At 64.4% G+C, this 57,049-nt stretch carries 49 protein-coding genes and 1 pseudogene; 33 read left to right on the top strand and 17 right to left on the bottom strand.

From position 1 onward, the window contains the following. Positions 1-17: 17 nt before the first annotated feature. From infB to typA, 4 genes are all read left to right on the top strand, one after another. A complete protein-coding gene (gene infB / locus AVAK2825_RS20090) occupies positions 18-2,867 on the top strand; it encodes a translation initiation factor IF-2 (protein ID WP_284402220.1) in 2,850 nt (949 codons plus the stop codon). Positions 2,868-2,882: 15 nt separating this feature from the next. After that, entirely contained in the window at positions 2,883-3,254 is a 372-nt protein-coding gene (gene rbfA, locus AVAK2825_RS20085) for a 30S ribosome-binding factor RbfA (RefSeq protein WP_272568711.1), read from the top strand. A gap of 89 nt (positions 3,255-3,343) precedes the next feature. Beyond that, the gene (gene truB / locus AVAK2825_RS20080) at positions 3,344-4,333 is read left to right on the top strand and encodes a tRNA pseudouridine(55) synthase TruB (RefSeq protein WP_284402219.1); all 990 of its coding nucleotides are present in this window, start codon (positions 3,344-3,346) and stop codon (positions 4,331-4,333) included. Further along, the gene (gene typA, locus AVAK2825_RS20075; protein ID WP_272568713.1) at positions 4,330-6,150 is read left to right on the top strand and encodes a translational GTPase TypA; all 1,821 of its coding nucleotides are present in this window, start codon (positions 4,330-4,332) and stop codon (positions 6,148-6,150) included. The genes truB and typA overlap by 4 nt, the downstream gene beginning before the upstream one ends. Before the next feature lie 104 nt (positions 6,151-6,254). Here the strand turns inward: typA and AVAK2825_RS20070 are convergent, their stop codons facing one another. After that, positions 6,255-7,979, bottom strand: a complete 1,725-nt coding sequence (locus tag AVAK2825_RS20070) for an ABC transporter ATP-binding protein/permease (protein ID WP_284402216.1) — start codon at positions 7,977-7,979, stop codon at positions 6,255-6,257. 239 nt (positions 7,980-8,218) lie between these two features. On the opposite strand from AVAK2825_RS20070, the gene AVAK2825_RS20065 reads away from it, so the two are divergent. Beyond that, entirely contained in the window at positions 8,219-9,322 is a 1,104-nt protein-coding gene (locus AVAK2825_RS20065; protein WP_284402209.1) for an enoyl-CoA hydratase/isomerase family protein, read from the top strand. A gap of 9 nt (positions 9,323-9,331) precedes the next feature. Here AVAK2825_RS20065 and AVAK2825_RS20060 read toward each other — a convergent pair whose 3' ends face one another. From AVAK2825_RS20060 to smpB, 4 genes are all read right to left on the bottom strand, one after another. After that, positions 9,332-10,156 carry an anti-sigma factor family protein gene (locus AVAK2825_RS20060; protein WP_284402207.1) on the bottom strand — a complete coding sequence of 275 codons (825 nt, stop codon included), beginning with the start codon at positions 10,154-10,156 and terminating at the stop codon, positions 9,332-9,334. Positions 10,157-10,163: 7 nt separating this feature from the next. Beyond that, entirely contained in the window at positions 10,164-10,679 is a 516-nt protein-coding gene (locus tag AVAK2825_RS20055; RefSeq protein ID WP_272569669.1) for a sigma-70 family RNA polymerase sigma factor, read from the bottom strand. Positions 10,680-10,706: 27 nt separating this feature from the next. Next, a complete protein-coding gene (locus AVAK2825_RS20050; RefSeq protein ID WP_272568718.1) occupies positions 10,707-11,090 on the bottom strand; it encodes a COG4315 family predicted lipoprotein in 384 nt (127 codons plus the stop codon). A gap of 100 nt (positions 11,091-11,190) precedes the next feature. After that, entirely contained in the window at positions 11,191-11,664 is a 474-nt protein-coding gene (smpB, locus tag AVAK2825_RS20045) for an SsrA-binding protein SmpB (RefSeq protein WP_272568719.1), read from the bottom strand. Between the two features lie 140 nt (positions 11,665-11,804). On the opposite strand from smpB, the gene AVAK2825_RS20040 reads away from it, so the two are divergent. Together AVAK2825_RS20040 and AVAK2825_RS20035 are read left to right on the top strand one after the other, a co-directional pair. After that, positions 11,805-12,245 (top strand): type II toxin-antitoxin system RatA family toxin, encoded by a 441-nt coding sequence (locus AVAK2825_RS20040; RefSeq protein ID WP_284402203.1) that lies wholly within the window; start codon positions 11,805-11,807, stop codon positions 12,243-12,245. After that, positions 12,238-12,594, top strand: coding sequence for an RnfH family protein (locus AVAK2825_RS20035; protein ID WP_284402201.1), 357 nt, complete (start codon positions 12,238-12,240; stop codon positions 12,592-12,594). Before AVAK2825_RS20040 ends, AVAK2825_RS20035 begins: the two co-directional genes overlap by 8 nt. Before the next feature lie 72 nt (positions 12,595-12,666). Here the strand turns inward: AVAK2825_RS20035 and AVAK2825_RS20030 are convergent, their stop codons facing one another. Then, entirely contained in the window at positions 12,667-13,182 is a 516-nt protein-coding gene (locus AVAK2825_RS20030; protein ID WP_284402198.1) for a DUF4124 domain-containing protein, read from the bottom strand. A 105-nt stretch (positions 13,183-13,287) separates the two neighbouring features. On the opposite strand from AVAK2825_RS20030, the gene guaB reads away from it, so the two are divergent. Together guaB and guaA are read left to right on the top strand one after the other, a co-directional pair. Beyond that, positions 13,288-14,763: an IMP dehydrogenase gene (gene guaB, locus AVAK2825_RS20025; protein WP_272552260.1), complete on the top strand. Its 1,476-nt coding sequence runs from the start codon at positions 13,288-13,290 to the stop codon at positions 14,761-14,763. Positions 14,764-14,838: 75 nt separating this feature from the next. Next, the gene (gene guaA, locus AVAK2825_RS20020) at positions 14,839-16,458 is read left to right on the top strand and encodes a glutamine-hydrolyzing GMP synthase (RefSeq protein WP_284402196.1); all 1,620 of its coding nucleotides are present in this window, start codon (positions 14,839-14,841) and stop codon (positions 16,456-16,458) included. A gap of 239 nt (positions 16,459-16,697) precedes the next feature. Here guaA and AVAK2825_RS20015 read toward each other — a convergent pair whose 3' ends face one another. Beyond that, positions 16,698-17,180, bottom strand: a complete 483-nt coding sequence (locus tag AVAK2825_RS20015; RefSeq protein WP_272563871.1) for an Hcp family type VI secretion system effector — start codon at positions 17,178-17,180, stop codon at positions 16,698-16,700. Positions 17,181-17,811: 631 nt separating this feature from the next. On the opposite strand from AVAK2825_RS20015, the gene AVAK2825_RS20010 reads away from it, so the two are divergent. From AVAK2825_RS20010 to AVAK2825_RS19920, 19 genes are all read left to right on the top strand, one after another. Beyond that, positions 17,812-19,779: a serine/threonine protein kinase gene (locus AVAK2825_RS20010; RefSeq protein WP_284402191.1), complete on the top strand. Its 1,968-nt coding sequence runs from the start codon at positions 17,812-17,814 to the stop codon at positions 19,777-19,779. After that, entirely contained in the window at positions 19,776-20,594 is an 819-nt protein-coding gene (locus AVAK2825_RS20005; RefSeq protein WP_284402189.1) for a PEGA domain-containing protein, read from the top strand. Before AVAK2825_RS20010 ends, AVAK2825_RS20005 begins: the two co-directional genes overlap by 4 nt. 1 nt (position 20,595) lies before the next feature. Continuing rightward, positions 20,596-21,078 (top strand): TssQ family T6SS-associated lipoprotein, encoded by a 483-nt coding sequence (locus AVAK2825_RS20000; RefSeq protein WP_284402187.1) that lies wholly within the window; start codon positions 20,596-20,598, stop codon positions 21,076-21,078. Between the two features lie 27 nt (positions 21,079-21,105). Continuing rightward, a complete protein-coding gene (gene tagH, locus AVAK2825_RS19995; protein ID WP_284402185.1) occupies positions 21,106-23,367 on the top strand; it encodes a type VI secretion system-associated FHA domain protein TagH in 2,262 nt (753 codons plus the stop codon). Then, positions 23,364-24,152, top strand: coding sequence for a PP2C family protein-serine/threonine phosphatase (locus AVAK2825_RS19990; protein WP_272563866.1), 789 nt, complete (start codon positions 23,364-23,366; stop codon positions 24,150-24,152). Before tagH ends, AVAK2825_RS19990 begins: the two co-directional genes overlap by 4 nt. A gap of 29 nt (positions 24,153-24,181) precedes the next feature. Beyond that, positions 24,182-24,751 carry a type VI secretion system lipoprotein TssJ gene (gene tssJ / locus AVAK2825_RS19985; RefSeq protein ID WP_284402179.1) on the top strand — a complete coding sequence of 190 codons (570 nt, stop codon included), beginning with the start codon at positions 24,182-24,184 and terminating at the stop codon, positions 24,749-24,751. Between the two features lie 5 nt (positions 24,752-24,756). Then, positions 24,757-26,091 (top strand): type VI secretion system baseplate subunit TssK, encoded by a 1,335-nt coding sequence (gene tssK, locus AVAK2825_RS19980; protein WP_284402176.1) that lies wholly within the window; start codon positions 24,757-24,759, stop codon positions 26,089-26,091. Between the two features lie 8 nt (positions 26,092-26,099). Further along, positions 26,100-27,440: a DotU family type VI secretion system protein gene (locus tag AVAK2825_RS19975; protein ID WP_284402174.1), complete on the top strand. Its 1,341-nt coding sequence runs from the start codon at positions 26,100-26,102 to the stop codon at positions 27,438-27,440. A 2-nt stretch (positions 27,441-27,442) separates the two neighbouring features. Further along, entirely contained in the window at positions 27,443-31,069 is a 3,627-nt protein-coding gene (gene tssM / locus AVAK2825_RS19970; protein ID WP_284402172.1) for a type VI secretion system membrane subunit TssM, read from the top strand. Then, on the top strand, positions 31,051-31,770 hold the full coding sequence (tagF, locus tag AVAK2825_RS19965; RefSeq protein WP_284402170.1) for a type VI secretion system-associated protein TagF: 720 nt from the start codon (positions 31,051-31,053) through the stop codon (positions 31,768-31,770). Before tssM ends, tagF begins: the two co-directional genes overlap by 19 nt. A 74-nt stretch (positions 31,771-31,844) precedes the next feature. Further along, the gene (gene tssA, locus AVAK2825_RS19960; RefSeq protein ID WP_284402167.1) at positions 31,845-32,852 is read left to right on the top strand and encodes a type VI secretion system protein TssA; all 1,008 of its coding nucleotides are present in this window, start codon (positions 31,845-31,847) and stop codon (positions 32,850-32,852) included. Between the two features lie 313 nt (positions 32,853-33,165). Beyond that, positions 33,166-33,705, top strand: coding sequence for a type VI secretion system contractile sheath small subunit (gene tssB / locus AVAK2825_RS19955; RefSeq protein WP_272563859.1), 540 nt, complete (start codon positions 33,166-33,168; stop codon positions 33,703-33,705). A gap of 18 nt (positions 33,706-33,723) precedes the next feature. Further along, positions 33,724-35,220: a type VI secretion system contractile sheath large subunit gene (gene tssC / locus AVAK2825_RS19950; RefSeq protein WP_272563858.1), complete on the top strand. Its 1,497-nt coding sequence runs from the start codon at positions 33,724-33,726 to the stop codon at positions 35,218-35,220. Between the two features lie 195 nt (positions 35,221-35,415). Beyond that, positions 35,416-36,210 (top strand): type VI secretion system accessory protein TagJ, encoded by a 795-nt coding sequence (locus AVAK2825_RS19945; protein ID WP_284402165.1) that lies wholly within the window; start codon positions 35,416-35,418, stop codon positions 36,208-36,210. Positions 36,211-36,218: 8 nt separating this feature from the next. Then, positions 36,219-36,743: a type VI secretion system baseplate subunit TssE gene (gene tssE, locus AVAK2825_RS19940; protein WP_272552281.1), complete on the top strand. Its 525-nt coding sequence runs from the start codon at positions 36,219-36,221 to the stop codon at positions 36,741-36,743. A gap of 66 nt (positions 36,744-36,809) precedes the next feature. Then, entirely contained in the window at positions 36,810-38,684 is a 1,875-nt protein-coding gene (gene tssF / locus AVAK2825_RS19935) for a type VI secretion system baseplate subunit TssF (protein ID WP_284402163.1), read from the top strand. After that, on the top strand, positions 38,681-39,811 hold the full coding sequence (tssG, locus tag AVAK2825_RS19930; RefSeq protein ID WP_284402161.1) for a type VI secretion system baseplate subunit TssG: 1,131 nt from the start codon (positions 38,681-38,683) through the stop codon (positions 39,809-39,811). Before tssF ends, tssG begins: the two co-directional genes overlap by 4 nt. A 37-nt stretch (positions 39,812-39,848) precedes the next feature. Next, positions 39,849-42,614 (top strand): type VI secretion system ATPase TssH, encoded by a 2,766-nt coding sequence (tssH, locus tag AVAK2825_RS19925; protein WP_284402157.1) that lies wholly within the window; start codon positions 39,849-39,851, stop codon positions 42,612-42,614. 490 nt (positions 42,615-43,104) lie between these two features. After that, entirely contained in the window at positions 43,105-43,827 is a 723-nt protein-coding gene (locus AVAK2825_RS19920; RefSeq protein ID WP_284402155.1) for a DUF2325 domain-containing protein, read from the top strand. Positions 43,828-43,966: 139 nt separating this feature from the next. Here the strand turns inward: AVAK2825_RS19920 and putA are convergent, their stop codons facing one another. After that, on the bottom strand, positions 43,967-47,728 hold the full coding sequence (gene putA, locus AVAK2825_RS19915; RefSeq protein ID WP_284402152.1) for a trifunctional transcriptional regulator/proline dehydrogenase/L-glutamate gamma-semialdehyde dehydrogenase: 3,762 nt from the start codon (positions 47,726-47,728) through the stop codon (positions 43,967-43,969). 104 nt (positions 47,729-47,832) lie between these two features. Here putA and AVAK2825_RS19910 point away from each other — a divergent pair, with 104 nt between their 5' ends. The 3 genes from AVAK2825_RS19910 (at position 47,833) to rlmD (ending at position 50,220) form a co-directional block, all read left to right on the top strand. Further along, on the top strand, positions 47,833-48,309 hold the full coding sequence (locus AVAK2825_RS19910) for an Lrp/AsnC ligand binding domain-containing protein (protein WP_284402150.1): 477 nt from the start codon (positions 47,833-47,835) through the stop codon (positions 48,307-48,309). A gap of 112 nt (positions 48,310-48,421) precedes the next feature. Next, positions 48,422-48,736, top strand: coding sequence for a hypothetical protein (locus AVAK2825_RS19905; protein WP_284402148.1), 315 nt, complete (start codon positions 48,422-48,424; stop codon positions 48,734-48,736). A gap of 44 nt (positions 48,737-48,780) precedes the next feature. Then, entirely contained in the window at positions 48,781-50,220 is a 1,440-nt protein-coding gene (gene rlmD, locus AVAK2825_RS19900; RefSeq protein WP_284402146.1) for a 23S rRNA (uracil(1939)-C(5))-methyltransferase RlmD, read from the top strand. A gap of 34 nt (positions 50,221-50,254) precedes the next feature. Here rlmD and AVAK2825_RS19895 read toward each other — a convergent pair whose 3' ends face one another. Together AVAK2825_RS19895 and AVAK2825_RS19890 are read right to left on the bottom strand one after the other, a co-directional pair. Beyond that, positions 50,255-50,635: a hypothetical protein gene (locus tag AVAK2825_RS19895; RefSeq protein ID WP_284402143.1), complete on the bottom strand. Its 381-nt coding sequence runs from the start codon at positions 50,633-50,635 to the stop codon at positions 50,255-50,257. A 156-nt stretch (positions 50,636-50,791) separates the two neighbouring features. Continuing rightward, a complete protein-coding gene (locus AVAK2825_RS19890; protein WP_272563846.1) occupies positions 50,792-51,484 on the bottom strand; it encodes a Bax inhibitor-1/YccA family protein in 693 nt (230 codons plus the stop codon). A gap of 222 nt (positions 51,485-51,706) precedes the next feature. On the opposite strand from AVAK2825_RS19890, the gene AVAK2825_RS19885 reads away from it, so the two are divergent. Then, positions 51,707-52,114: a GlcG/HbpS family heme-binding protein gene (locus tag AVAK2825_RS19885; RefSeq protein ID WP_272552295.1), complete on the top strand. Its 408-nt coding sequence runs from the start codon at positions 51,707-51,709 to the stop codon at positions 52,112-52,114. Between the two features lie 210 nt (positions 52,115-52,324). On the opposite strand, the gene hemP is transcribed toward AVAK2825_RS19885, so the two are convergent. From hemP to yedA, 7 genes are all read right to left on the bottom strand, one after another. Next, a complete protein-coding gene (gene hemP / locus AVAK2825_RS19880) occupies positions 52,325-52,543 on the bottom strand; it encodes a hemin uptake protein HemP (RefSeq protein ID WP_284402139.1) in 219 nt (72 codons plus the stop codon). A gap of 90 nt (positions 52,544-52,633) precedes the next feature. Then, positions 52,634-53,041 (bottom strand): ExbD/TolR family protein, encoded by a 408-nt coding sequence (locus AVAK2825_RS19875; protein WP_272563844.1) that lies wholly within the window; start codon positions 53,039-53,041, stop codon positions 52,634-52,636. Between the two features lie 5 nt (positions 53,042-53,046). Next, a complete protein-coding gene (locus tag AVAK2825_RS19870) occupies positions 53,047-53,763 on the bottom strand; it encodes a MotA/TolQ/ExbB proton channel family protein (protein ID WP_092745016.1) in 717 nt (238 codons plus the stop codon). Between the two features lie 15 nt (positions 53,764-53,778). Continuing rightward, the gene (locus AVAK2825_RS19865; RefSeq protein WP_284402134.1) at positions 53,779-54,480 is read right to left on the bottom strand and encodes an energy transducer TonB; all 702 of its coding nucleotides are present in this window, start codon (positions 54,478-54,480) and stop codon (positions 53,779-53,781) included. Between the two features lie 97 nt (positions 54,481-54,577). Continuing rightward, positions 54,578-54,850 (bottom strand): (2Fe-2S)-binding protein, encoded by a 273-nt coding sequence (locus AVAK2825_RS19860; protein ID WP_272552300.1) that lies wholly within the window; start codon positions 54,848-54,850, stop codon positions 54,578-54,580. 213 nt (positions 54,851-55,063) lie between these two features. Further along, a complete protein-coding gene (locus AVAK2825_RS19855) occupies positions 55,064-55,372 on the bottom strand; it encodes an SWIB/MDM2 domain-containing protein (RefSeq protein ID WP_272552302.1) in 309 nt (102 codons plus the stop codon). A 222-nt stretch (positions 55,373-55,594) separates the two neighbouring features. Next, positions 55,595-56,518: a drug/metabolite exporter YedA gene (gene yedA / locus AVAK2825_RS19850; RefSeq protein ID WP_284402130.1), complete on the bottom strand. Its 924-nt coding sequence runs from the start codon at positions 56,516-56,518 to the stop codon at positions 55,595-55,597. 93 nt (positions 56,519-56,611) lie between these two features. Here yedA and AVAK2825_RS19845 point away from each other — a divergent pair. Continuing rightward, a pseudogene (locus AVAK2825_RS19845) lies at positions 56,612-56,926 on the top strand (Lrp/AsnC family transcriptional regulator); the annotation flags it as partial. Positions 56,927-57,049 lie beyond the last annotated feature (123 nt).

The following is a 57,049-nucleotide window of genomic DNA, read 5'->3' as shown; positions in this document are numbered from 1 at the left end:
GGAGGTACGAACCAAATATGTCCAGTAACACAGTCGCCGAGTTCGCCACTGAACTCAAGAAATCGCCAGAAACCCTGCTCGACCAGCTCAAGTCTGCCGGGGTGGCCAAGGCCGCCCCGACCGATGCCTTGACCGAAACGGACAAGCAAAAGCTGCTGGCCTTCCTGCAGGCCAGCCACGGCACTGCCTCGGCCGATCGCAAGAAGATCACCTTGACGAAAAAATCCACCAGCGAGATCAAGCAGGCCGATGCCACTGGCAAGGCGCGCACGATCCAGGTGGAAGTGCGCAAGAAGCGCACTTTCATCAAGCGCGACGAAGGGGGCGAGGGCGCCTCCGACGCCGGCTCCGACGAGGCTGCCGAAGCCGCGGAAACCGTGATGTCTCCGGAATCGCAGGACCTCGTGCGCCGCGAAGAAGAAGCGCGCCGCCAGGCCGAGCTGATCGGCCACCAGGAAGCCGAGCTGAACGAAAAGCGCCGCGAGCGGGAAGCCCGCGAACAGCGCGAGCGCGAAGCCGAAGAGCGTGCCGCTGCCTACGCCGCGCAGGAGCAAAGCCGCAAGGCCCAGATGCAGGCGGAAAAGCAGGAGGCCTCACGCGAGCAGGCTGCGGAAGCCAGTGCACGCCAGGCCGCCCAGGCTGAAGCCCGCGCCAAGGCCGAAGAGGAATCCAAGGCCCGTGCGGCCGAGGAAACCGCGCGCGCCGTCGATCTGGACGAACGCCGCCGCAAGGCCCTGGCCGAAGCCGAGGCGATCCGCGCCATGATGGCTGCGCCCAAGAAGGTGCTAGTGGCCAAGAAGCCCGAGGAGCCCAAGCCGGCTCCCGCGGCCGCCAAGCCCGCCGGTGCCGATGCCAAGAAGGGCACGCTGCACAAGCCGGCCGCTGCGCCGGGTGCCCGTGCACCGGCCACGCCCGCCGGCGGCAACAAGGAGGTCAAGTCCGCCAAGCTGTCGTCCAGCTGGGCCGGCGATCCTGCCAAGAAGAAGGAAATCAAGACGCGCGGCGACAGCAGCGGCGGCGTGGGTCGCAACAACTGGCGCGGGGGTCCCCGTGGCCGCCGCAACGAGCGCGACGACCACCATCACCAGCAATCCGCTCCGGTGGAAGCCCGCATCATCGAAGTGCACGTGCCCGAAACCATCACGGTGTCCGAGCTCGCGCACAAGATGTCGATCAAGGCGTCCGAAGTCATCAAGGCGCTGATGAAGATGGGCCAGATGGTCACCATCAACCAGCCGCTGGACCAGGACACCGCCATGATCGTGGTGGAAGAAATGGGCCACAAGGCCGTGGTGGCGGCGCTGGACGATCCGGAAGCCTTCACCAACGACGACGTGGCGGGTGCCCAGGCCGAATCGGTCTGGCGCGCTCCGGTGGTTACCGTCATGGGCCACGTGGACCACGGCAAGACCTCGCTGCTGGATTACATCCGCCGTGCCAAGGTGGCCGCGGGCGAAGCCGGCGGCATCACGCAGCACATCGGTGCCTACCACGTGGAAACGCCGCGCGGCATGATCTCGTTCCTGGACACCCCGGGCCACGAGGCATTCACCGCCATGCGGGCCCGCGGTGCGCAGGCCACCGACATCGTCATCCTGGTGGTGGCGGCCGACGACGGCGTCATGCCACAGACCAAGGAAGCCATCAAGCACGCGAAGGCGGCCGGTGTGCCCATGGTGGTCGCGATCACCAAGTCCGACAAGCCCGATGCCAACCCCGACCGCGTCAAGCAGGAACTGGTGGCCGAGCAGGTCGTGCCCGAAGAGTACGGCGGCGATTCGCCTTTCGTGCCCGTGTCCTCCAAGACCGGTATGGGCATCGACGACCTGCTGGAGCAGGTGCTGCTGCAGGCCGAAGTGCTGGAACTGCGTGCCCCGGTCGATGCGATGGCCAAGGGCCTCGTGATCGAAGCCGAGCTGGACAAGGGTCGCGGCCCCGTGGCCACGGTGCTGGTGCAGTCCGGTACGCTGAAGGTCGGCGACGTGGTGCTGGCAGGCCAGACCTACGGCCGCGTGCGCGCCATGCTGGACGAAAACGGCAAGGTCGCCAAATCGGCCGGCCCGTCGATCCCGGTGGAAATCCAGGGCCTGACGGAAGTGCCGCAGGCCGGCGACGAATTCATGGTGCTGGGCGACGAACGCCGGGCCCGCGAAATCGCCACCTACCGCGCCGGCAAGTTCCGCAACACCAAGCTGGCCAAGCAGCAAGCCGCCAAGCTGGAGAACATGTTCGCCGACATGACGGCGGGCGAGGTCAAGTACCTGCCCATCATCGTCAAGGCCGACGTGCAGGGTTCGCAGGAAGCGCTGTCGCAGTCGCTGCTCAAGCTGTCCACGGACGAGATCAAGGTCCAGCTCGTGTATGCGGGCGTGGGCGGTATCAGCGAGTCCGACATCAACCTGGCGATCGCCTCCAAGGCCATCGTGATCGGCTTCAACGTGCGTGCCGATGCCGGCGCGCGCAAGACGGCCGAGAGCAACGGCGTCGACCTGCACTACTACAGCATCATCTATGACGCCGTGGACGAGCTGAAGGTCGCCATGTCCGGCATGCTGGCCCCCGAGCAGCGCGAGGAAGTCATCGGCACGGCCGAAATCCGCACGGTGTTCGTGGCCACGAAGATCGGCACGATTGCCGGTTCGTACATCACCTCGGGCATGGTCCATCGCAACGCACGCTTCCGCCTGCTGCGCGACAACGTGGTGGTCTACACGGGCGAAGTCGACTCGGTCAAGCGCCTCAAGGACGATGTCAAGGAAGTCAAGGAAGGCTTCGAGTGCGGTATCAAGCTCAAGAACTACAACGACATCAAAGAAGGTGATCAGCTGGAGTTCTTCGACATCAAGGAAATCGCGCGGACGCTGTAAGGCCCGGGGCTCGACATGGCTGCGAAGAAATCCTCCACCCCCAACCGCGGCTTCAAGGTCGCCGATCAGATCCAGCGCGATCTGACGGAACTGATCGCGCGCGAATTGAAAGATCCGCGCGTGGGCATGGTGACGCTGCAGGCCGTGGAGGTGACTCCCGACTACGCGCATGCCAAGGTCTTCTTCAGCGTGCTGATCGGTGACCCCGAAGCCACGCAGGTGGCGCTGAACCAGGCCGCGGGCTTCCTGCGCAACGGCCTGTTCAAGCGCCTGCACATCCACACCGTGCCCACGCTGCACTTCGTGTTCGACCGCACCACCGAGCGTGCGGCCGACATGAACGCCTTGATCGCCAAGGCGGTTTCTTCGCGCGCCCAAGAAGACTGAGCATGCATACCGACGGGCCGCCCCAGGGAGCGAGTGCCCCCTTGGGGGGCAGCGATTTGCACGCAGCGAACGGGCCGCGTGGCGGTGCTGTGCGCGCGCCGCGCACCCGCATTCAGCGGCGTCCGGTGCACGGTGTGTTGCTGCTCGATAAACCGCTGGGCCTGTCGAGCAACGATGCCCTGCAGAAGGCCAAGTGGCTGCTGCGGGCGGAGAAGGCGGGCCACACCGGCACGCTCGATCCCCTCGCCACGGGCGTGCTGCCGCTGTGCTTCGGCGCGGCGACCAAGTTCAGCCAGCTGCAGCTGGACGCCCCCAAGACCTACGAGGCCATCGCCCTGTTGGGGACGACGACCACCACCGGCGACGCCGAGGGCCAGGTGCTGGCGCAGCGCGCGGTCGATCCGGCGCAACTCACGCCTGAGCGCCTGGCCGAGGTGCAACGCCAGTTCACGGGACCGATCCGCCAGGTGCCGCCCATGCACAGCGCGCTCAAGAAAGACGGCAAGGCGCTGTACGAGTACGCACGCGCCGGCATTGCCGTGGAGCGCGAGGCGCGCGACGTGGTCATCCATGCATTGAAACTGGCTCCAGTGCAAGAAGTACTAGGGCGTTCTGCTATCAAAATAATAGTGACCTGCAGCAAGGGCACCTACATCCGCACGCTGGGCGAGGACATCGGTGCCGCGCTCGGTTGCGGCGCGCACCTCACGTTCCTGCGGCGCATCGACACCGGCGGGCTGGGCGTGGAGCGCTGCGTCACGCTCGCCGCGCTGGAGGCGATGGACGAGGGGGAGCGCATGGCCTGCGTGCACCCCGCCGAGATCCTGCTGGCACAGCATGTGCGTGTCACGCTGGACAGCGAGAATGCCGGGCGGTTCCTGTCCGGCGTGCGCCGCCGCGGCCCCTGGCCCGATGCGCCCGCGGTCGCGGTCTTCGGAGACGATCCCCATGCCCTGCTGGGCGTGGGCCACACCACTGCGGGTGAACTGGTGCCCGACCGGCTCCTGAGCCCCTTGGAAATTCAACAGATTCTAGAAAGCACGCCGCAGGTAGAGCGCGGCATATTGGAAGCACTATGAGCAAACAAATCCGCAATATCGCCATCATCGCGCACGTTGACCACGGCAAAACCACCATGGTCGACCAACTGCTGCGCCAGTCCGGCACCTTCGCCGACCACGAAAAGGTCGTCGATACCGTGATGGACAACAACGCCATCGAAAAAGAGCGGGGCATCACCATCCTGGCCAAGAACTGCGCCGTGAGCTGGGAAGGCACGCACATCAACATCGTCGACACCCCGGGCCACGCGGACTTCGGTGGCGAAGTGGAACGTGCCCTGTCCATGGTGGACAGCGTGGTGCTGCTGATCGACGCGCAAGAGGGCCCCATGCCCCAGACGCGTTTCGTGACCAAGAAGGCCCTGGCCCTGGGCCTGCGCCCGATCCTGGTCGTGAACAAGGTGGACAAGCCCGGTGCCAACCCCGACAAGGTGGTGAACGCCGCGTTCGACCTGTTCGACAAGCTGGGCGCGACCGACGAGCAGCTCGACTTCCCCGTGGTGTATGCCTCGGGCATCAATGGCTGGTCCTCGCTGGAAGAAGGCGCTCCCGGCGAGCAGTGGGGCCCCGATATGTCGGCCCTGTTCAACACCATCCTCAAGCACGTGCCCCCGAACTCGGGTGACCCGACCGCTCCGCTGCAGCTGCAGATCTCGGCGCTCGATTTCTCCACCTTCGTGGGCCGCATCGGCGTGGGCCGCATCAGCCAGGGCACCGTGAAGCCCGGCCAGGACGTGCTGGTGATGGAAGGCCCCGAGGGCAAGAGCGTCAAGGGCCGCATCAACCAGGTGCTGACCTTCCAGGGCCTGGACCGCATGCAGACGCCCCTGGCCGGCCCGGGCGACATCGTGCTGATCAACGGCATCGAGGACATCGGCATCGGCGTGACCGTGACCGACCCCTCCAACCCCGCACCGCTGCCCATGCTCAAGGTGGACGAGCCCACGCTGACCATGAACTTCTGCGTGAACACCTCGCCCCTGGCCGGCCGCGAAGGCAAGTTCGTGACCAGCCGCCAGATCTGGGACCGCCTGCAAAAGGAGCTGCAGCACAACGTGGCCCTGCGCGTGAAGGAAACCGACGAAGAAGGCATCTTCGAGGTGATGGGCCGTGGCGAACTGCACTTGACCATCCTGCTGGAAAACATGCGCCGCGAAGGCTATGAACTGGCCGTGTCCAAGCCGCGCGTGGTGTTCCGCGACATCAACGGCGAAAAGCACGAGCCGATCGAGCTGGTGACGGCCGACATCGAAGAAACCCACCAGGGCGGCGTGATGCAGGCCCTGGGCGAGCGCAAGGGCGAGCTGGTGAACATGGAGTCGGACGGCCGTGGCCGCGTGCGCCTGGAGTACCGTATTCCGGCCCGTGGCCTGATCGGTTTCACCAACGAATTCCTGAACCTGACGCGCGGCTCGGGCCTGATCTCCAACATCTTCGACAGCTACGAACCGCACAAGGGCGCCATCGGCGGCCGCAAGAACGGCGTGCTGATCTCCATGGACGACGGTGAAATCTTCACCTACGCCCTGGGCAAGCTGGACGACCGCGGCCGCATGTTCGTGAAGGCGAACGATCCGGTGTACGAAGGCATGATCGTCGGCATCCACAGCCGCGACAACGACCTGATCGTGAACGCTACGCGCACCAAGCAGCTGACCAACTTCCGCGTCTCCGGCAAGGAAGACGCGATCAAGATCACGCCCCCGATCGACCTCACGCTGGAATACGGCGTGGAGTTCATCGAGGACGACGAACTGGTCGAGATCACGCCCAAGAGCGTGCGCCTGCGCAAGCGCTTCCTGACGGAAAACGAGCGCAAGCGCGCTGGCCGCTGATCGGTGAGTGTGAGGGGGATTCGATCCCCTTCGCTGGCTTCGAGAAAGGCACCACAAGGTGCCTTTTTCTTTTTCTCGTTGCTCTTCCTGCGGTGCCCCAGCGCTCAGGCGGGCAGGGTAGAGGAGGCGATCGCCTGTTGTGCGTGACTCGGCGCCAGCACGCATTCGCGCGCATGGAAGTCGGCCAGCGCGTCCCGGTGGCCCACGCTGATGACCGTGGCGGCAGGCAGGCGCTCGGCCAGCAGCGTGTAGAGCATGCGCTCGGCCGCCGGGTCCAGCGCGCTGGTGGCCTCGTCCAGCAGCAGCCATTCAGGTTGCTGCAGCAGCACGCGCGCGAAGGCCAGGCGCTGCTGCTCGCCGGGCGACAGGCGCTGGGCCCAGGGCGCCACCTCGCCGAGCAGGCCGCTGAACGGCGCAAGGCCCACCGCCTGAAGTGCCTCGCGCACCTGCGCTTCGGGGTGTTCGCCGGCCGTGTCCGGGTAGGCGAGCGCATCGGCCAGGCTCCCCATCGGCAGGTAGCTGCGCTGGGGCACGAAGAGCATCCGCGCGCGCGGCCGCTCGATGGTGCCGCTGCCGAAGTCCCACAAGCCCGCCAGCGCACGCAGCAGGGTGCTCTTGCCCGCCCCGGAGGGGCCGCGCAACAGCCAGCGCTCGCCGGGTGCGATGCGCAGGTCCGGCACGTTAAGCAGTGCCGCGCCACCGGGCAGGGCCAGTTGCAGGCCGTGCGTCGCCAGCACGGAGCCGTCCCCGGCTCGCCACTGAATTCCTTCGGACGGCGTGGCAGGCACGGTGGCGAGCACGTCGCGCAGCTCGGCCAGCCGGTTCACCGTGGCGCGCCATTCCGCCAGCGTGCCGTAGCTGTTGATGAACCAGGACATCGCCCCGCTCACCGTGTCGAAGGCCCGGCTGATCTGCATCAGCACCCCGAAGCTGTAGGCGCCCGCGAAGTACCGCGGCGCCGCCAGCGCGAGCGGCAGCACCACGGCCACCTGCGCGTACAGCGAGTTCACCAGCGTGAGGCGCTTGGTATAGCGCATCACCATCCGCCAGTTGTCCTGGATGCGGCCGAACAGGGTGGCGGAGTGGGCGGCTTCGGCCCGTGCGCCGTCGTACAGCGCAATGGGCTCCGCGTTTTCGCGCACCCGTACCAGGCCGAAACGGAAGTGCGCCTCCACCTGCTGCTGGCGGTAGTTCACGGCCACGAGGCGGTGGCCGAAGGCCTGCATGGCGACCGAGCCCACCAGGGCATAGGCCGCAGCGGCCCAGACCATGTAGCCCGGAATGGTGGCGCTGTAGCCCGCCACATGCACCAGCAGCGGCCCGCCCACCGACCAGAGGATGACAACGAACGAACCGAGGGTGACCACCGTGGACAGCAGGTCCAGCGTCAATGCGAGGGTGGTGGTCGCCAGGCTGCTGAGGTCATCGGCGATGCGCTGGTCCGGGTTGTCGGCCAGCCGGTCGCGCTCGATGCGGTAGAACGCGTTGCCGTGCAGCCACCGCTGCAGGTAGTCGGTCGTGAGCCACCGGCGCCAGCGAAAGCCCAGCATCTGCTTGAAGTACAGCGCATACACGGCCAGGACGATGTAGGCCAGCGCCAGCCCGGTGAACAGCAGCAGCAGGGGCCCGAAACGGGCAGTGTCCCGTGCCTCCAGGGCGTTGAAGAAGTCCGCGCTCCAGGCGTTGATGCGCACGTTGATGTACACGATGCCCAGGTTCATCGCCACGATCAGTGCCAGCAGGCCCCGCGCGGGCCAGCGCTCCTGCGAGAACCAGTAGGGGCGGATCAGCGACCAGGCGGACGTCTTGGCAAGTGGGGGATGGGGCATCGAGGGCGCGATCGTCGTGGGGGGATGGCCAGTGTGCCGCGCGCGCCGGGCGGCTGGCTTAGCCGGGCCTTAAACGCGATCCCGTGCGCCGCTGCGTGCGCTGTTGCGTGCGTGGTGCCGGCACCTGTCCACCGCCTGACATTCGCTGCGGGCCACAGGCCCTAAGATTCCGCCCGGGCCGGCCGCCAGCGTGCGAGCGGGCCTTTCAGACCGTGAACCGATTGAAAAAAGGAACAGCGATGACGGAGACGACGACGGCAGCGGCCGCAGAGGTGTTGGCCCAGGTGCGCGGGCAGGTGGGGTTCATCACCCTCAACCGCCCCAGGGCACTGAATGCGCTGTCGCTGGACATGGTGCGCGCGCTCATGGAGACCCTGCTGGCATGGCAGGACGACGAGCGCATCCTGGCGGTGGCCATTCGCGGCAGCAACAAGGAAGGCCCGTTCGGCGCCTTCTGTGCGGGCGGCGACATCCGCTTTCTGCACCAGGCGGGCAGCCAGGGCGATCCGAGGCTGGAGGATTTCTTCACCGAGGAATACGCGCTCAACCACCTGATCCACCACTACGGCAAGCCCTACATCGCGTTCATGGACGGCATCGTGATGGGCGGCGGCATGGGCATCAGCCAGGGGGCCAGCCTGCGCATCGTGACCGAGCGCACGAACATGGCCATGCCCGAGACGGCCATCGGCCTGTTTCCGGACGTGGGGGGCGGCTACTTCCTGTCGCGTTGCCCGGGCCACGCCGGGGAATGGCTGGGCCTGACGGGCGACACCATCGGTGCAGGCGATGCGGTGGCGCTGGGCTTGGCCGACGGATGCCTGCCGTCCGATCGGCAGGCGGCGGTCTGGGATGCGCTGGGCACGGAGTCCTTCACCGACGCAGCGGCGGTGCAGGCATCGATCGCTACTAAATTTGTAGCACAAGAGTCAATGAGTACTAGGGCATCGGCCGAAATCGATCGATATTTCGCGTTGGACAGCGTCCAGGCCATCATGGCGGCCCTGGAGGCCGCAGGCACCGACTGGGCCCGCGCTGCGGCAGCCACCTTGCGCAAGCGCTCGCCGCTCATGCTGCTCGTGGTGCTGGAGCAGATCCGCCGCGCCCGCGGCATGGACTTGGCCGCCGATCTGCGCATGGAGCGCGACATGGTGCGCCACTGTTTTTTCCTGCGCCCCGGCCAGAGCGAAACGGTCGAAGGCATCCGGGCCCTGGCGGTGGACAAGGACCACACGCCGCGCTGGAGCCCGGCGCGCATCGAGGACGTGACGCCGGAGATGGTGGCACCGTTCTTCGAGAGCCCGTGGCCGGCCCATGCCCATCCGCTGGCCGCGCTGCGCTGAGCGCGGCCATCACAACTGCGGATGCACCGCCGTCGCAAGCCCCAGCAGGGCGGCGCGCGGCAGGGCACCGCTGAGCGCGTAGCCGAAGCCGCCATCCGTCCAGTAAAAGCAGGGCACCGGGCCGTCCGCATCGAAGCGGAAGGCCGTGTCGGCCGCACCGGGCTGGCCCGCCGCCAAGGCGCCGAGGTACAGGGTGACGCGCTCTCCGGCGGCGTTCTGGTACATGAACTGGGCCCGTGCGCCCGTGTCACCCGGCAGCAGCCGCCCGCCCACCAGCTCGTACCCCTGGCCCGCCAGCACGGGAATCCTGAGCGGCCGCCCGAGCCGCTTGGACAGCCACTGCACCAGATGCTCCTGCTGGGCGGCGGCCACCTCCACGGGGTGCCGCTGCTCCGGCTGGTACACCGCGTGCGCCACGGAGGCCTGTTGTGCGAATCGGCGGGCGACGGCGGGTGAGGCATCGGCCATGCGGCCGGCGGCTTGGCCGCGGTGGTCGGTGGGCCATTGCCCGTGCACGGTCCAGCCTAGGCCGAAGGCGAGGAGCAGCGAGGCGGCCATGCCGCCCAGGCGCCACCAGCGGGCCTCGCGCTCCCGCACGGCCTCCAGGCGGTCGGCCGTGCGGCGCAGGCTGTCCGGCATCGGCGCCGTGTCCCAGGCGGCGTGCAGGGCCTGCAATTGCGCGCGCTGGGCCTGCCATGCCGCTGCGGTGGCCTGGGTCTCGGCATCGCGGGCGAGGCGGGCGCGCAAGGCCTCGGCTTGCGCGGCCGAAAGCCGCCCGTCGGTCAGGGCGTGCAATGCGTCCTCGGAAATGGGGGTGTCGTCGTGGGAGGCCATGGGGTCCTCACTTCATGCGGCGCAGCGCGGGCGGGGCGTCACCGGGCGCCGGGCGCGCCGTGGCGGGCGCGTGCATCAGTTCGCGCAGCCGTGCCCGGGCGCGGGACAGGCGCGACATCACCGTGCCGACGGGGATCTGCAGCACGCGGGCTGTCTGCGCGTAGTCCATGTCTTCGAGCGTGACCAGCAGCAGCACCGCGCGCTGGTCGGAGGGCAGGCGCTGCAGGCAGCGATCGAGGTCGATGGCGTCGTCCGATGCGGGTGCGGGGGCCTGAAGGCTGTCCTGCACGGCCTCGATGTCCAGCAGCGGCAGGGCCGAAGCCGAGCGCTGCTGGTTCAGGTACAGGTGGTGCATCAGGGTGAACAGCCAAGCCCGCAGATCGCTGCCCGACCGCCAGAGCAGCCACTTGCGGCACGCGCGCTCCAGGGTGTCCTGTACCAGATCGTCCGCGGCCCAGGCATTGCCGGTCAGGGCCCGCGCATAGCGGCGCAGGCTGGGCAGGTGCTCGACGATCCGGTCCATGGGGGCGGGCGCTGGGCCGGTCCCGGATCAGGGCTTGGCGGTGTGCCAGACCTGGTTGACGCCGTCGCCGGTGCGATCGCCTGGCTTGGCGTCCTTGGCCCAGTAGTACAGCGGCTTGCCCTTGTAGGCCAGCTGGCTGCTGCCGTCATCGCGGCGCACCACGCTGTAGTCGCCGGTCGGGGTGGCGTTGCCGGCCATCAGCGGCGGCCAGTTGGTGGCGCAGGGGCCGTTGCAGACCGATTTGCCGCTGCCCGTCGCATCGCGGTCGAAGGTGTAGAGGGTCATGCCGTTGGGGCCGGTCAGTGCGCCGTCCTTGGCCTGGACGCCAGCCGGCGCCGTCATCATGGAAGAGCAGCCGGCCAGCGCCAGTGCAAAGGCGGCGGTGGCCACGGAGGAAGCGATGCGGATCATGGGTGTCTCCAGTCGATCAGGTGCGGGCGACGCGAAATGCGGCCCTGCACCTGGATGAACACCGAAGGATGCGCTTTTATTCCCGGTGCCGCCGAAAAAATTACCGGTGGCGGCTTTTCATGGCGCGCTCGACCTCACGCTTGCCTTCACGGTCCTTGATGGTGTCGCGCTTGTCGTGCTCCGCCTTGCCCTTGGCCAGCGCAAAATCGCACTTCACCAGGCCATCCTTCCAGTGCAGGTTGAGCGGCACCAGCGTGTACCCCTTTTGCTCAACCTTGTTGATCAGGCGGTCGATCTCCTGCCGGTGCAGCAGCAGCTTCTTGGTGCGCGCCGCCTCGGGGCTGACGTGGGTCGAGGCGGTCTTCAGGGCGTTGATCTGGCAGCCGATCAGGAACAGCTCGCCTTCGCGGATCACGACGTAGCCGTCGGTCAGTTGCACCTTGCCTTCGCGCAGTGCCTTGACCTCCCAGCCGTGCAGCACCATGCCGGCTTCGTAGCGTTCCTCGAAGAAGTAGTTGTAGGCTGCCTTTTTGTTGTCGGCGATGCGGGACTGTGTTTCGGGTTTTTTGGCCATGGGCTATAGGTGCGGCGCAAACCGGGAGATGAAAGCCCTCCCTACAATCGTTGTCGTCTCGCTTCCAAGATTTTAGGCCCACGCGCTCCAGGCCCTCCGTAGGGCATCCGGCCCTTTGCCCATGGCGCCTTGCTTCATCCATGAAAAACGTCAACAAGTCCGTCCTGATCTGGTACAGCCCCGAGGAAATGTTCGCCCTCGTCACCGATGTGGCCAAGTACCCGGAGTTCCTGCCCTGGTGTGACCATGCGGCCGTGCTGGACCAGGACGCGCAAGGCATGACGGCCGAGGTCGGCATCGCGCTGGGCGGGCTGCGCAAGACATTCGTCACGCGCAACACGCAGGAGGCCGGGCGCCGCGTTCAGATGCGCCTGGTCAAAGGGCCGTTCTCCCAGCTGGACGGCGACTGGATCTTTCACCCGGTGGGAGACGGCTCGCAACGCGCCTGCAAGGTCGAGCTCACGTTGAACTACGGTTTCGACAGCGTGGCGCTGGCGGCCTTGGTCGGGCCCATTTTCGATCGCATTGCCGGCACGATGGTGGACGCGTTCATCCAGCGCGCCGAGCAGGTGTATGGCTGACAGGCCGGACACATCCGCTGCTGGGGCGGCGGTGGAGTGGCTGACGGTCACCGTGGTGCACTCCTCGGCACCCCGATCGACCGTGGAGCGGGTCTTGCCGTTGCCCAGGGGCTCCACCCTGGCCGATGCATTGAAGGCCTGCGGGCTGGCTGCGGGCGGCAGCGCCTGCGGCGTATGGGGCAGGGTGGTGGCGCCCGACCAGGTTTTGCAGGACGGGGACCGGGTGGAGCTGTACCGGCCTTTGGTGGTGGACCCCAAGGTGGCGCGGCGCGAGCGTTTCGCCCGCCAGGGGGCCCGGTCCACCGGCCTGTTCGCGCAGCGCAGGCCGGGTGCGAAGGCCGGCTATTGAGGGCTGGCGGGCACGCGGGGCGAGATGCCCTTGCGGGTGGTCATCCAGTGACCGTGCCAGGTTTTGCCCGGCTCAGCGCGGCGCGCACTCGGACGCGATCACGCTGTCGGCGCGGCGGGCCTCCGCGGCCTTGGCGGACTCGTCCATGAACACGCGCTCTCCCTGTGCATTGGTCTGGCTGAACAATTGGCCGGATGTCATCGCTGCCTTGGATTGCCGCGCTCGCTCGCAGTTTTCGGCCCGCAGCTTGGCTTGGCGCTCCTCGTCGGCCTTCTTCTTCGCGGCCTCCGCCGCGTCGGCCTGGGCCTTGCGCTCTTCCAGTTCCTTGTCTTTCCCGGTGGGGCGTGGCGCACTGGCTGCCGCCATGGCGGCAGACGCCCCATCCGCCGCAGGCGGCACGGCAGCCGGGCGGGCCGAGATCGCATTGCCGCCGGGCTGCTTGAGAATGCTCTTTTGCGGAATCTCCGCTGGCGGCGGCCGGTCGCTGTAGACCTTGCGGCCGTCCTTGTCGATCCACTGCCATTGCGCCGCAGCGCCCATGGCCCACGTGCAGGCGAGGGCGGCCAAAAGAAGCTGGGAGGTTTTCATGCGACGCAAGTTTAGCGGCCGAAGCCCCTTGGCGCCATGGTTGCCAAGCCACAACGCGAGCACGCTCACGGCCCGCAGGTACAATCCTTTTTTTGGAGCTTTCTCATGCGCCTTCTTGGAAAAGCGCTCACCTTCGACGATGTGTTGCTGGTGCCAGCGTACTCCCAGGTCCTCCCCAAGGACACGTCCCTCGCGACGCGACTCTCCCGCAATATTTCCCTGAACCTGCCGCTGGTGTCCGCCGCCATGGACACGGTCACCGAAGCGCGCCTGGCCATTGCCATCGCGCAAGAGGGCGGGATGGGGATCGTGCACAAAAACCTCACGCCGCAGGAGCAGGCCGCCCACGTGGCTAAGGTCAAGCGGTACGAGTCCGGTGTCGTTCGCGATCCCGTCGTCATCACGCCCGAGCACACCGTCCTGCAGGTGTCGCAACTGTCGGAGCAACTGGGCATTTCGGGTTTTCCGGTGTGCGACGGTGGCAAGGTCGTCGGCATCGTGACGGGGCGCGACCTGCGCTTTGAAACGCGCTACGACGTCAAGGTGCATGAAATCATGACGCCGCGCGACAAGCTCATCACCGTCAACGAGAAGGAAGGCACTTCTCCCGCTGCGGCCAAGGCCTTGCTCAACAAGCACAAGCTCGAGCGGCTGCTGGTGGTCAATGACGCGTTCGAGCTCAAGGGCCTGATCACCGTCAAGGACATCACCAAGCAAACCAGCTTTCCCAATGCCGCCCGGGATGCCGCTGGCCGCCTACGAGTCGGCGCGGCTGTCGGCGTGGGCGAGGGCACGGAAGAGCGCGTGGAAGCGCTGGTGAAGGCCGGAGTCGATGCCATCGTGGTGGACACGGCCCACGGCCACAGCAAGGGCGTGATCGACCGGGTGCGCTGGGTCAAGCAGAACTACCCGCAGATCGACGTGATCGGCGGCAACATTGCCACGGGCGCTGCTGCGCTGGCATTGGTGGAAGCCGGCGCCGATGGTGTCAAGGTCGGTATCGGCCCAGGCTCCATCTGTACGACCCGCATCGTGGCGGGTGTGGGCGTGCCGCAGATCATGGCCATCGACAACGTGGCCACGGCGCTCCGGGGCACGGGCGTTCCTCTCATCGCCGATGGCGGCATCCGTTACTCCGGCGATATCGCCAAGGCGTTGGCGGCCGGCGCCAGCGCCGTGATGATGGGCGGCATGTTCGCCGGCACTGAAGAAGCGCCGGGCGAGGTCATCCTGTTCCAGGGGCGCAGTTATAAAAGCTACCGCGGGATGGGCAGCATCGGCGCCATGCAGCAGGGCAGTGCGGACCGTTACTTCCAGGAATCCAGCACGGGCAACCCCAATGCGGACAAACTGGTGCCGGAAGGCATCGAAGGCCGTGTGCCTTATAAGGGGTCGATGGTCTCCATCGTGTTCCAGATGGCGGGCGGTGTGCGCGCCGCCATGGGTTACTGCGGTTGCGCCACGATCGAAGAAATGAACAACAAGGCCGAGTTCGTCGAGATCACCACCGCAGGCATCCGCGAAAGCCATGTCCACGATGTGCAGATCACGAAGGAAGCGCCGAACTACCGCGCCGACTGATCTTGTCGCCACCACAGGCCCGAACCCTTCTTGCGGTGTTCGGGCCTTTGTTTTTTCCTCTCCCTGCCGCCTGCCATGCAACACCAGAAAATCCTCATCCTCGATTTTGGCTCCCAGGTCACCCAACTCATCGCGCGCCGAGTGCGCGAGGCGCATGTGCTCAGCGAAGTGCACCCCTGCGATGTCACGGATGAATGGATCCGCGAATATGCCAAGGACGGCTCGCTCAAAGGGGTGATCCTCTCCGGCAGCCATGCCAGCGTGTACGAGGACACCACCGACAAGGCCCCGCAAGCCGTGTTCGAACTGGGCGTTCCCGTCCTGGGCATCTGCTACGGCATGCAGGCCATGGCCCACCAACTGGGCGGCAAGGTCGAGGGCGGGCACAAGCGCGAGTTCGGTTTCGCGGCGGTGCGTGCACGGGGCCACACCGAACTGCTGCGCGACATTGCCGACTTCACCACGGAAGAAGGCCACGGCATGCTCAATGTGTGGATGAGCCATGGCGACAAGGTCACGGAACTGCCCCCGGGCTTCAAGCTCATGGCCAGCACCGAGAGCTGCCCCATCGCCGGGATGGCGGATGAAGAGCGCAAGTTCTATGCGGTGCAGTTTCATCCTGAAGTCACGCACACCGTGCAGGGCAAGGCGCTGCTGGAGCGTTTCGTGCTCGGCATCTGCGGCGTGCGTCCCGACTGGATCATGGGGGACTACATCTCCGAAGCGGTCCAGAAAATCCGAGACCAGGTGGGCGACGAAGAAGTCATCCTGGGGCTGTCCGGTGGGGTCGATTCGTCGGTGGCCGCCGCGCTGATTCACCGCGCCATCGGCGATCAGCTGACCTGCGTTTTCGTGGACCACGGCCTGCTGCGTTTGAACGAAGGCGACTTGGTCATGGAGATGTTCCAGGGCAAGCTGCATGCGAATGTCATTCGCGTCGATGCGAGCGATCTATTCTTGGGCAAGCTGGCAGGCGTGAACGACCCGGAAGCCAAGCGCAAGATCATCGGCGGCGAGTTCGTGACGGTGTTCAAGCAAGAGGCCGCCAAGCTCAAGGCGGGCGACAAGGGCCACAAGGGCGCCACCTTCCTCGCGCAAGGCACGATCTACCCCGATGTGATCGAGTCGGGTGGCGCCAAGAGCAAGAAGGCCGTCACCATCAAGAGCCACCACAACGTCGGCGGTCTGCCTGAGCAGCTTGGCTTGAAACTGCTGGAGCCGCTGCGCGATCTGTTCAAGGATGAGGTGCGCGAACTGGGCGTCGCCCTCGGGCTGCCGCCCGAAATGGTGTACCGCCATCCATTCCCCGGGCCGGGCCTGGGCGTGCGCATTCTTGGCGAAGTGAAGAAGGAATACGCCGATCTACTGCGGCGCGCCGACGACATCTTCATTCAGGAGCTGCGCAATTTCATCGATCCAGGCACTGGCAAGAGCTGGTACGAGTTGACCAGTCAGGCCTTCACCGTATTTCTGCCCGTGAAAAGCGTGGGTGTCATGGGCGATGGGCGCACGTATGACTACGTGGTGGCCCTGCGCGCCGTGCAAACCAGTGACTTCATGACCGCGGATTGGGCAGAGCTGCCTTACGCGTTGCTCAAGAAAGTGTCCGGACGGATCATCAATGAAGTGCGTGGGATCAATCGAGTGACCTACGACGTCTCCAGCAAGCCGCCAGCGACTATTGAGTGGGAGTGAACTGGCCCTCGATGGCTATGGAGCGAATGTCCCATTGCCAGGGGCATCTAAACCGCTGGCGGTTGGTTCTGATTTGCGTCTTTGACTTTCATTCGGGGCGCAATTTATAACGGTCAGGCGTGTATGGATATAGCCCACGATAAGGTGGGTCCGACTCCGAATAATGGATCGCTGAAGAAAAAAGCAAGCCATAAAAAAAGCCACACGAATGTGGCTTTTTTTGTTGGACAAGAAGGGTATTAGGCTTCCTTGTTTTCCTTGATGTTGAAGCCCATTTGGCTTTCCGCACCCTTGCCGCCTTGGTTGGTTTGTTCCCAGTACTGGGTCTTGACCTTGGCTGCCTGAAAAGCATAGTTCACCAGGACAGAGTCGCTGCCATCGGTACCGCTGACGGTCACGCTGGTCACCATCACGTCGGTCAGGGTGATCTTGCCGAATTCGATTTGCGTGCCACCGGCCTTGCAAAGAGAGATTTCCACTTGGCCCAAGTGCTTGCCGGTGGAACAGTGCTTGAGCACGGCCGGATAGCACTTGTCGATGGAGGCCACGATGTTCAGGTCATGGAAAGTGACCTTGCCGGCGCCGGCACCACCGCCGCTGGCCATGGAGTTCGGCTGGGTGGCACCCCAGGTGAACGAGTTGATGTCAGTCCAGCCCTTGTGGTTGGAGTCTTGCGACTCACCGCTGGCGCCTTCGACCTTCATGAACATATCGACTGACATTATTGCTTCTCCTGTAGTTGCGATGTTTGGTACGCAAAGTCAATGAAAAGTCTGCGGGCCCTTCAACAGACGGGACGCGCTGACCTGAAGAAACAGTCACTGTGTAGAAAGGCAGCAAGGGGAGACGATAAATGCCTGTGCGGGCGATCTCCCTCTGGACCGCGATTGCGATGCCGATCCGTGATCTGTTTATCTGCCGGCGATCATAAGAGTGCCGCGTGTCATTTCGGCGATACAAGTTCGGACTAATTGGCGCCCCAAAGAAACAGAAGAAACAATTTGTTTTGTGGTTTGAATTGGCTTCAATAGGTAACGGGTTTACCGCATGTGAAGGTAGACTCGCCACTTCCAAAAAAATGGGCGTGATGGCAAGGGGTCTTGTTTTGGATGCTGCGATCTGAGGGGTCTACAGCATCCCGGGCCTATCGCTGTTCTATGATGCTGCGGCAGCACGCCAGGGCTAGGCCCGGGTCGTGCGTGCAAGAACCCCGTCCACAATCCCGCTTGGCCTGTTTGGCGGCAAGTGCCCCTGCTTTTCATCTCTGCCTTGGGGCTCGGTGCGCAGGTCACTCAGAGTTGACTTGATTCGTTCTTCAACTTCCACGACATAGATGCGCAAAAGCGTGAAAACATGCACAAGGAAATAAGTGGTTCGGCGAACTGCCTGGCTCCCGGTGTCCAGGTTGGTGAATACCGACTGAGCGATGTCATTGGAGAGGGCGGCTTTGGCATCGTCTACCGGGCCAGAGACTTGAGTCTTGATCGCATCGTGGCGATCAAGGAGTACATGCCATCGACGTTGGCGGGCCGCAAGGAGTCCAATCAGATCCACGTCCGCTCCCAGCACCGTGGTGCTTTCGATGCGGGGTTGCGCAGTTTCATCAACGAAGCGCGTCTGTTGGCGAAGTTCTCGCATCCTGCGCTGGTGCATGTCTATCGCTTCTTTGAGGCGAACGGTACTGCTTACATGGTCATGCAGTATTACGAAGGCCAGACTTTCCGGACGTTTTTGAACCAGCAGCCGAAGGCCATGGACGAACAATGGCTGTCGACCATCATCGCCCCCATCCTCGATGTGCTGGAGATGTTGCACGCTGCGGACTGCTATCACCGGGACATCGCGCCGGACAACATTTTCCTGCAATCTTCCGGCATGCCGGTGCTGCTGGATTTCGGCGCAGCGCGTCGAATCATCGGGGACATGACCCAGGCCCTGACCATGGTCTTGAAGCCGGGCTTTGCGCCCATCGAACAGTACGTCGATGACGGCGCCATGCCGCAAGGCGCCTGGACGGACATCTACCAGTTGGGCGCGTTGCTTTATCTCTCGATCACCGGTCGCCCGCCCGCGACGTCGGTGGCTCGGATGATCAACGATCCGGTGTCCACCCTCGTGCCTGAAAACTGTCCAGGTTTCAGTGCCAGATTCCTCGGTGGCGTGCACCACGCTTTGGCGATCAAACCGCAGGACCGCCCGCAATCCATCGGCGATCTGCGGCACCTCTTGGGTTTGAAGACGGTCACCTTGTCGTGGCCCAGCTCCGGTTTGATGGGTCTCAGCGCGGCCGAGGAAAGTGATCCTTCGATGGATGCGCCTGTGCACGTCCCATCGGCGGTCGCGGCTCCAGCGGCATTTACTGCACCGCAGCCTCCTGCAGAGGCCGTTGCGCCGGTTGCTCATCACGCCGATGCGCGGCATGGCGCCGTCCCCAGCGAGGCACATGCCCCCGTTGTGTCCGGCTTGGATACCACGAACCAGCACCGCCCATCCACCGAAGTTCGGCCCTCCAAGGTTGCCAGTGCGCCGGTGCATGCGCCGCCATCGCCCTCTGCAGAGTCATCTGCCAAAGCGCATTCCCGGAAAACCAAGCCTGCAGCCAGCCAGCAAGGTGCCGGGCACACCCCGCCCACCAAGCGCCCCGTGTGGCTGATTCCTGCATTGGGCTTCGCTGCGTTGGTTGTTGTGGCAGGTGGTGCATGGTGGATCACCAGCGGTGATGACGCCGCAAAGACAGCGGCCGTGGCCCAGGATGCCCAGGAATCGGACCAGTGGCTGCTGGCCGCCCGCATCAATACGCCCGATTCGTTGCGGACCTATTTGAGTCTTTTTCCCAATGGTGCGCACCGTGCTGAAGCCGAAGAGCGAATCGCTGCGCTGACGTCGGCCGTGGCGCCGGCCTCCACTCCCGTGGCGCAGCAGGCCCCGGCTTCGGCGCCCGTGGTGGCCGCATCGGCACCCATGGTCGTGGCGGATGTTGCGCCCGTGAAGGTGCCTCCTGCATCCGTGCCGACGTTGGCGGCTTCGGCCCCGGCAGCGCCGAGTACTCTGCCCACGCCTGAAGAGGCGGCGCGTGTGCCTGCGCAGGCGACCCGCACGGCAGATGCCGAGAACAAAGGCAAGATTATTTTGCGCGTCATGCCATGGGGGAACGTGTCGGTCGACAGGGTTCCTGCAGGAACGACTCCACCCTTGACCCAGTTGACCCTGTCCGAGGGGCTTCACCGCATCGACATCTCCAACCCGGTGGCACCCACCGTGACACAGATGGTGTTGGTGAAAAAGGGCGAGTCGGTCGTTTTAACGCACAAGTTCGAATGATTCATTTCAGGCCATTCATTGCGCTTGGACGCGTTGCTTGTCTGGTAGCGCTGATTCACGCGCCGTTGCTCCACGCCGCTGCAGATTGCGACGAAAAGGCTGCATCAAGCAGGGCTGAAACGTCCCCGGTCAACACCGGGCGGCAATATTTGGGTCAAGGCATTGCGCTGTTTGACGCCAAAGACTTTCAGACCGCCGAGCGAGCGTTTCAATCGGCCTTGTTTGCCGGCCTTCCGGATGGACAGGAGCGCGCGTCAGCGCATAAGTATTTGGCATTCATCTATTGCACGAACGGAGAGGGCAAGCGCTGCGAATCGGAATTCGATGCGGCGTTCGCGGTACGCCCTTCGTTCAAGATCGATGGTTATGAACTCAACAACACGCCCTGGAGCAGCGCTTATTTCCGTTCGCAGGCACGATGGGCCACCCGCTGCGGTAAACCGGTGCTGGATGCCTCTGCAGTCCCTGGGACAACCCCTGGTACTGCCCGGGCCGCGGATGCGGTCGCCGCAGCCGCGGTTCCCGCACCCCGGGTGACTGCCGCTCAGACATCGAATTCCGTGCCGGTTAGCGCGCTTTTCAAGACCGCAGAGAAAGACGCCGCATTCAATGTGCGCATTCGGCTTTCGCCCTGGGGCCATGTGCAAGTTGATGGCAAGGCGATGGGGGTGAGTCCTCCATTGACGCAGTTGAAGTTGTCGGCTGGCTCCCATTCGCTGGAGTTGTCTAATCCAGGCTTTGAAACCGTTAAGAAAGTGATCACGGTCATCGATGGTGAAACGTTCACCATCGAACATGATTTTGATGCGAGGTAGCATGAAATACAGATTTCCTTTGATTGTTGGCCAGTGCATGCTCGGCCTGTTGCTGACTGCCTGCCAGACGCCCCCCCAGGGCGCGGCGACGCCGGGGGCGGATGCCGCAACCCAGCAGCCTGCCGTGCCTGAACCTGCCAAGCAAGATCCGGTGGCAGCCAAGGAACAAGCGCTGGCGCGTGCTTTGGATGTGTACGCAGATGGTCGTTACGACGATGCGATTGCTGCGTTGACCCCTTTGATCGGCGCTCCTGAACTGCCGCTGGCCTCCCAGGTGAAAGTGCTCAAGTTCATCGCTTTCAGCCACTGTGCGATGGGCCGGCTCAGGCAATGCCGCCAGCATTTCGATCTGGCGCTCGAACAAGATCCCACCTTTCAGTTGACCGAGGCGGAAAAGGGGCACCCCGTTTGGGGCCGGGAGTTCAATGCGGCGCGCGCTGCGGCAGCCCGTGCAAAGCAGCGCAGCAGTCGAAAAGCCCCTTAAGCAAAGCGGATCAGTCAGGCACCGTCCATGGATAAAGTCGAACTCAGAGTCGCTCAACAGGCCGATCTTGCAGTGGATCGGACTTGGTCTGCAGTTTTCGGCGTTGCCGGAGGCACCATCGGCCGAGGAGGGCAGAACAAGTTGGTGCTGCCCGACTCCGATGCCAGTGTGGCCCGCGTGCATGCGATGGTCCGCATGGAGTCCGAGGCGGCTTTCATCGCCAACCTGTGCGAGCGCCGCTCCATCACTGTGGCTGGACAAGAGGTACGCTCTGGCGAAGAGGTGCCGCTGGCGATCGGTGATGAAGTGGTCATCGGTCCTTATCGCTTGTACGCGTTGCTGCCAGGGCAGGCCTTGCCTGCACCAGCGGCGCAAGCTCTCGCGCCAACCGTCAAAGCAGACGTTGCGCCGGTCGCACCCTTGCAGGCCCCCGGTGCCGCTCCGCAGGCGCCTGCAAGCGGCCTGCTGGAGGAGTTGCAAGCCCCGGCTGATGCGGGCGACAGCAATCCTTTTGCCATCCTGGGCCTGGTTTCAAATCCCATCGAGGCATCCGCCGACGCAGAACGGCCGGCCGTGCCTGCGTTCATGGCGATGCCGCAAGAAGAGGCGGCCACTGCCGAGCTGCCTTCAGGTGTGGAAGCCGAGCCTCTGGTCTCCGATGCGTCTCGGGATGCCGGTTTGCAAGTGCCTCTGGTGCCGGCAGACCTATCTCCGACCGCCGGGGTTGCCACTGCGCCGCTGCCTTCCGGATGGGACGACACCCCATTGCCTCGGAGCGCGCCAGCAGTTGCGCATCGTGCACTGGTCATCCCGGACGATTTCGATCTGTTTGCACAGGACCCGAAGAAGCAGGCGCAAAAGGGCGACCCTTGGGCCGGAGGCTTGCAGACGAAGAGTCTGACGGACGTCGCCAATCTTCGCCATGACGAGTTGCTGAAAGCGTTGCCGGTCTCCGGACGCTTCGAGCATCAGATGGACAATCCTGCCCATACAGGCCTGCCCAAGGCGCTTGAACCCCGCAACGAGTTGGACCCGTTGCGTCTGTTCCAGCAGGACCGCGAAACGCCAGCCCTTCAAGACAATTCACTCGCAGTGCCTGGATGTGATCTATCGCAGGCTTTCAGCATGCCGAAGAGCGCGATTGCTGGAAGCGGTATGGACGAGCGTCTTCCTGTGGGGGCGTTGGGAATCGAGGCCATCAGCGTCGATGCGGCGGTGTCCTCCACGAAGGCCAAGGTCGCGCCTGTCGATCTGGCGATACCGGCACCGAACGAGCCTTTGGTAGCGCCTTTGCCAGGCCTTCGCAAGGTGGAAGGGCTGAACCTGGACAGCTTCGGAGGCGGAGTGCTTGCAGCGGATTCCGATTGGCTGCCTCCCATCGAGCCGGTGTCGCCAGTCTTGGAAAAAGGTGCAGTCCCGCCGGCCTTCTTGGAAGATCGGCCACGGCAATACCGGGAAGAAATCATGTCCTTTGCGGCACCTGTGGAGCCGCTTCCGCCATCCAATTTGCCTGCACCTGCACCTGCACCTGCACCTGCACCTGCACCTGCACCTGCACCTGCACCTGCACCTGCACCTGCACCTGCACCTGCACCTGCACCTGCACTCTCGCCTTCGCCTTCGCCTTCGCCTTCTTCCGACTTTCCTGCACCGGCTACCTTGCCAGGACTGGCGGCCATGCCTCCCGCGGAGTTGAGCGCGTTGGTCACCGCTTTTCTGGATGGCGCCGGGGTGTTGCCGAAGAAACTGGAGCCCACGCTCACGCCGGAGTTCATGCGATCTTTTGGCGAGGCGTTCCGTGTCGCAGTGCAGGGAACCATTGACTTGCTGGCAGCCCGCTCCGAGATCAAGCGGGAGTTTCGCGCGGGCGTCACGGTGATCGCCTCCGGTGCCAACAACCCCTTGAAGTTCTTGCCCACGCCGGATGGCGTCATCATGCAGATGATTGGACAGAATTTTCCGGGGTTCATGCAGCCAGTTCCGGCCATGAAGGACGCCTACCAGGACCTGTGTGTGCACCAGTTGGCATTGATGGCCGGTATTCGGGCGGCCTATGCCGAGGCGCTGGCGCGCTTTGATCCGGTCGAGCTGGAAAAGCAGGCTGCTTCCATCGGCGGGGTGCTTGGAAAGGTTTCCTCCATCGGCCGCAAGGCGGCTTTGTGGGACGAATACAAGAAAAACTTTGATGCCATCCGCCGGGATGCGGAGGACGATCTCACCGCCTTTTCTGGCCAGGCTTTCCTGGAAGCCTATGAGAACGCGGAAGCCGCTGCAAAGGCCAAGTTGTGATTGCACATGTTGTTGGCGATCAGTATCGGTTCCGTCTCACCGCAGCGTCGCTCTCGGACAGGGGCTCGCGCGCGACCAATGACGATTTCCTGGGAATGGTGGATGTGGGAGGCCGCGGGTTTTGCTGCGCATTGGCCGATGGGGCTGGCGGCCACGGCCACGGCGGATTGGCTGCGCGGCTGACGGTCAACGCGGTTCTGGATGGCTTTCGCCACAACCCGCTGTTCGCGCCCGCAGGCCTGGCCTCGTTGATTTCGCTGGCCGAGCATACGGTCGCGGTGGAGCAACCGTTGTCGGTTTCTCGCCGACACATGAGTGCCACGGTGGTCCTGCTGTGCCTGGACTTGGCCAAAGGCCGTGCGCTCTGGGCGCATTGGGGCGATTCACGCCTGTATTGGTTCAGGGACCAGCGAGTGCATCGCATGACGGAAGACCACAGCGTGGTGCAGCAGCTGCTGCACGCGGGGGTCTATCGCAACGAGGACCCTCGGGATCTTCCGAACCGAAGCGTTCTTGCGGGCGCCATCGGGGCCGAGTCGCAGATTCCTCCCACGGTGCTTTCCAAGGCCGTCGATCTGGTTGCAGGAGATGCCTTCCTGCTGTGCTCGGATGGGCTTTGGGAAGGCATTCATGAAGACGATATGGAAGAGGCATTGCGGCTCAGCCAGAACCCGGAAGATTGGCTGGAGCACATGGAGGCCACGCTGCGTGCGCAGGGGAAGCCGCATCAGGACAACTTCAGCGCATTCGCCATTTGGGTGTCACCCAGTGAAGACGGGCTGTGAAAACAGTTCTACCAACAAAGGAATCGACGATGCTTGATCGGGTTTATGGATTGCGCCGTGCTTTGCTCGGAGGGGCCGTGGGTGTCGGTGTACTGGGCCTTGCCGGATGCGGTGTCATCAGTTCGATGAATCGCCCCCAGGAAGCCCCTACTGCCGTTCCGCCGGCCATTTTCGAAGTGGTCGCCGATGCCAAGCTCAATCCCGATGTGCATGGCGCTCCCAAGCCTATCTTGCTTCGGATGTACGAATTGCGTGCCACCGCGGCGTTCGACAAGGCCAGTTTTCTAGACCTGCAAGAAAAGGACGAAGCGCAACTGGCAAGCGACTTCGTGCGACGCGAAGAGTTTCTGGTGGTGCCCGGAGAGCGGCGCGTCTTCGAGCGCAAGGGAAGTGCCGAGGTCCGTGCCTTTGCATTTTTCGCGGGCTACCGTGACCTGGAGAAAAGCACTTGGCGCGCCACTGCGCCGGCACCCAATTCGGTGGAGATGCGCCGGCGCTGGTGGGGGCTGGGTGAGACCGAACGCCTGAAGCCCGTGCGATATCTGGTCACCGTCTCCCAGGACGCCGTCAAAGTTCAAATCCAAGAAAAAACGCAGTAACTATCATGGTCTGGCAGCGCAAGGTCGTATGGGCGGAGGGCATGTTCTTGCGCCCTCAGCATTTTCAGCAGCAAGATCGATTCACCGATTTTCTGGTGCAGGCACGCACGCTGCCCACGCAGTTCTTCTTCTGGGGGTTTTCGAGCCTCGTCCTGGATACGGAGCTTCTCGCGCTGGGCAAGATCGGCTTGATCTCTGCCGAAGGGGTGTTGCCGGACGGCACGCCTTTCAGCTTTCCCCATCACGACGAGCCTCCGCCCGCATTGAGCATCGGCAAAGACGTCAAAGACACGGTCATTCACCTGGCTTTGCCGATGCGCCGGCGCATGGCTGCTGAGGTGTCCCTGGGGTCAGAGCCGAGTGCGCTCGTGCGCTATGCCGCAGAAGTGATCGAAGTGGCGGATTCCAACGACGTCGGCGCGCAGGCGGCCGAGGTGCAGGTCGGACAGATCAAGCTCGCACTGCGTGCATCGCAGGACATTGCCGATGGCTGGGTCAGCCTGCCGTTGGTGCAGGTGGTGGAGCGCCGCGCAGATGGCTCGCTGCTGTTGGACCCCACCTTCATACCCACGGTCGTCACCAATGCCGACATGTCCAACCTCGCAGTGTTCTGCCGTGAGCTGTTTGGCCTGCTGCGCCAGCGTGGCGCAGCGTTGGAAGAGCGCTTGACCCAGCCGGGTCGTGGCGGCGTGGGGGAGGTCGGCGACTTCCTGATGCTCCAGTTCCTGAACCGCTGGGAGCCGGCGGTGGAACACTGGGTTCGGATCCGCGCCATCCATCCGGAGCGGCTGTTCGATGACCTTCTCAAAATGGCGGGCGAACTGGCCACTTTCACGCGCGACCAGCGGCGTCCTGCGCCCATGCCTGCCTATGACCATGACGATTTGCGAAGCTCTTTCCTGCCATTGATGCTGGAGCTGCGGCGTGGCCTGTCTTCGGTGCTGGAGCAAAACGCCATCCAGATCGAACTGCAGGAACGCCAGTATGGCGTGCATGTTGCACTGATCCCGAGCACCGAGCTCTTGACCAGTTGCGACTTCGTGTTGGCGGTGCATTCGCAGGCGACGGTGGAGTTTCTGCGGGCGCACTTTCCGACCCAGATCAAACTGGGCCCGGTGGAGCGCATTCGGGACTTGGTCAATCTGCATTTGCCTGGCGTCACTCTGCGGTCCCTGCCGGTCGCTCCCCGCGAAATTCCCTACCACGCCGGTTACTCGTATTTCGAGTTGGATACGGCGCACGACCTGTGGCGCCAACTTCAAAACTCCGGCGGCCTGGCCTTGCACGTCTCCGGCGAGTTTCCTGAACTGCAGCTTGAGATGTGGGCCATTCGCCGTTAAGAACCGATATGTCCATTCAAACCTCTGGCAATGTATTTGCCTTCGATACCGGCACCGGAACTGCCGCGCCTCGGGCTGGGGCCTCGGCACCCCAAGCCTCTGGCGGCGCGGTGCGCGAAACGGCGCTTCCGGATGTCGTCAGCGGGGGCAACCCCCTCGTGGCTGCCTCCAACACGCTGCTGAATCTGATCCCTCAGATCCGGGCCATGGCCACCAATGGCGACCCTGGCGGATTTCAGCAGTTTCTGCTGGAAAACATCCGGCAGTTCGAAAGCCGGGCCGGCAACACCGGCGTGCCGATGGAGACCATCATCGGCGCCCGGTATTGCATCTGCACGGCGATCGACGAGGCGGCGGCGCAGACCCCTTGGGGCGGCTCGGGTGTCTGGCCCAAGTACAGCCTTCTGGTTGCGTTGCACAACGAAACCTGGGGCGGTGAAAAGTTTTTCCAGCTGCTCTCGAAGCTGGTGCAAACGCCCAACCAGCACATCGACCTCATCGAGTTGATGTATTTCTGCCTGATGCTGGGTTTCGAAGGCCGGTACCACGTCGTCGAAAACGGCAAGAGCCAGCTGGAGAGCCTCAAGGCCCGGCTGCTCCAGGTCATCGAAGGGGCGAGGGGGGACCGCAGCGGTGCCTTGTCGCTGCATTGGCGTGGCGTTCAGCGCGCGGCGGTGCCGCCTTGGACGTTGATTCCTTTTTGGGTAGCGGCCGCACTGGCCTTGCTGATCGCGTTTTTGATCTTCCTCTGGTTCAACTACCGCTTGGCATCGCGGTCCGACGATCTGTTCGCTTCGATCAACGGCATTCGCCTTCCGCAGGCCCCTGCCGTCATCGCCGCTGCGCCCAAGCCCAGGTTGCGCCAGTTCCTGGAGCCCGAAATTCGAGAGGGTCTGGTAGAGGTCAACGACCTGGCCGACCGAAGCATCATCATCCTGCGCGGTGATGGTTTGTTCGATGCCGGGGCCACGGTGGTGAAGCCTCGGTATGTCGGCGTGATCGAGCGCATTGCCGCCGCGTTGAACGAGGTGTCAGGGAAAGTGGTGGTCAATGGTTACACCGACAACTCTCCCATTCGCACCGCTCGGTTTCCTTCCAACTGGCATTTGTCCCAGGAGCGTGCGCAGGCCGTCACCACCATGCTGACGAAGAGCGTCTCCGATGGGCGCCGGTTGCATGCCGAAGGCCGCGCAGAAAGCGATCCGGTGGCGCCCAACACCACACCGGAAGGCAGGGCGCTCAATCGCCGCGTGGAGATCGTTTTGCATGTTGCCCCGCAGACCCGTGACAGCGAGCTGCAGATCACCCCGGGTGCCAATCCCCGGGGCGGCGCCACCAATCAAAAATAAGCATGTTCCGCAAGATATTCGATTTCCTGTTCAACCGGTTCACGCTGGTCCTGCTGGGACTGGTGCTCTTGAGCTTGGTCATCTGGTTCATCGGACCGCTGATCTACATCAAGCCTTACCAACCCCTGGAAAGCCCTCAGGTCCGTGGATGGTTGATCTTTGCGATCTTCGCGTTCTGGTTCTTGAAGCTCTTGGTTCAGTGGTGGCGTGCGAAGCAGATGAACGCTCGCCTGCTGTCCCAACTGGCCCGGTTCGGCACGGGTGACCGGCCGGCTGAAAAAGCCGGTCCAGGGGAAGAAGAAGTTGCCGAACTCGAAACCCGCTTCAAGGAAGCGATCAGCGTTTTGAGCAAGACGCGCTTTGGACAAACGGAACAAGGCTGGTTCGGACGGCTGAATCGCCGCTACATCTACCAGTTGCCCTGGTATCTGATCATCGGCTCGCCCGGCTCGGGCAAGACCACGGCGCTGGTCAATTCCGGTCTGGATTTTCCGCTGGAGGCGCAGTTCGGAAAGGCTTCGATTCGAGGCGTGGGTGGCACGCGCAATTGCGACTGGTGGTTCACCGATCAGGCGGTGCTTCTGGACACCGCAGGACGTTACACGACCCAGGAAAGCGATGAGACCCAAGACAAGGCCGCCTGGGGCGGATTCTTGTCCTTGCTGCGCCGATTCCGGGGGCGGCAGCCTGTCAATGGCGTGCTGGTCACGTTGAGTGTTCAGGAGTTGCTGAGCAGCACCGACGCGGAGCGTGAACGCCTGGCGCGGCTGATTGGCATGCGCCTGGGCGAACTGTGCGAAGAGCTTGCGATCAAGTTCCCCGTGTATGTGCTGGTCACCAAGACCGACTTGCTGGCCGGGTTCAACGAATTCTTCGGCAACATGAATCGCGAGGAGCGGGCCCAGGTCTGGGGGTTCACCAGCCCATACAACGAAGGGGGTGTGCAAGAGGAGCCGGCAGCCCGCTTCCGCGCTGAATTCGACGAGCTGGCAGGGCAGATCAATCGCCTGTTGCCGCAGCGCCTGCTCTCCGAGCCCGATCTGGCGCGCCGGGGCTTGATCTATGGCCTGCCGCAGCAGTTCGTCGGTTTGCGCGACGTGTTGCAGGAAACGCTTTCCACCATCTTCGCATCGTCCCGGTTTAAGGAAAAGCCGCTTTTCCGGGGCGTGTATTTCACCAGCGGAACGCAAGAGGGCATGCCATTTGACCGGGTGCTTTCGGCACTCTCGCGCCGGTTCGCGGTTCCTTCCCCTGCAGGGGCTTCGGTGGGGGCCAAAAGCGGCAAGAGCTATTTCATTGAAACGCTGCTCAAAGGCGTGATGTTCAATGAAGCGGGCTTGACTGGCCGCAATGCCAAGAAAGAACGGCAGTTGCGCCTTGCCCAGGCAGGGGGGCTCATTGCCCTGGTTCTGGCCCTGGTCGGTGTGACCGTCGCCTGGACCGTCAGCCACGACAACAATGTGGCTTACATCGGAGAAGTGAAAGACCGGGTTCCCGCGCTCAAGCAGGCGGTCAACGATGCCCGCGACGCCGACCCCGAAGACATGGTGAGCTTGCTGCCGCTGTTGAACAATGCGGAGTCCCTGGCCGTGAGTCAACGCTACGAGGGCGACTCCGCCCCGTTGAGCTGGCGTCAGGGCTTGCTGCAGGTGCCCAAGGTTCAGACGGCTGCGGATGCCACCTACATGCGCCTGCTCGAAGATGCCTGGCTGCCGCGCCTGTCCCGGCATTTGCGCCGGTCGCTGCAGCAGACGTCCACGAGCAACCCGGAGGCGAGCTTCGAAGCGCTGAAGGTCTACCTGATGCTGTACGAGCCCGAGCGCTTCAATGCCAAGGCCATCCGTGCATGGATGGTCAACGATTGGGAAACGTCTCTTCCGCCTGGTTTGGTGCAATCCGGCGTCGTCAACCAGCTCGCGCATCACCTCGACAATCTGATGGAAGACCGCGCGCTGGTGGCCCCGGTGCCGATGGATCAGCAGCTGGTGGCCGAAGTGCGCCAGCGGCTGGCCCAGATGTCGCCGGCACAACGGGCCTACAGCCGGCTCAAGCAATTGCTGCTCACGGGCAATTCGTTGCCGCCCGAATTCACGGTGGTTCGCGCCAGCGGTCCCGAGGCGCCACAGGTGTTCTCCCGCCGCAGTGGCCGTCCGCTGACCCAGGGCATTTCCGGCCTGTTCACCTATGACGGGTACTACGGGGCGTTCGCGCAGGAACTGCCCAAGGTCACGGCGTTGCTGTCCCAGGAGGAAAGCTGGGTGCTGGGCAAGGCGGATGGGCGGCGCAGTACGGCCAACGAAGTGCTGACCGGTCAGCTGGCGCTCGAGGTCAAGCGGCTTTACCTGATGGAGTACGCCAAGCTCTGGGAGGACTTCCTGGCCGATGTGCGCCCGGTGCGCATCGCCTCCCTCGATCAGGCGGGAGAGCAGGCTCGCCTGTACTCTGCCGCCAATTCCAGCCTGGAGCAGTTCATTCGAGCCGTCGCGAAGGAAACCACCCTCGGCCAGCGCCCTTCCGCGGGGGGCGGAACCAGCAGTTGGCTGGGCGAGAAAATCAACCGCATCAAGGAAGAGCAGGAGCAGTTGAGCCGCCTGACCGGCAAGCAGGTGAATGTGGCGGGGCTGACCTCCAGCGGTACGCTGGAGGCGGATCTGGTCGATTTTCGCTTCCGCGAGTATCGGCGGCTGGCTACTTCGAACGGCTCGGGTCCTTCTCCCATGACCGCGAGCCTGCAGGTGCTGAACGAGGCGGCGGCGGTGATCGCATCGGCGCGGCAGCAGGTCAGTGCCGGTGGCACGGTTCCGCCTTCGCTGTCCGCCACGCTGGAGCGGGTACGCACGGAAGCCAAGCGCGTGCCGCCACCTCTCAACGTCATGTACGAAGATCTGGCGGGAGCCACTTCGGCTTTCGTGGGTCGCGACGTGCGCGCCGCGGTGGGCGGTAATCTCAACGCCACGATCGGCGCCTTTTGCCGGCGCGCGATCCTGGGTCGCTATCCCTTCACGCGCAGCGCAGGCCGCGATGTGACGACGGATGACTTCGCCCGCCTGTTCTCCGTGGGCGGCACCATGGATGAATTTTTCCGCACCACGCTGCAGCCGATGGTCGATATTTCCACCAACCCCTGGAGCTTCAAGCAGGGTGTGGACGGTTCGCCAGTGGGCGGCTCTGCCGCGCTGGCTTCGTTCCAGCGCGCCTCCGTCATTCGGGATGTCTACTTCCGGGCCGGCGGGAAGGCCCCCTCGATCCGGCTGGACATCAAGCCCTTGGAGATGGATGCTGCCATCACGCAAATGGTGCTGGATGTCGATGGCGAAGTGCTGCGCTACCAGCACGGGCCTCAGATTCCGAAGTCGGTGAACTGGCCGGGTGCTCGTGGCACGGGGCAGGTCCGGCTGCAGTTGACCGGATCGGGGGCCGAAAACACCGGCTTGGTCACCGAAGGACCTTGGGCATTGCACCGGTTCTTCGACCGGGCGCAGATTCTGCCTGGCAACGCACCTGAGCGCTTCATCGCGGCTTTCAATATCGATGGGCGGCGCCTGCGATTCGAAATCACCACAGGCAGCGTGCTGAATCCTTTCCGTCTCAAAGCCATGGAGGAGTTCGAGTGTCCTGGCAACCTGTGAGTCAAGCGTCGCCGCAAGTGCAGTCCCGCATCGCCTGGTTTGGAAAGCTGCCGGGGCAGGGCGATTTCGTGGGACGCAGGATGCCCCGTGCCATCGGTGACGAATGGGACGCCTGGTTGAGCCGCGGGCTGGAGCAATTGCGCGCGCAGGGCCCGGGGCAATGGGAGCCTGGCTTCATTCAATCGCCGCTGTGGTTCTTCATTGCCAGCCTGGGCGGGAAGACCTTGCCGGTGTGCGGTGTGCTGGCCCCGAGTGCGGACCGCATCGGGCGGTGCTATCCCATCACGGCGGTGGCCATCGCCACCGATCGGACCAGCGCTTTGGTATCCGACCCGACGCTGGAGCGGTTCTTCTCTGGCACGCGGGACGCCATCATCGAGGCCCGCAGGCTGGCCCTGCCTGCGGAAGAACTGGATGCACGGCTTTCTTCGTTGCCATGGCCGTTTCACGCAGACAAGCCTGCACCTGCACCAGCGGCTGCGCCTTCGATGGCGGGCATCCTGGCGGACCTGGGGCTGAGCCCATCGTCCGGTGGCGGTATCGTCAATGGCCGGCCCTGGAGCGCCGGGCGCGATATCTTGCGCTCGCAACAGGCGCGCAGCGTCTGGTGGTCCGATGCGGCGGGGGGCAGCGAAATGGTGGAGCACGGAGGTGCCTTCGATGGCCATCTGTTCTCTCGGCTTTTCAAAAAGGCCCCCTAGCCATGTCGGTGCCCTTCTTTCTTCTTTTATTGAGCCCGAGCGAGCATCTTCGATGCGAACTGACAGGTATTTGAATGATCGATCTTGACGCCCTGCTGGCGCCCACCAGCGATGCCCCACCTTGCGGTGAGGACCTGACGTACGACGCCGAGTTTCTTGCCCTGGAAAACGCCGCGAATGGCAAACCGGAGCAGCAGTTCGGCGAGACCGTGATCCCGGCGGAGCCACCGGACTGGCGTGACGTGGAAAAGCGCTCCACGGCGCTCCTGTCTCGCACCAAAGACATCCGGGTGGTAGCGAAGCTGTCCCAAGCCCTGACCAACACGCAGGGCGTTCGCGGCATGTCCCAGGGGGTGCAGCTGATGTCTGCCATGTTCAGCCAGCATTGGGATCACCTCCATCCGCTGCCGGAAGACGGCGATCACTTCATGCGGATGAATGCGGTGGCTTCGCTGAACGACGTCACCGGGCAACTGCGGGATCTTCGCCAACAGGATTTCTTGCGGTCTGCTGCGGGTGCGATCAATGTCCGGGATGCAGAGGCCCTGGCGCGCGGCACGGCAGCCGATGGCACCATCAAGATGTCGCTGGATCAATTGCGTGGTGCCGTGTTCGACGCCTGGCGGCAGGGCAACGAGACGCTCCGCGCATGGGTCGTGGCCAGCGAGGCTTTCGATTCGATGCAAGCCATCTTCCGCGATCGACTCGACGCGGACCAACGACCCGATCTGGAGCAGATTCGCGGCGTGTTCAGCGTGCTTCGCGATCTGATTCCCAAGGATGCCGATGCTGCCGCGCCGGTGTCGGACGCGGTGGAAGAGGCGGGAGCCGTACCTGCTGAAACGCTTGTGGCTGTCGCCGCCAACCAGGGATTTGCGCTGCGCACGCGGTCCGATGCCGTGTCGCGCCTGATGGAGATTGCTGAATTTCTGGAACGCACCGAGCCTACCAATCCTGCTCCCTTGCTGATCCGAAGGGCCGTGCGGCTGATGGGCCTGGACTTTCTGGACATTCTTCGCGAACTGTCTCCAGACAGTGTGGCCCAAGTGGAAAATATCACTGGGGTGAAGAGCCCTATGTAAACGTTTTGTAGCATTTAGGTGCGAAGGGCTGGAGATACTTGCGGGACGGAGCGCAGTGCGGATACTGCAGCCTGTCCAAAGTTCCATTCATGGGTTGGAGCCTGGATCCGCGGACCCTCTTTGCGGTATGTTCCAGTAACAGGGTAGTAATCCAGCCGACCAAGAACGGTGAGACGGCGCGCCCAAACAAATGGGTGTTCCATTTTGTTATGAATTTGTAAGTTGGTGTTGTTGCGAAGTCATTGTAATTGCGATGCCTTCACAAGACCCTACGCTCACGTTTTATAAATCCTAGGAAAAGAGAAGTTACATCATGACACTGAGCAAAACGGGCAAGAGTGGTCAGAAATTCATCGCTCGCAATCGCGCGCCCCGGGTCCAGATCGAATACGACGTGGAAATCTACGGCTCTGAAAAGAAAGTGCAGATCCCGTTTGTGATGGGCGTGATGGCCGACTTGTCCGGCAAGCCTGTCGAAGCGTTGCCGGAGATTGCCGACCGCAAATTCCTGGAAATCGACATCGATAATTTCGATGCGCGGATGAAGTCCATCAAGCCCCGCGTCTCTTTCAACGTGCCCAATACCCTGACCGGCGATGGTCGCCTGCACATCGAACTCACGTTCGACAGCATGGAGGATTTTTCGCCCGCGGCCATCGCCCGCAAGGTCGGTGCGCTCAATTCCATGCTCGAGGCACGCACGCAGTTGCACAACCTGCTGTCGTACATGGACGGCAAGCAAGGGGCCGAAGAATTGATCAGCAAGGTCTTGAAGGATCCGGCATTGCTCAAATCGCTCGCCGCCATGCCCAAGCCGGCCGACAGCGCTGAACCATCGACGGACGTGAAATAAGCGAGGAGTGACCCGACCATGAACGCACGCCAAATGGAAGCGGCACCAGCCGCCCAGACACTCGAAGGCAACGAATTCGCTTCGCTGCTGCAAAAAGAATTCAAGCCCAAGACCGATCAGGCACGCGAGGCCGTCGAAGCCGCGGTACAGACCTTGGCCCAGCAGGCCCTGGCGGCCTCCGCGACGCTGTCAGATGACGCCTATCAAACGGTGCAGGCCATCATTGCGGAAATCGACCGCAAGCTGTCCGAGCAGGTGAACCAGATCATTCACCACAGCGAATTCCAGCAACTGGAAGGCGCATGGCGCGGTCTGCACCATCTGGTCCACAACACCGAAGTGGACGAGATGCTCAAGATCCGCGTGATGAACATCTCCAAGAAGGAACTGCATCGCAACATGCGGCGCTACAAGGGAGTGGGCTGGGATCAGAGCCCCATCTTCAAGAAGGTGTACGAAGAGGAATACGGTCAGTTCGGTGGCGAGCCCTTCGGCTGCCTGGTGGGCGACTACCACTTCGACCACAGCCCGACCGATGTGGAATTGCTGGGCGAACTGGCCAAGGTGTCTGCCGCGGCGCATTGCCCCTTCATTTCCGGCGCCTCGCCCGCCATGATGCAGATGGAATCCTGGCAGGAACTGGCCAATCCCCGCGACCTGACGAAGATCTTCACCAACACCGAGTACGCCGCCTGGCGCAGCCTGCGCGAGTCCGATGATTCGAAGTACATCGGCCTGGCCATGCCGCGTTTCCTGGCGCGCCTTCCCTACGGCGCCAAGACCAACCCGGTGGACGAATTCGATTTCGAAGAGGAAACCGCCAGCGGCGATCACAGCAAGTATTGCTGGGCCAACTCGGCCTATGCGATGGCCGTGAACATCAACCGCTCGTTCAAGTACTACGGCTGGTGCACGTCCATCCGCGGCGTCGAGTCCGGCGGTGCGGTGGACAACCTGCCTGCCCACACCTTCCCGACGGACGATGGTGGCGTGGACATGAAGTGCCCGACCGAAATCGCCATCAGCGACCGCCGCGAAGCGGAACTCGCCAAGAACGGCTTCATGCCCCTGGTGCACCGCAAGAACTCCGATGTGGCCGCATTCATCGGTGCGCAGTCGCTGAACAAGCCGGCCGAATACTACGACGCCGACGCTACGGCCAATGCCAATCTGTCCGCGCGCCTGCCTTACATGTTCGCCTGCTGCCGCTTTGCGCACTACCTCAAGTGCATCGTGCGCGACAAGATCGGCTCGTTCAAGGAGCGTTCCGACATGGAGCTGTGGCTGAACGACTGGATCATGAATTACGTCGATGGCGATCCAGCCAACTCGTCGCAGGAAACCAAGGCCCGCAAGCCGCTGGCGGCTGCCGAAGTGCAAGTGGAAGAGGTCGAGGGCAACCCGGGTTACTACACCTCCAAGTTCTTCCTGCGTCCGCACTACCAACTCGAAGGCCTGACCGTTTCGCTGCGCCTGGTTTCCAAGCTGCCGTCGGTCAAGCAAGCCGGCAACTGATCCAGCGCTCTTGCGACAGGCGTCAGGGGTCATGACTCCCACGCCTGTGGATTCACCACCGCGCTGACTTTCGATGGGCGCAGACCACGGGGTGCCTGACATGGCATCGGCCCTGGTCTCGCGCCGGCTTCCCGCCGGGAGGATGCATCGGCGGCGCTGTCTTCATGCCCTTTCGTTCAAGGTCCCATCCGTCCCATGATCTTTGATTCCAAGCTTCCGTTGGATACGCAGCTGAGTTCGTTGAAGGAGGCCATTCGCAAGGATCCGGCGGATGCGTCTCTGCGCGTTTACTACTTCCAGATGCTGGTGCTGTTCGGCGAGTGGCAGAAGGCGCTCGACCAATTGCAGATCTGCGCGCAACTGGACCCCAAGACGGCGCCGATGGCCAAGGCCTACCGCGAGGTGATTCTTTGCGAAGTGGCTCGGCGGGACGTGTTCGCTGGCCGGCGCACGCCGCAGATTCTGGGGGACCCACCGGCCTGGCTGGGCTGGATGGTCGAGGCGCTCCAGTGCGCGGCGGACGGCCAGGCCGAAAAGGCCGCCGAACTGCGCAGCAGTGCCTTCGACGAGGCACCTGCTTCGCCAGGTGAACTGGACGGCAGCCCGTTCGAGTGGCTGGCGGATTCCGATGCGCGGCTGGGCCCGGTCTGCGAGTTGTATGCCAACGGCGGGTACTACTGGGTTCCTTTCACCGCGATCCAGCAGATCAACTTCGAAAAACCGCAGGACTTGCGCGATCTGGTCTGGTCGGCCTGCGAGGTGACGCTGGTCAACGGCGGGCAGATGCTCGGATTCATTCCCACGCGGTACCCGGGCTCGGAGAGCGTGGCATCCGATGGCGTGCGCTTGTCGCGCACCACCGAGTGGAGCGATCTGGGGCAGGAACAGGTGGCTGGCCTCGGCCAGCGCGTGTGGATTTCCGAGCAGGCAGACCATGCGCTGCTGGACGTGCGCCGCATCAAGTTCACGGCCGAATCGACCCAGGGCTGATCCGATCCATGGCGACCACGCGCCCCAATGACAACTTCGGCAACGGAAAGGACCGCCTGCAGCCGGCCCTGCTGGACCGCCTGACGGACCACGAGCCCAGCAAGCGCACCGAGCGTGCCGATGCCGTCTATGTCACCGAGGCCCGCCTGCGCCAGGCCTTGTTGCGGGATCTGAACTGGTTGCTCAACGCTTCGGATGCGACCTCGCACATCGACTTCGAAGGCCTTCCCGAGGCAGAACGGTCGGTGATCAACTTCGGCATGACGCCACTGGCAGGCCAGTTGCTGTCCGAGCTGGACTGGAAGGACATCGAGAAAGCCATCCGCAAGTCCATCCTGGCCCACGAGCCCCGCATCCTTCGCGACACGCTGACGGTGGCCCTGGCCCCCTCCAGCAAGCTGTTCAGCCACCACAACACGCTGCAGTTCGAAATCCGCTGCCAGTTCTGGTCCGCGCCTTATCCGATGGAATTGCTGCTCAAGACCAGCCTGGACCTGGAAACCGGGCAGGTGGTCGTCTCTGATTTACGGTGAAGTGATCCAGGCCATGCATATTTGCGCCATCCGACCGGTCTTCGATGTGCCGGAGGGCATGTCCCGATGAATCCTCGCCTGGTCGAGTACTACAACCGTGAGCTCAGCTATCTGCGGGAGCTGGGCGCCGAATTCGCGGCCGCCTTTCCCAAGGTGGCTGGCCGCCTGTCGCTGCGCGAGTTGGAGGTGGCCGACCCCTACGTGGAGCGCCTGCTGGAAGGGTTCAGCTTCCTGACCGCCCGCATCCAGATGAAGATGGATGCGGAGTTTCCGCGGCTCTCCCAGCGCATTCTGGAAATGGTCTGTCCGCACTATCTGGCCCCCACGCCGTCGATGGTGGTGGTGCAGATGGACCCCAGCGCGAGCGAAGGCAGCCTGGCCGATGGCTACACGCTGCCGGTGGGCAGCGTGCTGAGGGCGCGCAAGACGGCGGAGGAGCAGACGCCGTGCGATTTCCGCACCGGGCACGAGCTCACGTTGTGGCCGATCGATCTCACGCAGGCCCGTCTTGGCGGCCCGCCGCTGGACCTGCCGCTGTCGCGGCTGCGCCTGCCCGAAGAGCCTGCGGCACACCTGCGCATCGACCTGTCCACCCGTGGAGCGCTGCGTTTTTGCGACCTGCGCATGGACCGGCTGGAGGTGCACATCTCGGCAGGCGATGCGGTGGCATCGCACCTGCAGGAGCTGATCCACGAGTCGCTGATCGGCATCGTGGTGCACGATGCGCAGGACCCCTCGCGGGTCTGGGCCCACCTGCCAGCCGATGCCCTGCAGGCAGAAGGCTACGAGCAGTCGCAGGCCCTGCTGCCGTACTCGCACCGCAGCTTCCAGGGGCACCGGCTGCTCCATGAGTATTTCGCGTTCCCGGCGCGGTTCCGGTTCTTCTCGATTCGCGGGCTGCAGACCGCTCTGGCCAAGGCCGAGACCAAAGCCATTGCCATCACCTTGCTGCTGCGCCGTGCTCAGCCTGCGCTGGAAGCCCAGGTGGATCGGCACAAGTTCCTGCTGCACTGCGTGCCCGCGATCAACCTGTTCGAACGCCCGGCCGACCGCATCCATGTGGCGCCGAACGTCAACGAATACCACGTGGTGCCCGACCGCACCCGCCCTCGGGATTTTGAGGTCTACAGCGTGCTGGGCGTGACGGGCCACCGCGAGGGGCAGCTCAACGACCGCGAGTTCGTGCCGCTGTTTTCTTCCATCCATGGCATCCGGTCCAGCGACCAGGCCTACTTTGCCGCGCGCAGGGAGCCTCGGCTGTTTTCGGAGCATGCGGCGCGTTTCGGCCCCCGCACGCAGTACCTGGGCAGCGAGGTGTTCATCTCCCTCGTGGATCAGCGGGAAGCCCCGTTCTCGGACGATCTCAAGCAGCTGAGCGTGCGCACCCTGTGCACTAACCGCGACCTGCCGTTGCTGATGGGCGGGCGCAGCAGCGAGGGCGACTTCACCACGGTGGAATCCGTGCCAGTGGACCGCGTGCGCACTGTGGCGGGTCCCACGCGGCCCACATCCAGCGTGGCCGAGAACGAGATCACCTGGCGCCTCATCTCGCACCTGTCCTTGAACTACTTGGCGATGACCGACCTGTCGGAAGAAGAGGGCGCGGCCACGCTGCGCGATCTGCTGCGGCTGTACCTCGACCTGGGCGACAAGGACCTGTCCGGCCAAGTCTCCAGCATCAAGGGCGTGGGCATTTCCGCCATCACCCGCCGCCTGCCTCAGCATGGGCAACTGGTCTACGGCCGGGGCGTGGGAGTCTCGGTCGGCGTGGACGAAAGCTCCCTGGCCGGTGTCAGCCCCTGGCCGTTGATGGCCGTGCTGGAGCGCTTCTTCGCGCGGCACGTGGGGGTGAACAGCTACACCGAACTGGCCCTCGATTCGCGCCAGCGCGGCCGCATCGCGCAGTGGCGGGTGCGGCCCGGCCAAAGGCCCTGCACATGAGCCGTTTGCCCACGCTCGACGCGGGCGACGCCCGGCAGGCGCGGATTGCACGGCCACCGAGTGATGCCGGGGTGGCGCTCTTTTGGCAAAAGCTGAAAGACAACCCGCACGAATTCGATCTGTTCTTCACGCTGCGGCTGCTGCAGGCCCGCCAGCCTGAGTTTCCCCGGTTCGGCCGGGCCCTGCGGCCCCAGGGCGAGTCCCTTCGCCTGGGCCAGGACCCGTCGCTGGCCTTTGCCCCTGCGACCCTCGCGGAGGTCCTGCCCGCTGTGGCGGGCCAGCAAGAGCGGCTGATGGTGTGGAATTTCGGGCTCTACGGGCCCAACGGGCCGATGCCCACACACCTCACGGAGTACGTGCGCGAGCGCCTTCGGCAGTACGACGACCCGACGCTGGCGCGCTTTTCGGACATCTTCCACCACCGGCTCTTGCTGCTGTTCTTTCGGGCGTGGTCGGACCCGCAGCCGACCACCTCGCTGGACCGGGCGGGCGACGATTCCTTCGGCCGGCACGTGCGCAGCCTGGTGGGGCTGGGCGAGCCCACACAGCGGTCCCGCGACGCGGTGCCGGACCACGCCAAGCAGTACATGGCGGGCCACCTCACCCGCTGGACGCGCAACCCGGAAGGCCTGACCGCCGCCATTCGCCTGTATTTCGGCGTGCCGGTGGAGTTGATCGAATACGCGTTGCACTACCTGGAACTCGAACCCCGCCAGCAGACGCGGCTGTCGCGCAATGCCTGCAATTCACAGTTGGGCGTGGACACCGTGGTCGGAAGCCGGGTGCCCGATGCACAGAGCAAGTTCCGGTTGCGGATCGGGCCGATCACGCTGGCGCAGTACGAGCGCTTCCTGCCTTCGGGCGAAGACTTTCAGGCGCTGGTGGACTGGGTGCGCAACTATCTGGGCATCGAGTTCGCGTGGGACTTCGAACTGGTGCTGCGCCGCGAAGACGTGCCCCCCTGCCAGCTCGGCGGCGCCACGCGGCTGGGTTGGACGACCTGGTCCCTGTCGGCACCCGCCACCCGCGATCCGGACGACTTCCGCCTGGACCCCGAGCACTGGCTGACCCTGCGCAAGGGCGCTGCCCGCCGCGCCACCTCGCCACCCGAATCCGCGCACGCCTGATGCGCTCCCTTTTTAAAAACTGACTCACCGAGGTCCCATGTCTGAAATTAGCCGGCAAGCCCTTTTCGGAAAATTGAATCCCCTGCTGTTCAAGTCGCTGGAAAGCGCTACGGTGTTCTGCAAGCTGCGCGGCAACCCGTATGTGGAGCTGGTGCACTGGTTGCACCAGTTGCTGCAGGAAACCGATTCCGATCTGGTGCGCGTGTTCCGGCACTTCGAGATCGATGCCGAAAAGCTCGCGGCCGACGTGCTGCAGAGCCTGGACCGCCTTCCTCGTGGGGCCACCTCGATCAGCGATTTCTCGGCGCAGATCGAGACCGCCATCGAGCGCGGCTGGGTCTATGCCACGCTGATGTTCGGCGAATCCCAGATCCGCAGCGCCTACTGGCTCTCCGGCATGGTCCGCACCCGCGCTTTGGCCAATGAACTGCGGGCCATCTCCAGCGAGTTGGGCCGTTTGACTGAGCCGGCCTTGAGCGACGCGTTCGCGAAGCTGCTGCCCGATTCGCCGGAGTCGCGCCTGGGCGCGGCAGACGGTTCCGGCCTCTCGGGCGTTCCTGGCGAGGCCAGCGGTGCCACGGGCCCGACCGGCACGGGGCGTGGCGAGGCGCTGCAGAAATACACGGTCGATCTGACCGAGCGCGCGCGCCAGCAGGAACTGGACCCCGTGACCGGGCGCGACGAAGAAGTGCGTCAGATGGTCGACATCCTGATGCGCCGCCGCCAGAACAACCCCATCCTCGTCGGCGAGGCCGGCGTGGGTAAGACGGCCGTGGTCGAAGGACTGGCGCTGCGCATCGCGGCGGGCGATGTGCCGCCGCCGCTCAAAGACGTGCAACTGCGCGTCGTGGACATCGGCCTGCTGCAGGCCGGCGCCAGCATGAAGGGCGAGTTCGAGAACCGACTGCGGGCCCTGCTGGACGAGGTGCAGGCCAGCACGGCGCCCATCGTGCTCTTCATCGACGAGGTCCATACGCTAATCGGCGCGGGCGGGCAGGCCGGCACGGGCGATGCGGCCAACCTGCTCAAGCCCGCGCTCGCGCGCGGCGTGCTGCGCACCATCGGCGCCACCACCTGGGCCGAGTACAAGAAGTACATCGAGAAAGACCCGGCGCTCACCCGGCGCTTCCAGCTCGTGCAGATCCACGAGCCGGACGAAGCCAAGGCCGTGCTCATGCTGCGTGGCGTGGCCGCCAAGCTGGAAGGCCACCACCGCGTGCGCATCGGCGACGACGCGGTGGCCGCCGCCGTCAGCCTGTCGCACCGCTACATCCCCTCGCGGCAACTGCCAGACAAGGCGGTGAGCCTGCTGGACACCGCCTGCTCGCGCGTGGCGATGGGCCTGCACGCCACCCCGGCGCGCCTGGAGGCCGTGATCCGGCAACTGGAGTCGCTCGCGGTCGAAAAGGACATCGTGCAGCGAGAACTGGACCTGGGCGTGGGCGAGACCGAGCGCTTCGATGAAATCAATGCGTCGCTGGCGCGGCTGGAGGCGGAGCATGAGGTGCTCAAGGCCCGCTTCGAAAGCGAAAAGGCCATGGTGCAGCAGATCGTGGACGCAGAGGCTGCCGTGCTGTCCCGCCGCGTGGCCAAGGAAGCCGCGGCCCAAGCTGCGCCGCCCGCCGAAAGCGCCGCGCAGGGCGGCACCGTGGCATCCGCCGATGCGCAGGGCCCGGCCGCTTCGGCACCTGCGCCAGCGCAGGGCGATGGGGCGGACCCCGCAGCTGTCCACCAGTTGAGCGGCCTGCGCGGTGAACTGCTGCGCATGCAGGGCGAGGACCCGCTGCTGCAGCCCGTGGTCGATGCCAGCGTGGTGGCCGCCGTGGTGGCGGAGTGGACTGGCATTCCGGTGGGCCGCATGGTGCGCGACGAGGTCAAATCGGTGCTCACGCTGGCGGACACGCTGGAAAAGCGCGTGATCGGCCAGCGGCACGGCCTGGAAGCCATCACGCGGCGCATCCAGACCGCCCGCGCGCAGCTGGACAACCCGGGCAAGCCCATCGGCGTGTTCCTGCTGGCAGGTCCGTCGGGCGTTGGCAAGACCGAGACCGCGCTTTCGCTCGCCGAGGCGCTGTACGGTGGCGAACAGAACCTCATCACCATCAACATGAGCGAGTTCCAGGAAGCGCACACGGTCTCGACCCTGAAGGGCGCGCCGCCCGGCTACGTGGGCTACGGCGAAGGCGGTGTGCTGACCGAAGCCGTGCGCCGTCGGCCCTACAGCGTGGTGCTGCTCGATGAGATCGAGAAGGCCCACCCCGACGTGCACGAGCTGTTCTTCCAGGTGTTCGACAAGGGTTGGATGGAAGACGGGGAAGGTCGCTACATCGACTTCAAGAACACCGTGATCATCCTGACCTCCAACGTGGGTTCGGAGCTGATCGCCGGCATGTGCCGCGACCCCGATCTGGTGCCGCCGCCCGAGGCCCTGGCCAAGGCCGTGCGTCAGCCGTTGCTCGAAAAGTTTCCGGCTGCGTTGCTGGGCCGGCTGGTGGTGGTGCCGTATTTCCCCATCTCCGACGCGATGCTGGACCAGATCATCCGCCTGCAGCTGCAGCGCATCCAGACGCGCATCCTGGAGCGGCACAACGCGCAGTTCACGTTCGACGAGGCCGCGGTGCAGCTGATCCGCCAGCGCTGCAGCGAGGTCGAATCCGGCGCGCGCATGGTGGACGGCATCATCACGCAGAACCTGCTGCCGCGCCTGGCCATGCAGTTCCTGCAATCGTCCGTGGACGCGCACGTGATCCGCCAGATCCAGCTCAGCGCATCGGACAGCGATTTCGAGATCGTGTTCGGTTGATGCCGACGCTCCATGGCCCCTGGCGCAGGGGCCATGGAGGCTGGCGCCAGCCCCAGGACGACCAGCAAGGATGAGGGAATGGTGCTGGCGGCAGGCGCTCGCACGCCGGTGAAGGCCGCGCGGCATTGCAGTCTGGAAAGGACGCCGTTCATTCGTTCGAACGGATGCATTCATCGCAAAAAAAGCCTGGCTACGCGAGCACGCCCGTTGGCTGGCAAAAAACGACCCGTCGGACGGAGAGTCCGGGAGTCGCCCCACGATGAAACCGATTGAGAGCTGACCGGATTGGCGGTGGATTCTGAGAAAAACCACCGAACACCCTGGCCAGCGATTGACGCCAGTGTATCATTAAATGAGAATGGTTATCAATCAAATGTGCCGCGCTTGCAGCGGCACCTCAGCAGTTCACTGCGGGTCGAGTAGGGGCGCAGCCGGGTGCGCTGCGCTGGCATCGGGCTCGTCCCGCATCGGTTTGAAAAAGGGAGCGCAGATGACCGACACGCCGTTGGAAGATCTCATCGAGGAACACCGAGTCCTTCTGGACGGGTACGGGCGGGCGCAGATCCGCTGCAGCCGTCTGCTGGCGATGCAGGCTGCAGAGATCGAGCGCCTGCAGGCCCAGTCCATCCGCCTGCGGGCACGGGCCATCGTGGCCGAGACGGCGCTGGCATTCGCCCGGGAGGAAGCTGCCGAAGGGAATGCCGCTGCGCTCCAGGGCCCTGCGCGGCGGCGTGCCATGGGCTGGCAGATCGAAGCCCTGGGGCAGCGCATCCATGAGCTGATGCGCGAGGTGCTCCACTGGCAGTGGCGGGCCGCGCGTTCCCATCACACCATGCCATTGCCTGCCATGGCGTTGCGGGCGGTGGCGACCGAGGGCCTGTCGGCCCGGCCAGGACGCATGCGGTCCGTGGTTTGCATTGCGCCGGATGCCGCGGGCAGCCTGATCGCGCAGCCGGTGGGCCGCAAGCCGGAAGCGGCGGTGGAAGAAATCGCCGCCGCATTGCCCGGCGGAAATGCGGCGCTGGAAGCCAGCCTGATCGCCGCCGACTTCGTGATCTGCCAGACCGGCTGCGTCGGCCATGACGACTATTGGCGGGTGCAGGACCACTGCAAGCGCACGGGCAAACCGTGCGTGCTGGTGGACCAGCCCCAGGTCGTTCAGATCATGCGGGGGCTGGCGCATCCGCAGGACGAGCCCGTGCTGCAGCGGTAGGCCAGTAGCCCACGCACCGCGGGCTTCGGACGGGCGCGACCGGTAGCGGCTGATGATCGTTTGCTATGAAATTTATAGCTATATGCCCTAGTCGATCATGTGCTGGAGGCCATTTTGACTATCAGCCTCTTGTCACGCATCAGGCCATGGTCATCAGGCTGGCATTGCCGCCCGCCGCTGCGGTGTTCACGCTCAGGGCGCGTTCGATCACCAGCCGCTCCAGCGGCACCTCGGTGCCCCCCGCCGCCAGCGTGGTGATGCCCACGATGGGACCCGGCCGCTGCGCCATCTGATGGCACAGCGCCGCCAGTGCCTCGGCGCTGCCCTGGTGCAGCACGGCATCCAGCGCCACGCTGGGGCTGCGCCAGTCGTTCGCCAAGGCCACGCGCGTCTGCACGCTGGCGGGCAGCCGGGCATGCAGGGCGCTGGCTTCGGCCACCGGCCACACCGCGCTGCCCCCGACGGCCAGCACTGCCGCCAACTGGGTCAGGCGATCGCTGTCGTTGTCGGCCAGGCAGAGCGTGCGGGCGCGGGGCGCCAGCGTGTACTGGTTGCGCTCGCCCGTGGGGCCCGGCAGGGTGCAGGCCAGGCCGGCCACCGCGGCATCGGCCAAGGCCGTGCAGGTCGCGGCCAGCGTGGCATGGCCTGCGCCCGGTGCCCAGGCGGCCAGGGCCTGCAGTGGGGCCTGCAGCACGGCGCGCGCAGCGGCGTCCGGTGGGGCGGCGGCCGTGCTGTCGATCGCGGCACGCGCGGCGTCGGCCGGATGCCGGGAGAGCAGGCGCAGCAGGTACAGCGGCCCGCCGGCCTTGGGGCCCGTGCCCGACAGGCCCTCGCCACCGAAAGGCTGCACGCCCACGACGGCGCCCACCATGTTGCGGTTCACATAGACATTGCCCGCGTGCGCGCGGCGCACCACGCGCTCCACCGTCTCGTCGATGCGCGTGTGCAGCCCCTGCGTGAGGCCGTAGCCCGTCGCGTTGATCTGGTCGAGCAGGGTGTCCAGTCCATCGCTGGCGTAGCGCACCACGTGCAGCACGGGGCCGAACACTTCGCGCTTGAGTTCGCCGATGCTGGACAGCTCGATCAGCGTGGGGGCGACGAAGGTGCCGCGTGCCAGCACTTTGGCATCCACCGCTGGGCGGAACACGGCGTGGCCTTGGGCGCGCAGCGTGGCCACGTGCTCTTCGATGCCGGCGCGCGCCTCTTCGTCGATCACCGGGCCCACGTCCACCGCCAGCAGGCCGGGATCGCCCATGGTCAGCTCGGCCATGGCGCCCTTGAGCATGGTGATCACGCGGTCGGCCGCATCGGCCTGCACGCACAGCACACGCAGGGCGGAGCAGCGCTGGCCGGCGCTGTCGAAGGCCGAGGCCACCACATCGCCCACCACCTGCTCCACCAGCGCGGAGGAGTCCACGATCATCGCGTTCTGCCCGCCGGTTTCGGCAATCAGCGGAATCGGGCGGCCCTGCGCGTCGAGCCGTCCGGCCACGCTGCGCTGCAGGATGCGCGCGACTTCGGTGGAGCCGGTGAACATCACGCCCATCACACGGGCATCGCCCACCAGCCGGGCGCCGACCGTCTCGCCACGCCCTGGCAGCAGTTGCACCGCACCGTGCGGCACGCCCGCTTCATGCAGCAGGCGCACGGCTTCGGCTGCGATCAGCGGGGTTTGCTCGGCCGGCTTGGCCAGCACGGTGTTGCCGGCGGCCAGGGCGGCAGCCACCTGTCCCATGAAGATGGCGAGCGGAAAATTCCACGGGCTGATGCAGACCACCGGGCCGAGCGGGCGGTGGGTTTCGTTGTCGAAATGGCCCTCGGTCTGCACGGCGTAGTAGCGCAGGAAGTCCACCGCCTCGCGCACTTCGGCCACCGCGTTGGCGCAGGTCTTGCCGGCCTCGCGCATCAGCAGGCTCATCAGCTGAGGCAAGCCCGCCTCCAGCAGGCCGGCGGTGCGCCGCAGCGCAGCAGCCCGTGCGTTGGGCGCCGTGGCGGCCCAGCCGGGGCCGGCATCGCAGGCGGCCTGCAGCGCGCAGTCCACGTCGGCATCGGTCGCCTCCTGCACGTGGCCCACGACATCGGTGGGGTCCGCGGGGTTGCGCACGGCCAGCGTCGTGCCTGCATCGGCCACCGGCCCGTCGATGAGGGGCTCGGCCTGCCAGAACTGTTGCCTTTCAGCGGCCAGCGCCTTCGACAGCCGAGCCAATACGGATTCGTTGGACAGGTCCACTCCCGCCGAATTGGCGCGGCGGGCCCCGTACAGGTCCTTGGGCAGCGGAATGCGAGGATGGGGCAGAGCGGTGGTGCCTTCCGCCGCCGCGGCGGCATCCACCGTGGCGACGGGGTCGCTGACGAGCGATTCCAGCGCCAGCGTGGTGTCGGCCACGCGGTTCACGAACGAGGTGTTGGCACCGTTTTCCAGCAATCGGCGCACGAGGTAGGCGAGCAAGGTTTCGTGCGTGCCCACCGGCGCGTAGATGCGGCAGGGGCGGCCCAGCTTGCCGTCCGATGGTGCGCCCACCACCTGCTCGTACAGCGGCTCGCCCATGCCGTGCAGGCACTGGAACTCGTACTGGCCGGGCTGGTAGCCGGGGCCTGCGAGCTGGTAAATGGTGGCCAGCGTCTGCGCGTTGTGCGTGGCGAACTGGGGGTACACCACGTCGGTGGCGGCGAGCAGCTTGCGTGCGCAGGCGATGTAGGAGACGTCGGTGTGCGCCTTGCGGGTGTACACCGGGTAGTCGGACAGGCCGTCCAGCTGAGCGCGCTTGATCTCGCTGTCCCAGTAGGCGCCCTTGACCAGGCGGATCATCAGGCGGTGCCCGGTGTTGCGGGCCAGGTCGATCACCCAGTCGATCACGTGCGGACAGCGCTTCTGGTAGGCCTGGATGACGAAGCCGATGCCGTTCCAGCCCGCCAGCGACGGGGCGCGGCACAGCCGCTCCAGCAGGTCGAGCGACAGCTCCAGCCGGTCGGCCTCTTCGGCGTCGATGTTCAGTCCGATGTCGTACTGGCGGGCCAGCTCGACCAGTTGCAGCACCTTGGGGTACAGCTCGTCCATCACCCGGGCATATTGCGCGCGGCTGTAGCGCGGGTGCAGCGCCGACAGCTTGATCGAGATGCCGGGTCCCTCGTACACGCCGCGGCCGGCGGACGCCTTGCCGATGGCGTGGATCGCCTCCACGTAGGAGCGCAGATAGCGCGCCGCATCGTCCGCGGTCAATGCGGCCTCGCCCAGCATGTCGTAGGAGTAACGAAAGCCCTGTGCTTCCATCGTGCGGGCGTTGGAGAGCGCTTGATCGATCGTCTCGCCGGTAACGAACTGCTCGCCCATCATGCGCATCGCCATGTCCACGCCCTTGCGAATCAGCGGCTCACCGCCCTTGGCGGTCAGGCGCCGCAGTGCGGACGTCAGGCCGCGTTGGCTGTGCGTGGCCACGAGCTTGCCGGTGAGCAGCAGCCCCCAGGTGGCGGCATTCACGAACAGCGAGGGGCTCTTGCCCAGATGGGGCTCCCAGTCGCCCGAGCGGATCTTGTCGCGGATCAACGCGTCGCGCGTCGCACTGTCGGGAATGCGCAGCAAGGCCTCGGCCAGGCACATGAGCGCAACCCCTTCCTGGGACGACAGGGCGAACTCCTGCAGCAAGCCCTGCACGATGCCCGCCCGTCCGCCAGCGCTCTTGCGGTGGCGCAAGGTATCGGCCAGACGCAGGGCCAGCGCCTGGATGTCTCCGGACACACTGGCCGGCAGGCGCGCCAGATCCAGCAAGGGAGCCAGCGCCTGCGGCTCGGGCCGCCGGTACGCGGCGGTGATGGCGTGGCGCAACGGATGACTGTCCAGGGGGCGGGGCGCGAAGGCGAAATCGTCGGTTGCGGGTGCGGCAGAGTCGGCGGAGAGGGACATGGCGGCGTAGGAAGACCAGTGAGCTGGAGGTCTGTGCATCATGCAAGCGATTAATTTGAATTACTTTCCAAAAAAACCCGATAGAACAGAATAAAAATCCAAAGATGCAAGACGCCGAACCCTCCCTGGATCGCATCGATCGCCGCATCCTCAAAACGCTGCAGGAAGACGGACGCATCGCGAACCTCAAACTGGCGGAACGCGTAGCGCTGTCGCCCACGGCCGTGCTGTCCAGGGTGCAGCGCCTCACCCGCGACGGATACATCTTGGGTTACGAGGCGCGGCTCAATCCGCTCAAGCTCGGGGCCGGGCTGCTGGTGTTCGTGGAGGTGCTGCTGGACCGCACGACCCCCAATGTGTTCGACCAGTTCAAGGCGGCGGTGCAGGTGCACCCCGAGATCCTGGAGTGCCACATGGTGGCGGGCGGGTTCGACTATCTGCTCAAAACCCGCTCGGCCGACATGACGGCCTACCGCGGATTTGCCGGCCATGTGCTCTGGCAACTGCCCGGCGTGCGCGAGACGCGAACCTACGCCGTCATGGAAGAGGTCAAGCACTCCACCCACCTGAATCTGGGCTGAACGGGGCGCCGTCTGTCGCAATGGGGCTCCCATCGCTGATCCGCCGTGGCATGAAGTCCGCAATAATCGGCGCCATTCACCTGCGCTAACGCACCGAGGAAGGGATCCCACCATGCCAGCCATCCGCTATGCCGCCGCCGCGCTTCTGGCCGGCTTTTTCTCCCAGGGCGCGTCTGCCGCCTGCTACCTCGTCTATGGCGCCGACCAGCAGGTGCTCTACCGCTCGCAACGGCCTCCGGTGGACCTGGCCCGCCAGGTGCACGAAACGCTTCCCCGCGTGGTTCCCGGCGGCACGCTGGTGTTCACGCTGGACAACTACGGATGCGAATTGGAGATCAACCGGCTTCCGGCGTCTGCATCCATTGGCGGCGCTTCGGTGCAAGCGTTGCCCGCCACCCCGCGCCGCGCACGCGCCGATCGCAGCTGACGCCTCGCGCCGGGAAGGGCGGCCCGGCCTGAGACAATCGGGGGATGAGCGACCCCACAGAAACACCGATCCCCACGAACGAATGGCCGCAAGGCTGGCTGGAAGTCACGTCCATGGACATGGACGCCCAGGGCGTGGCCCGCAAGCCCGACGGCAAGGTCGTCTTCATCGACGGCGCCTTGCCCCACGAACTCGTCACCGCCAATACCCACCGCAAGAAGAACAACTGGGAGCAGGCCAGCCTCACGGCAATTCACCGTGAATCGTCGCAACGCGTGCGCCCGGGCTGCCCGCATTTCGGCCTGCATGCCGGAGCCTGCGGCGGCTGCAAGATGCAGCACCTGCACGTGGCTGCCCAGGTGGCCGTGAAGCAGCGGGTGCTGGAGGACAACCTCTGGCACCTGGGCAAGGTCAAGGCCGAGACCATCATGCGGCCCATCGAAGGTCCGGCCTGGGGATACCGCTACCGTGCGCGCCTTTCGGTCCGCTACGTGATCAAGAAAGGCCAGGTGCTCGTCGGCTTCCACGAGCGCAAGAGCCGCTATGTGGCCGACATGGAGGTCTGCCCCGTGCTTCCCCCCCATGTGAGCGCCATGCTGGTGCCGTTGCGCGCCCTGATCGCCTCCATGGAGGCCCGCGACACCTGCCCCCAGATCGAACTGGCCTGCGGCGACCACGTCACCGCCCTCGTCCTGCGGCACCTGGAACCCCTGAGCGCGGACGACCTGGCCAAGCTGCGAGCCTTTGCGGCCGAGCAGGGCGTGCAATGGTGGCTGCAGCCCAAGGGGCCCGATACCGTGAAGCTGCTGGATGCCGAGAGCGAGCAGCTGTCCTATGCATTGCCTGATTTCGGCATCACCATGCCGTTCAAGCCCACGGACTTCACGCAGGTGAATCCGCACATCAACCGCGTCCTGGTGTCGCGTGCCTTGCGCCTGCTGGACGCGCGCAAGCAGGAGCGGGTGATCGACTGGTTCTGCGGCCTGGGCAACTTCACGCTGCCCATCGCCACCCAGGCGCGCGAAGTGTTGGGTATCGAAGGCAGCGAGGCCCTCGTGGCCCGTTCGCGCGAGAACTACCGATACAACCAAGCCTTGACCGCCGAAGGGCAGCCCCTGGCCTCGACGGCCTTCGTCGCGCGAAATCTGTTCGAAATGACCCCGGAGATGCTGGTGGCTGATGGCGTGGCGGACAAGTGGCTGGTCGATCCACCCCGCGAAGGGGCCTTCGCCCTCGCCAAAGCCCTGGCGGACATCCACCAGGCACGCCTGGGTGCCGAAGAGGCGCCTGCGCTGCCGGCAGGGGCCGAAGGTTGGGTGCCACCCCAGCGCATCGTGTACGTGAGCTGCAATCCGGCCACGCTGGCACGCGACGCGGGGCTGCTGGTGCACCAGGCGGGCTATCGGTGCGTGGCCGCGGGCGTGGTCAACATGTTTCCCCACACGGCGCACGTGGAAAGCATGGCGGTGTTCGAGCGTGCCTGACGGCGCCGTCGACGCTGGCTGACCAGTGTGGCGGTCAGCTGCGGTTGCGGGAGGAGGCGCCGGACTCGCCAGACTCCCCGGCTTCACCGCCGCGGCTGGCGCGATCGGGCTTGGCCTCCAGCTTGCCCAGCACCGAGGGCGAGCCCTCGAGCTTGTTGTCACGCATGTACTGATCCATGTCTTTCCAGCCGGCAAAGACCGAGGCCTTGGCGGCCTTGGGGTTCAGCGTGAAGCAATCCTCCAGGCCGCGCAGCGCATGCCGGCAGGCGCCGCCGATCGCCTTGGCTTCGGCCTCCTTCTGAACCAATCGGGGGTCGGGCCCCAGGCCCGGGATCTCGCAGCCGGACAAAAGCACCAATGCCAGGGATGCAGCGGCGTAGCGCGGACGGAGGAGGGGGGCTGGAAGATGAGCCATGTGGCTTGATTATCGGCACGGCGCCTGGAGGATTGAGGGCGAGGCCCTGCTTTTCCGTGGAATATTCCCGAACGCATTGATGCAACACCCCCTGCACCATGGAAAAAGGCCTCTTGCGAGGCCTTTTTTGCGTCAACGTTCAATCAGAGCAGCGCATCAATCGCGCTCGCCACCCGCGATGCCCAGCAGGGCCAGCAGGCTTTGGAACACGTTGAAGATGTCCAGGTACAGGGCCAGCGTGGCACTGATGTAGTTGGTCTCGCCACCGTCCAGGATCTGCTTGAGGTCATACAGCATGTAGGCGCTGAAGATGCCGATGGCGGCGACCGAGATCGCCATCATGCCGGCCGAAGAGCCGACGAACACATTGATGATGGCGCCGACCATGAGCACCATCGCGCCCACGAACAGCCATTTGCCCATGCCCGACAGATCGCGCTTGATCACGCTGGCCAGGGTGGCCATCACGAAGAACACGCCTGCCGTGCCGGCAAAGGCGGTCATGATCAGATCGGTACCGTTCTTGAAGCCCAGCACCATGCCGATCAGGCGAGACAGCATCAGACCCATGAAGAACGTGAAGGCCAGCAGCACGGGAACGCCCGCAGCAGAGTGCTTGGTCTTCTCGATCGCATACATGAAGGCGAAAGCGCCGCCCAGGAACACGATCAGCCCGACGCCGCCACGCAGCGACTGGGTGATGCCGGTTGCGACGCCGACCCACGCGCCCAGCACCGTTGGCAGCATGCTCAGCGCAAGCAGCCAATAGGTATTGCGCAGCACTTTCTGCCGCTGCTCCTGCGAGACCCCATATCCCGCTGAGCCCAGGGTGGTGACTTGGTCGTTCATCTTCTATCTCTCCTTTGAGGCCTGCACAGCGCAGACGTACAAATTCTAGGTGGTGCCGATCCCGGCGCTTTCAAATACCCTCTCTCGATCCCGTACTTTAAGGATGCAGTCTTTTGCCTTGGGCCCGCAGAGCGCCGTCATGGGGAGCCGGTATGCTCGTGGACTTCGTTGGGCCATCGGCCCTGCCTTCCCTGATTTGAACTGGACTGGACTGCTACCGCCATGAAAACCAAACCCGAACTCGAAGCCGCCGACGTCAAGAAGATCGCTGCGGCGGCCGAGGCCGAAGCCCTCAAGAACCAATGGGCGGTCACGATTGCCATCGTGGACGACGGGGGGCACCTGCTGTCCCTTCAGCGCCTGGATGGGGCCGCTCCGGTGTCGTCCCACATCGCTCCCGGGAAGGCCCGCACGGCCGCACTGGGACGCCGTGAAAGCAAAGTCTACGAAGACATCGTCAACGGGGGCCGCACGGCCTTCCTGAGCGCTCCATTCATCGACGGCCTGCTGGAAGGCGGCGTGCCGATCATGAAGGACGGTCAGTGCCTGGGCGCAGTGGGGGTGAGCGGCGTGAAATCGACGGAAGACGCGCAGATCGCCAAGGCGGGCATCGCCGCATTGGGCCTTTGAATCGACGGTGGTCGGGATGCCGAGCCAATGCCGTGTCGGGCATCACACGCGACAGACGCCGGATCCGCATGGCACATGAAAAAACCGGCCTGCAGGGCCGGTTTTGTTTTGGGCGGGGTGAAAAAAAGCCTGGCTACGCGGGCAACCCGTTGGCTGGCAAATACGACCCTTCAGGCACTGAGGTGCCCTGGAGTCGCCCCACGATGAAACCTATTTGGTCAGAATCAGTTTGCCCAGTTTGGTGGCCTGCAGGCGGTAGACCGAACCGTTGTGGCAGATGGCCACGGTCTTCTGGCCTTTGAGCAGTTCCCGGCTATCGACAGCGGGTGCGGAGCTTCCCAGGTGCGCGGCGCCGGACGGCTCGCGCTCCTGAAAAACGGCGGAGCCAAAAAAAGACGAAGAAGGCAGGGCGTTGAGACTGGCGTGCATGAGAAATCCTCTGTGCTTTGCGATTGATTTAATGATAACCATTCTCAATTGTTCGTCAAGTGAAGCGCCTGCCTATCTTGTAAATATTTATCACTGAGGCTCGGTCACGAACCCGATCTTGCGCACGCCGGCCCGTTGGGCGGCAGACATGGCCTGGGCCACGCGCTCATAGCGGACTTCCTTGTCGCCACGGATGTGCAGATCGGGTTGCGGATCCTTCACCGCTTCGGCTTTCAGGCGGGGTTCGAGTTCGTCGTCGCCGATCGTCAGTTCGTTCCAGTGGTATTTGCCATCGGCGGTGACACTGAGGCGGATGGTTTCGGGCTTGACGTCTTCGCGCTGATTGGAGGCACGTGGCAAGTCCACCGGCACGGCGTGCTTCATCACTGGCACCGTGATGATGAAGATGATGAGCAGCACCAGCATGACGTCCACCAGCGGCGTCATGTTGATTTCGTTCATCACCTCGTCGGAGTCGTCCTGGGTTCCGAAAGACATGGTTTTCAGCCCTTCTTGATCGGCAGCACCTTGGCTTGTTCGCCAGGGGCGCTGACGCGTGCGCCCGTCACGAAGTAGGCGTGCAGGTCATGCGCGAAGCTGTTCAGGTTGTTCAGGATGGACTTGTTGCCCCGCACCAGCGCGTTGTAGCCCAGCACGGCAGGAATCGCCACGGCCAAGCCGAGGGCCGTCATGATCAGTGCCTCGCCGATCGGGCCGGCCACCTTATCGATGGTCGATTGGCCCGAAGTGCCGATCGCCACCAGCGCGTGGTAGATGCCCCAGACGGTGCCGAACAGGCCGATGAACGGAGCGGTCGAGCCGACCGAGGCCAGCACGGCCAGGCCCGATTGCACGCGGGCCGTGAACTCGTCGATGCAGTTGCGCAAACTGCGCGTGACCCAGTCGCTCACATCCAGGCTGTCATGCAGATGCGCCTTGGTATTGCGGTGGTGCGCGGTGGCTTCGCGCCCTTCCAGGGCCAGATGGCGGAAGGGGTTAGCAGGGTCGTCGCCGAGCTTGCTCAGGCCGGCGGCGAAGTCTTCGCTGTGCCAGAAATCACGTGCGCCACGCGCATGTTTCTTGAAGCGGAAGATATCCATCGCCTTGATCAGGATGACGATCCAGGAGGCCAGAGACATGCCGAGCAGCAGCACGGCAACAGCGCGGGTGACAAAGTCACCCTGGATCCAAACGTTGGCAATGCCGAAATGCGATTCCATGAAAACTCCTGAAAATTATTCGAGAACAAAATTGACGGGGACCAGGTTCCACATGGTCTCGGGCTCGCCGTTGCGTTTGCCCGGCACGAAGCGCCAGCGCATCACGGCGTCCTGGGCCTGACGGTCCAGCCGGTCGAAGCCGCTGGACTTGTTGATTTCCACCTTCTGCGGAAGCCCGTCCGTGCCGATGAGCACGCGCAGCACGACCTTGCCTTGCTCGCCCAGCCGCTTGCTGATGGCCGGGTAGGTCGGCCTGGGATTGTTCAGGTAAGCCGCATCGCTGGAAGGCAATTCGATCTTCGGAGGCGCCGGCGGCGCTGGAGGAGCGGGCGGCGGCGCAGGGGGCGCCATCGGTGCTGCGATGGGCGGTGCAGGAGGTTGGGGTTCTGTGATCCCGGTGGGCGCATTGGGCGCGGGCGTGCGGTCGGGAATGGCCACCGGCATGGGCGCCGGACGCGGGGCAGGCGCTTTGGGGGCCGGTTTCGGCGGATGCGGTGGCGCTGGCTTGGGGGGCGGTGGAACGGGCGGGGCAGGGGGCGCTGGCGGCGTGATGAACTCGCTCAGCACTTCGGCAGGCACGATGACCTCTGCGGCCTTGCGCAGCAGGCCCGACTGCAGTGCCCACAATCCGGCCACATGCAACAGCACGACGGAACCTGCGATCACGGCGTTGCGGCTCACACCCCGTGAGGAGCCATATCGATCAAATTGGGACATAAAAATGATAGCTGCCAACGCCCACAGGACAAGCGCCAGAGGCCTAGAAGGCCAAGTTACTTACGGAAGATCCACCACACGGAGCCGATGACGAGAATCAGGCTGCCTGCGAGGGTTGAGAGCAGTTCCATGCTTTGCTTTCCAAAATGGAGTTGGCAAGCTGGATCGTCTGCGAGGCGATCTCTTTGTGCAGCGCGGCGACCGGATGCGAAACGCTGCATTGGGCCACGACATCCCGTGCGCAGCTTTCGCAACGGCCGCATTGGGTGGCCACGCCCAGCTCGAACTGGATCTCGTCGAAACTCATGCCAGCATGTGCATGGCGTGCAATTTCGCGGTCAGAAACCCGGCGGCAGACACAAACGATCATGGTGCAGGCAGTGTTGGCTGGCTGTTGACAATGGGGCATTATAAATGCGAATTCATCGCATTTGCAATCCTTTGGTTTCTTGCTTGTTGAAAAGCAGTGGATTGACACACCGGCCGCGCATGGGTTCCCGATGGTGCAGGCGAAAAAAAGCCGGCAGTGGTGCCGGCTTCGTTTTTCATTCGCCGCCTGCTGAACGTGCAGACGATGGAATGCTTACTTCACGTGCTTGCCGATCAGGCCAGCCATTTCGAACATGGAAACCTGGGGCTTGCCGAACACTTCCTTGAGCTTGGCGTCGGCATTGATCATGCGCTTGTTGCTGGCGTCTTGCAGGTCGTTGGCCTTGATGTAGACCCACAGCTTGCTGATGATCTCGGTACGGGGCAAGGGCGTGGAGCCCACGACGGCAGCCAGGGCAGGGCTGGGCGTAAGGGCTTTCATGAAAGCGGCGTTCGGGGTGCGCTTCTTCGCGGGGGCTGCGGCCTTGGCTTCGGAGGCCGGCGCTTTCTTTGCAGTTGCCATGTTGGGTTTTCCTTGTTGGAAGTGAAATATCGTCACCAGCGAAAACCTGCTTCTCCACTGGCCCGCAGATGCTACTGGGAAAAAAACGCGTTTCCAAGCGAGGCATGGCTTTTTTTGCCTCCATTTGTTGCTTGGGTACCGCGCAAGCGCCACGGTGCTGGCGCCCGTCATGGCCACTGCAATGGGATGCGCATGCTCTCCGGTGGCGCATCGGCAGCGATCTCAGCGCGATCGCCGCGAGACGAAAATGGCCACGACCGCGGACAGGATCAATGCGCAGGCGACCCATTCGCCGGCGGTCAGCTGCTCGCCAGCAATGGCGCTGCCGAGCAGCAAGGCGATGAGCGGGTTGACGAAGGCATAACTCGATGCCAGTGCCGGCGTTGCATGGCGCAGCAGATAAAGGTAGGCGCTGAATCCCACCAGCGAGCCCAGCGTCACCAGGTAGAGCCATGCCAGCACGGCTTCGGGTTGCGGCGGCCACGCAGGCTGCTCACCCAGCGCCAGGGACACAACCATCAGCACGGCGCCTCCGCACAGCATCTCGCTGGCGAAACCACTGGCCCCGTCGGCCAGCGGGAAGCGCGTGGTGGACAGCACAGATCCCAGAGACCACGACAAGGTCGCCGCGAGGATGCAGACCATGCTGATAGGGGATGCGGAAAAGCTGGCGCCTTGCATCAGTACCAAAACACCCAGGGCGCCCAGCAGCATGCCCATCGTCTCGCCGCGTGTCGGCCGCCTTCCCCACAAGAGCCCCCATGCGGCGATCATCATCGGCACCACGGCCACGCAGGCCGCGATGAGGCCGGAGCCGACGTGTACGCTGGCGGTGGCCGTCAGCCCCATCCCGCCGCCCAACATCAGCGCACCGACGATGAGCGCATGGAGCCATTGCCGCTTCGTCGGGAACTTCGGTGGGTTGCCGCTTTGGGGCTTGCGCCATGCCACCCATGCCATCAGCAGTGCACCTGCAGCGAGAAAGCGGGTTCCCATCTGGAAAAACGGTGGAAAGCTCTTGAGGGCCACTTGGATGGCCAGATAGGTCGAGCCCCAGATGAGATAGCAGGCCAAAAGGGCCAGGAGCAGCACCGTGGGGAGGCCGCGTGCAGCGGGGCTGGCGGGGGATGTGGAAAGTGAAGTCATGCTGCAGATGCTATGCAGGCTGGGCGTGCTCTTCCATGGCATTTGCAAGGCTGAAGATATGGATCACCTTTGTTTCAATGGTTAAATAATGCCATGACCGAAGTTTCTCAACTGGATGCCCATGACGGCAGAATTTTGGCCGAATTGCAGCAGGATGCGCGCATTTCGATGGCAGAACTGGGCCGGCGGGTGCATCTCAGCCAGCCCGCGGTGACCGAGCGGGTTCGCAAACTGGAAGCTTCGGGGGTGATCCGTGGCTATGGCGTTCGTCTGGATTACGCCCGCCTGGGCTATGGCATTCGCGCCATCATCCGCGTGGGCCGGGCGGAATATGCCCGGGTGGTTCGACTGATCGAAGAGACGCCCGAGGTCTTGAATGCCTACAACGTCACGGGGGAAGACAGTTGGGAGCCTCTCACAACCCCATGTTTGACGAATCCGAATAGGGAGGAGTGGGCGCCAGTAGCCGTTTGAGCGTGATGAGGCCCAGCAGCGGTCTGCGCCTGGGTGCATGAGGGGCCTTGCAGGCCC

Source organism: Acidovorax sp. SUPP2825, from assembly GCF_030158995.1.
In the GTDB taxonomy this organism is placed as follows: Bacteria; Pseudomonadota; Gammaproteobacteria; order Burkholderiales; family Burkholderiaceae_C; genus Paracidovorax.
The sequence above is the reverse complement of the archived record's forward strand: the minus strand, read 5'-3'. Positions and strand labels throughout refer to the sequence as shown.

Coding starts and splice junctions, on each gene's coding strand:
- infB (WP_284402220.1), top strand. CDS start 18: ATGTCCAGTAACACAGTCGCCGAGTTCGCCACTGAACTCAAGAAATCG.
- rbfA (WP_272568711.1), top strand. CDS start 2,883: ATGGCTGCGAAGAAATCCTCCACCCCCAACCGCGGCTTCAAGGTCGCC.
- typA (WP_272568713.1), top strand. CDS start 4,330: ATGAGCAAACAAATCCGCAATATCGCCATCATCGCGCACGTTGACCAC.
- AVAK2825_RS20070 (WP_284402216.1), bottom strand. CDS start 7,979: ATGCCCCATCCCCCACTTGCCAAGACGTCCGCCTGGTCGCTGATCCGC.
- AVAK2825_RS20065 (WP_284402209.1), top strand. CDS start 8,219: ATGACGGAGACGACGACGGCAGCGGCCGCAGAGGTGTTGGCCCAGGTG.
- AVAK2825_RS20060 (WP_284402207.1), bottom strand. CDS start 10,156: ATGGCCTCCCACGACGACACCCCCATTTCCGAGGACGCATTGCACGCC.
- AVAK2825_RS20055 (WP_272569669.1), bottom strand. CDS start 10,679: ATGGACCGGATCGTCGAGCACCTGCCCAGCCTGCGCCGCTATGCGCGG.
- AVAK2825_RS20050 (WP_272568718.1), bottom strand. CDS start 11,090: ATGATCCGCATCGCTTCCTCCGTGGCCACCGCCGCCTTTGCACTGGCG.
- smpB (WP_272568719.1), bottom strand. CDS start 11,664: ATGGCCAAAAAACCCGAAACACAGTCCCGCATCGCCGACAACAAAAAG.
- AVAK2825_RS20040 (WP_284402203.1), top strand. CDS start 11,805: ATGAAAAACGTCAACAAGTCCGTCCTGATCTGGTACAGCCCCGAGGAA.
- AVAK2825_RS20035 (WP_284402201.1), top strand. CDS start 12,238: ATGGCTGACAGGCCGGACACATCCGCTGCTGGGGCGGCGGTGGAGTGG.
- AVAK2825_RS20030 (WP_284402198.1), bottom strand. CDS start 13,182: ATGAAAACCTCCCAGCTTCTTTTGGCCGCCCTCGCCTGCACGTGGGCC.
- guaB (WP_272552260.1), top strand. CDS start 13,288: ATGCGCCTTCTTGGAAAAGCGCTCACCTTCGACGATGTGTTGCTGGTG.
- guaA (WP_284402196.1), top strand. CDS start 14,839: ATGCAACACCAGAAAATCCTCATCCTCGATTTTGGCTCCCAGGTCACC.
- AVAK2825_RS20015 (WP_272563871.1), bottom strand. CDS start 17,180: ATGTCAGTCGATATGTTCATGAAGGTCGAAGGCGCCAGCGGTGAGTCG.
- AVAK2825_RS20010 (WP_284402191.1), top strand. CDS start 17,812: ATGCACAAGGAAATAAGTGGTTCGGCGAACTGCCTGGCTCCCGGTGTC.
- AVAK2825_RS20005 (WP_284402189.1), top strand. CDS start 19,776: ATGATTCATTTCAGGCCATTCATTGCGCTTGGACGCGTTGCTTGTCTG.
- AVAK2825_RS20000 (WP_284402187.1), top strand. CDS start 20,596: ATGAAATACAGATTTCCTTTGATTGTTGGCCAGTGCATGCTCGGCCTG.
- tagH (WP_284402185.1), top strand. CDS start 21,106: ATGGATAAAGTCGAACTCAGAGTCGCTCAACAGGCCGATCTTGCAGTG.
- tssJ (WP_284402179.1), top strand. CDS start 24,182: ATGCTTGATCGGGTTTATGGATTGCGCCGTGCTTTGCTCGGAGGGGCC.
- tssK (WP_284402176.1), top strand. CDS start 24,757: ATGGTCTGGCAGCGCAAGGTCGTATGGGCGGAGGGCATGTTCTTGCGC.
- AVAK2825_RS19975 (WP_284402174.1), top strand. CDS start 26,100: ATGTCCATTCAAACCTCTGGCAATGTATTTGCCTTCGATACCGGCACC.
- tssM (WP_284402172.1), top strand. CDS start 27,443: ATGTTCCGCAAGATATTCGATTTCCTGTTCAACCGGTTCACGCTGGTC.
- tssA (WP_284402167.1), top strand. CDS start 31,845: ATGATCGATCTTGACGCCCTGCTGGCGCCCACCAGCGATGCCCCACCT.
- tssB (WP_272563859.1), top strand. CDS start 33,166: ATGACACTGAGCAAAACGGGCAAGAGTGGTCAGAAATTCATCGCTCGC.
- tssC (WP_272563858.1), top strand. CDS start 33,724: ATGAACGCACGCCAAATGGAAGCGGCACCAGCCGCCCAGACACTCGAA.
- AVAK2825_RS19945 (WP_284402165.1), top strand. CDS start 35,416: ATGATCTTTGATTCCAAGCTTCCGTTGGATACGCAGCTGAGTTCGTTG.
- tssE (WP_272552281.1), top strand. CDS start 36,219: ATGGCGACCACGCGCCCCAATGACAACTTCGGCAACGGAAAGGACCGC.
- tssF (WP_284402163.1), top strand. CDS start 36,810: ATGAATCCTCGCCTGGTCGAGTACTACAACCGTGAGCTCAGCTATCTG.
- tssG (WP_284402161.1), top strand. CDS start 38,681: ATGAGCCGTTTGCCCACGCTCGACGCGGGCGACGCCCGGCAGGCGCGG.
- tssH (WP_284402157.1), top strand. CDS start 39,849: ATGTCTGAAATTAGCCGGCAAGCCCTTTTCGGAAAATTGAATCCCCTG.
- AVAK2825_RS19920 (WP_284402155.1), top strand. CDS start 43,105: ATGACCGACACGCCGTTGGAAGATCTCATCGAGGAACACCGAGTCCTT.
- putA (WP_284402152.1), bottom strand. CDS start 47,728: ATGTCCCTCTCCGCCGACTCTGCCGCACCCGCAACCGACGATTTCGCC.
- AVAK2825_RS19910 (WP_284402150.1), top strand. CDS start 47,833: ATGCAAGACGCCGAACCCTCCCTGGATCGCATCGATCGCCGCATCCTC.
- AVAK2825_RS19905 (WP_284402148.1), top strand. CDS start 48,422: ATGCCAGCCATCCGCTATGCCGCCGCCGCGCTTCTGGCCGGCTTTTTC.
- rlmD (WP_284402146.1), top strand. CDS start 48,781: ATGAGCGACCCCACAGAAACACCGATCCCCACGAACGAATGGCCGCAA.
- AVAK2825_RS19895 (WP_284402143.1), bottom strand. CDS start 50,635: ATGGCTCATCTTCCAGCCCCCCTCCTCCGTCCGCGCTACGCCGCTGCA.
- AVAK2825_RS19890 (WP_272563846.1), bottom strand. CDS start 51,484: ATGAACGACCAAGTCACCACCCTGGGCTCAGCGGGATATGGGGTCTCG.
- AVAK2825_RS19885 (WP_272552295.1), top strand. CDS start 51,707: ATGAAAACCAAACCCGAACTCGAAGCCGCCGACGTCAAGAAGATCGCT.
- hemP (WP_284402139.1), bottom strand. CDS start 52,543: ATGCACGCCAGTCTCAACGCCCTGCCTTCTTCGTCTTTTTTTGGCTCC.
- AVAK2825_RS19875 (WP_272563844.1), bottom strand. CDS start 53,041: ATGTCTTTCGGAACCCAGGACGACTCCGACGAGGTGATGAACGAAATC.
- AVAK2825_RS19870 (WP_092745016.1), bottom strand. CDS start 53,763: ATGGAATCGCATTTCGGCATTGCCAACGTTTGGATCCAGGGTGACTTT.
- AVAK2825_RS19865 (WP_284402134.1), bottom strand. CDS start 54,480: ATGTCCCAATTTGATCGATATGGCTCCTCACGGGGTGTGAGCCGCAAC.
- AVAK2825_RS19860 (WP_272552300.1), bottom strand. CDS start 54,850: ATGATCGTTTGTGTCTGCCGCCGGGTTTCTGACCGCGAAATTGCACGC.
- AVAK2825_RS19855 (WP_272552302.1), bottom strand. CDS start 55,372: ATGGCAACTGCAAAGAAAGCGCCGGCCTCCGAAGCCAAGGCCGCAGCC.
- yedA (WP_284402130.1), bottom strand. CDS start 56,518: ATGACTTCACTTTCCACATCCCCCGCCAGCCCCGCTGCACGCGGCCTC.